Genomic DNA, 54724 nt, shown 5'->3' on the forward strand with positions numbered 1-54724 from the left:
GCGCGCCCGGCCACGACGGACCCGCGAGGGGAAACGGCGACCGACAGCCCAGCGCCCGAAGGGGCGCGGGGAACTGCGCGACAAGCCACGACGGGCCGGCGGAAAGGAACGGCGGTCGGCAGCCCAGCGCCGAAGGGGGCGCGGGGAACTGCGCGCCCGGCCACGACGGACCCGCGAGGGGAAACGGCGACCGACAGCCCAGCGCCCGAAGGGGCGCGGGGAACTGCGCGACAAGCCACGACGGGCCCCCGGCGAAGGAGACCGGCAGCCCAGGTCAGACCGTGGTCTCCGACTCCCGCCCGGCGGCGGGAGTCATCGGCTCGGTTTCCCGCCCGGCGGCGGGGGGTGCCGCCGAAGCAGCAGCCCGACGCCCCGCCGCAAGCCGCACCGCATTACGCCGCGCGGAGCGCACCGCATCCCAGGTCAGCAACGTCAACGCCAGCCACACGAGCCCGAACCCGGCCCACCGCTCGGGCGGCATCGCCTCGTGGAAGTACAGGATGCCGAGCAGGAACTGGAAGACGGGCGCGAGGTACTGCAGCATCCCCAGCGTCGCGAGCGGCACCCGGATCGCCGCGGCGCCGAAGCAGACCAGGGGGATGGCGGTGACCACACCGGTCGCCGCGAGCAGCACCCCGTGCCCGAAGCCCTCCGTCCCGAACGTGGCGTCGCCCCGCACACTCAGCCACACCAGGAAGCCGACGGCGGGCAGGAACTGGATCGCGGTCTCGGCGGCGAGCGATTCCAGACCGCTGAGCCCGACCTTCTTCTTCACCAGGCCGTACGTGGCGAAGGAGAAGGCGAGGCAGAGCGAGATCCACGGCGGCTGTCCGTACCCGAAGGCGAGGACGAGGACCGCCGCGAGGCCGACGGCGACGGCCGCCCACTGCACGGGACGCAGCCGTTCGCCGAGGAGCAGGACGCCCATGGCGATGGTGACCAGGGGGTTGATGAAGTAACCGAGGGAGGCCTCGACGACGTGGCCGGAGTTCACGGCCCAGATGTAGACGCCCCAGTTGATCGTGATGACCGCCGCGGCGATCGTCACCAGGCCCAGCTTGCGCGGTTGGCGGATCAGCTCGCCCGCCCAGGCCCAGCGCCGCACGACGAGGAGCGCGATGCCCACCAGGACGAGCGACCACACCATGCGGTGCGCGAGGATCTCGCCTGCCCCGGACGGCTTGAGCAGGGGCCAGAAGAGGGGCACGAGGCCCCACATTCCGTAGGCCGCGACACCGTTCAGGAGTCCTATGCGCTGTTCGCCCTTCGACTGCTCAGCTGCGCCGGCGTCCACGGCTCCTCCTTGGTGCGCGGCAGCCTCGCGCTGCCTCCAAGAAGGTAGCGGCAGGAGGGCCCACCTGTCATGCCCGTATCGGGAGGACGGTCATGACGCCCCAAGAGCCCGTGCGGCGACCCGAACCGGGATCAACTCTCGACCCCCGCCGAGACCGCGTCAGCGACCGGCGTCGTCGGCCGCCCGATGAGCCGGGCCAGATCGCCACTCGTACCGGCGAGCAGACCTCGCTCGATCGCCGAGTCCACGTCGACGAGGATCGCGGCGAGCTGCTCGGGAAGGCCGGCGCCGGTCAGGATCGCGAGGTTCTGCTCGGCGGGGACGTCCGCGTACGAGATGTCCTTGCCGGTCTGCCGGGCGATCTCGGCGGCGTACTCGGCGAAGCTCCACGCGACATCGCCGCTCAGCTCGTACACCTTGCCCTCATGGCCCTCGCCGGTCAGTACGGCGACGGCGGCCGCCGCGTAGTCGGCGCGTGCGGCGGAGGCGACCCTGCCATCGCCCGCGGAGGCCACGACGGCACCGTGCTCCAGGACGGGGGCGAGGTTGGCCGTGTAGTTCTCGTGGTACCAGCCGTTGCGCAGGAACGTGTGCGGCAGTCCGGAGTCGAGGATGAGCCGCTCGGTCTCCTTGTGCTCGGCCGCGAGGTCGAAGTCGGCGTCGGGCCCGCCCAGGACACCGGTGTACGCGAGCAGCGCGACACCCGCGGCACGTGCCGCGTCGATGACCGCGCGGTGCTGCGGCACCCGGCGGCCCACCTCGCTGCCGGAGATCAGCAGGACCCTGTCGCCCGCGGCGAAGACACCGGCGAGGGTCTCGGGCGCGCTGTAGTCCGCGATCCGCAGGTCGACGCCCTGCGCGGCGAGATCGGCGGCCTTCTACTTGTCCCGGACGACGGCGGCTATCTGCCCGGCGGGCACCTGCGCGTCCAGCAGCCCTTGGATGACGAGACGGCCGAGGTGCCCGGTGGCGCCGGTGACGACGATGCTCATATCTGGTGTCTCCCTTGAGTCCCTTTGATGCCTTGATGCCCTTTGGGTGCGCCCCGGCACTGAGCCTACGGTGGGCGCTAACTATTGGAAAGTACCCACTTTGAAGTAAGGTACTGGCATGGCAGTAAGTAACTGGAACCTCGGGGACGAGGGAATGTGTCCGCAGCGCCTCGTCCTGGAACACGTCACGAGCCGCTGGGGTGTACTCGTCCTGATCGCCCTGGACGGGCGTTCGTACCGCTTCAGTGAGCTGCGCCGGGCGCTTGGCAGGGTCAGCGAGAAGATGCTGACGCAGACCCTCCAGACCCTGGAGCGCGACGGCCTCGTGCACCGCGACGCCAAGCCGGTCATTCCGCCGCGCGTCGACTACTCGCTCACCGACCTCGGGCGCGAGGTCGGTGCCCAGGTCCGGTCGCTCGCCGAGTGGACCGAGCGGCGTCTGGCGGACGTACAGGAAGCGCGCCGGGTGTACGACGAGGCCCGGTCCTGAGAGATCAGAACCGGGCCTCGGAGAAGGCGAGTTGCGCGAACTGAGCTAGCCGACGACGGTCCAGGTGTCGCCGCCCGCGAGAAGCGCGGCCAGGTCGCCCTTGCCGTTCTGCTCGATGGCGGTGTCGAGCTGGTCGGACATCAGGGTGTCGTAGACCGGGCGCTCGACGTCGCGGAAGACGCCGATCGGGGTGTGGTGGAGCGTGTCGGGGTCGGCGAGGCGGGAGAGGGCGAACGCCAGCGTCGGTGAGGTCGAGTGCGCGTCGTGGACCAGAATCTGGGACTCGGTCTCCGGCGTGACCGGGACCACCTTGAGATCGCCGGTGGCCGGGTCGCGCACGACACCCTTGGAGCCGTCGGTCCCGAAGCGGATGGGCATGCCGTGCTCCAGGCGGATCACGGCCTCCTCGGCCTGCTGCTTGTCCTTGAGCACCTCGAAGGCGCCGTCATTGAAGATGTTGCAGTTCTGGTAGATCTCCACCAGGGCGGTGCCGGGGTGTTCGGCGGCCTCGCGCAGCACGGAAGTGAGGTGCTTGCGGTCGGAGTCGACGGTCCGCGCCACGAACGACGCCTCCGCGCCGATGGCCAGCGAGACGGGGTTGAACGGCGCGTCGAGGGAGCCCATCGGCGTCGACTTGGTGATCTTGCCGACCTCGGAAGTGGGGCTGTACTGGCCCTTGGTCAGGCCGTAGATGCGGTTGTTGAAGAGCAGGATCTTCAGGTTCACGTTGCGGCGCAGGGCGTGGATGAGGTGGTTGCCGCCGATGGACAGGGCATCGCCGTCGCCGGTGACGACCCACACGCTCAAGTCCCGCCGGGAGGAGGCGAGTCCGGTGGCGATGGAGGGGGCGCGGCCGTGGATGGAGTGCATCCCGTAGGTGTTCATGTAGTACGGGAAGCGGCTGGAGCAGCCGATACCCGAGACGAAGACGATGTTCTCCTTGGCCAGGCCGAGTTCGGGCATGAAGCCCTGCACGGCCGCCAGGACCGCGTAGTCACCGCAGCCGGGGCACCAACGCACCTCCTGGTCGGACTTGAAGTCCTTCATGGACTGCTTGGCCTCGGCCTTGGGCACCAGTGAGAGCGCTTCGATCGTGCTCCTGGAACCTTCGGTCTTCGTGTCAGCCATTGATGGCCTCCTTGAGAGCCGTGGCGAGCTGCTCGGCCTTGAACGGCATTCCATTGACCTGGTTGTACGAGACCGCGTCCACGAGGTACTTGGCGCGGAGGAGCGTGGCGAGCTGCCCGAGGTTCATCTCGGGAATCACCACCTTGTCGTAACGCTTCAGGACCTCGCCCAGATTCCGCGGGAAGGGGTTGAGGTGGCGCAGATGGGCCTGCGCCACGCTCTCGCCGACCGCCCGCAGGCGCCGTACCGCGGCGGTGATGGGGCCGTAGGTCGAACCCCAGCCGAGGACGAGCAGCTTGGCGTCGCCGGTCGCGTCGTCGACTTCGATGTCGGGGACCTCGATGCCGTCGATCTTGGCCTGGCGGGTGCGGACCATGAAGTCGTGGTTGGCGGGGTCGTAGGAGATGTTGCCGGTGCCGTCCTGCTTCTCGATGCCGCCGATACGGTGCTCGAGGCCGGGGGTGCCGGGGATCGCCCACGGACGGGCCAGGGTCTGCGGGTCGCGTTTGTAGGGCCAGAAGACCTCGGTGCCGTCGTCCTCGGTGTGATTGGTCCCCGAGGCGAACTGCACACGCAGGTCCGGGAGTTCATCGGTGTCCGGGATGCGCCAGGGCTCCGAGCCGTTCGCCAGGTAGCCGTCGGACAGCAAGAACACCGGCGTGCGGTAGGTGACCGCGATCCGAGCCGCCTCGATGGCCGCGTCGAAACAGTCCGCCGGCGTCTTCGGTGCCACGATCGGCACCGGAGCCTCGCCGTTGCGCCCGTACATCGCCTGCAGCAGATCCGCCTGCTCGGTCTTGGTCGGCAGCCCGGTGGAAGGCCCACCGCGCTGGATGTCCACGACCAGCAGCGGCAGCTCGAGGGAGACCGCGAGGCCGATCGTCTCCGACTTCAGCGCCACGCCGGGCCCCGAGGTCGTCGTCACCGCCAGCGAACCGCCGAACGCCGCGCCGAGCGCGGCACCGATGCCCGCGATCTCGTCCTCCGCCTGGAAGGTCCGCACGCCGAAGTTCTTGTGCTTGGACAGCTCGTGCAGGATGTCGGATGCGGGAGTGATCGGGTACGAGCCCAGGTAGAGCGGCAGATCCGCCTGCCGGCCCGCGGCGATCAGCCCGTAGGACAGGGCGAGGTTCCCCGAGATGTTGCGGTAAGTGCCGGCCGGGAAGGCATGGGAGGCGGGCGCGACCTCGTAGGAGACCGCGAAGTCCTCCGTCGTCTCGCCGAAGTTCCAACCCGCGTGGAAAGCCGCGATGTTGGCCTCCGCGATGGCCGGCTTCTTCGCGAACTTCGCCCGCAGGAACTTCTCCGTGCCCTCGGTCGGCCGGTGGTACATCCACGACAGCAACCCCAGCGCGAACATGTTCTTGCTGCGGCCCGCGTCCTTGCGCGAGAGGTCGAACTCCTTGAGCGCCTCCACCGTCAGCGTCGTCAGCGGCACCGGGTGGACGCTGTAGCCGTCCAGCGAACCGTCTTCCAGCGGCGAGACGTCGTAGCCGACTTTCTGCATCGCCCGTTTGGAGAACTCGTCCGTGTTGACGATGATCTCCGCGCCGCGCGGCACATCGGCGATGTTCGCCTTCAGCGCGGCCGGATTCATCGCGACCAGGACATTCGGCGCGTCGCCCGGCGTGAGGATGTCGTGGTCGGCGAAGTGCAGCTGAAAGGAGGAAACGCCCGGCAGGGTCCCGGCAGGAGCACGGATCTCGGCGGGGAAGTTCGGCAGAGTCGAGAGGTCGTTCCCGAAGGACGCCGTCTCTGAAGTGAACCGGTCACCGGTGAGCTGCATACCGTCACCGGAGTCACCCGCGAAGCGAATGATCACCCGGTCCAGACGGCGTACATCCTTCTCACCAGCATGCTTGCGCTGCTCTCCGACGAGTGCCCCATCGGCCTGCTCGGCTGGGCTACTGACCTGGCTGGTCACTGAACTGGACCTCCCTCGGGCGGCTGAGCGGGAAGGGTTGGGCGACCGGCCTTCCCAAGGCCCACCCTACGTCGGTAAGGGTCGCCTTCCTGGGGTAGATCGCATGATGGACGTGTTTTTGAGACGCGCATATGCCCCAGTTTGCCGTGCCGTGCCCCGTCTTCCGGCCCGCTGTGGAAGACGCCCCCGCTCATCCTTTGGTTCTAGGACTGTTCTCCGTGCTAGTGCTCCGTGCTCGTTCTTGTGCTTGCGTTTGTGCTTGTGGTCGTTCTCGTGCTCGTGCTCGTGCTCGTGTGCATGAAATAGCTGAAGAGTGTCAGGGTTTAGGAGTTGAGATAGGTGAGGACCGCCAACACGCGACGGTGATCCCCGTCACTCTGGGAAAGCCCCAGCTTCAGGAAGATGTTGCTGACGTGCTTCTCGACCGCGCCGTCACTCACCACCAACTGCCGCGCCACCGCCGAGTTCGTCCGCCCCTCGGCCATCAGACCGAGTACCTCGCGCTCGCGCGGAGTAAGCCCCGCGAGGACGTCCTGCTTGCGGCTGCGGCCGAGCAGCTGCGCCACGACCTCCGGGTCGAGCGCGGTGCCCCCCTGCGCGACGCGCACCACCGCGTCCACGAACTCGCGCACCTCGGCGACGCGGTCCTTGAGCAGATATCCGACCCCCCGGCTGGACCCGGCGAGCAGTTCGGTGGCGTACTGCTCCTCGACGTACTGGGAGAGGACGAGCACTCCGAGCCCCGGGAACTGGTGGCGCAGGTGCACCGCGGCCCGTACCCCCTCGTCGGTGTGCGTGGGCGGCATCCGCACGTCGGCGACGACCACATCGGGCAGCTCGCCCTCCGCGGAGAGTTCGTTGATCGTCTTGATCAGTGCGTCCGCGTCGCCCACTCCCGCCACGACGTCGTGGCCGCGGTCGGTCAGCAACCGGGTCAGGCCCTCCCTGAGCAGCACCGAATCCTCGGCGATGACGACCCGCACTTTGTCCTCCACGTTCACGGCCCCCCGGCATATGTGGTTCTGGTTGTCCCCCAGCACCTCAGTATCGCGCGAACGAAGGGGCGTTACGGCGTTCATGGACAACCGCTTGCCGTGTTCGCTCCCGGCGGGCACGGCAGCACCCACCCGATCGCCCGTGATGCGGGAGGAACGGGTGGGTGCGTAGGTGGACGCGTAGGTGCGTGGGTGCGTAGGTGCGTGGGTGGCCGCGCGGGTGGGGAAGATCCGCCCGAAGCGGCGGGACGGGCTAGGCCCGCCAGGGCAACTCGGCCGTCACGGTGGTAGGCCCGCCCACGGGCGAATCCACGACCAGGATCCCCTCGACCGCGTCGAGCCGCTCGGCGAGTCCGGCAAGACCGGAGCCACCGGTCACATCCGCACCCCCGGCCCCGTCGTCGGAGACCTGAAGCATCAGCCGGTCCTCGACCTGCCACACGTCGACCGAACCGCGGGACGCCCGCGCGTGCTTGCTGATGTTCTGCAGGAGCTCGGAGACCGTGAAGTACGCGATGCCCTCGATCGCGGCGGCTGGGCGCGCGGGCAGGTCCACCTCGACCTGCACCGGGACCGTGCACCGGGCGGCGAGCGCGGAGAGCGCCGCGTCCAGGCCGCGGTCGGTCAGGACAGCGGGGTGGATGCCGCGGGCCAGGTCGCGCAGCTCCTGCAGGGCCACCTTCACCTCGCCGTGCGCCTCGCCCACCATGCGGGCCGCGGCGTCCGGGTCCTCCGTCAGCTTCTCCTTGGCCAGGCCCAGATCCATGGCGAGTGCCACCAGGCGGGCCTGCGCGCCGTCGTGCAGGTCGCGCTCGATGCGGCGCAGATCGGCCGCTGCCGTGTCGACGACGACGCCACGGTCCGACTCCAGCTCGACGACGCGCGTGGCCAGGCTGGACGGGCCGAGCAGACCGGCCACCATGACGCGGTCGACGGTGGTCAGGGCCCGGATGATCCAGGGCGTGGCGAGCGTGATCAGCAGGCCGGTGAGGGCGGTGACGCCGATCTCGAAGGGGTTGTCCAGGTAGATGCGGTGGCCGTCGTCGCCGTAGAGCTGGATGCCGTCCTGGCCGCCGTAGAGCGGGAAGAGCCACTGCCACAGGGGGTACGTGAGCATCGCCCAGCCGTAGGTCCAAAAGACCACCGACACGGTGAAGGAGAAGACCGCCCAGGGCATGTGGAGGATGGAGTAGAGGACGTGCCGCCAGGAGACGCCGCTCTTGAGCACGGCGCCCATCCACGCCATGAACCCGCCGCCGTTCTTCGGCCGCAGCGGCTCCGGGTTGGCCACTTCGACGCCAAGGAGCGCCCGCGCCCGCACCCGCTCCAGCGAGCCGATGCCGCGGCAGGCGGCGAGCCCGGCGGCCAGCACCGGGACGCCGATGAACGTCACCAGCAGACCGACGCCGAGCGACAGCATCGTGACCGCGAACGTGAACGTGACGATGCTGATCGGCAGGCTCAGGAGCACATAGCCGAACTCCTTCCAGACGCGGGCCTCGATCGGCGCGCGCAGCCCGGCGGGGAGACGGGGCCGCCGCTCATCGAGGTCGGATCCCCGGAACTCCGAACGGTTCATGCGCCCGTACTCCTGTCCGTACTCCGTGGCCATCGGTGTCGTCCGTTTCTGTTCGGTCGTGCGCGGCTTCTCGGGTCACGCGCTGGTTCGGCGTCGTACCTCAAGACTGCTGGCCGCAGCTGATCCGGACCATGTGGTGCGTAGGTGTCTTCGACCGGGGGTTTTCCCTACCCCCGGGCATCGCGGTCCCGGTCGTGGTTTCGGTCCCGGTCCCGCCACGGCAGTTCCGCCGTGATGGTCGTGGGCCCGCCCTCCGGGGACTCGATCACGAACAGGCCGTCGACCGCGCCGAGCCGGTCCGAGAGCCCCGCCATGCCCGTGCCCCCGTCCAGGTCCGCGCCGCCCGTGCCGTCGTCCCGCACCTGGATGAGCAGCCGCTCGTCGGCACGCCACACCTCCACGGACGCCGTGCGCGCCCCGCTGTGCTTGCTCACGTTCTGCAGGAGCTCGGAGACCGTGAAGTACGCGATGCCCTCGATCGCGGCGGCCGGACGCGTCGCCAGATCGGCGGTCACCTTCACCGGGACCGTGCACCGCGAAGCCACCGAGGACAGCGCGGCGTTCAGGCCGCGGTCGGTCAGGACCGCCGGGTGGATGCCGCGGGCCAGGTCGCGCAGCTCCTGGAGGGCGAGCTTCACCTCACCGTGCGCCTCGTCGACCATCGCCGCCACAGTGTCGTCGGACTGGCCCTCCAGGAGCTTCTCCTTGGCCAGACCGAGCCCCATGGCGAGCGCGACCAGGCGGGCCTGCGCGCCGTCGTGCAGGTCGCGCTCGATGCGGCGCAGGTCGGCCGCGGCCGTGTCGACGACGACACCGCGGTCCGACTCCAACTCCACGATGCGCCGCTCCAGTTCGTCGGAGGGCGAGAGCAGCCCGCGTGCCATCGCCCGGTCGGCGTTGGTCAGGCCGCGCACGATGTAGGGGAGCACAGGCCAGAACACGAAGAGCCCGGTCAGGGTGATGGTGAACGTCACCACGCCCCAGGGCAGCCGCATGAACGAGTACAGCATCGTGCGCCAGCCGACCGGATCCTTCAGGCTCGACCACAGCCAGCTGAAGAAGCCGTGCCCCCGCTGCTTGGGCATCGGGCTCGGCTCGTCGATCCACAGCCCGAGCAACTTCCGCGCCCGTGCGCGCTCCGCCCTGCCGAGCAGCCGCGCGCCGAGCAGCGCGCCGGCGAGCAGCGGCAGGCCGACGACCGTCACGGCGAGACCGCAGCCGGCCGCGAGCGTCACGACCACATAGACGAAACCGGCCACGCCGATCGGCAGGTTGGCGAGGAGGTGCGCGATCTCCTTCCAGGTCCGCCGGTCGTACGCCGCGAAGCGTGCGGGTGGCGGCGAGGACGTGGCTGAGGACGTGGCGCGTGCGGTCATAAGCGCTAGGGTGCACGGCTCGCCGCCGCGATGCCATGAGGAGGTCCGCCCGGACGCTCGGGGGGATAACCCCACCTGTGGGTGGAACGCCGTGGGGGATCAGTCCTTGCCGATGCGTGACGCTCTGCTTACCTCACCTTTAGCAGGCCCTAGACTCCCGTGCGTACAGATCGTCGAACAGTGATCAGTGATCGGTGATCAGTGATCGGTGTCCGTGCCAGAGGGCGGTCAAGGAGTATCAGGGTGTTCAGGGCGTTCAGGGAGTGAGGGGCTGACGTGCACGTGACGAATGTCGCGGCGAGCTACTACCAGTCGTACTCCGTCGTCGGACTGCTCGCCGTCGTCGGCGTGCTGTTCGTCGCCGTCGCTTTCGGCGCGGGGCGGTTGTTGCGTCCCGTCGTGCCGACACCCGAGAAGCTCCTGACGTACGAGTGCGGCGTCGACCCGGTGGGCGAAGGCTGGGCCCACACCCAGGTCCGCTACTACGTCTACGCGTTCCTCTACGTCATCTTCGCCGTCGACTCGATCTTTCTCTTTCCCTGGGCGACGGTTTTCGCCGCACCCGGCTACGGTGCGACGACGCTGGTGGAGATGTTCATCTTCCTCGGCTTCCTGACCGTGGGCCTGCTGTACGCATACAAGAAGGGCGTCCTCACATGGACGTGACCCCGGAGCGTCCTCGCACGGACGTGACCCCGGAGCCCGTGTTCCTGCCCGAGCCGACACTGCTCCCCACGCCCGAGCCGCAGAAGCTGGGCGTGCTCTCGCGCCTGGCCCCCGAGCCGATGAAGGTGGTCCTCAACTGGGGCCGCCGGTACTCGTTGTGGGTCTTCAACTTCGGCCTCGCCTGTTGCGCCATCGAGTTCATCGCCGCCTCCATGGCCCGGCACGACTTCATCCGGCTCGGCGTGATCCCGTTCGCACCGGGTCCGCGCCAGGCCGACCTGATGGTGGTGTCGGGCACGGTGACGGACAAGATGGCCCCTGCCGTGAAGCGCCTGTACGAGCAGATGCCCGAGCCCAAGTACGTCATCTCCTTCGGCGCCTGCTCCAACTGCGGCGGCCCGTACTGGGATTCGTACGCGGTGACCAAGGGCGTCGACCAGATCATCCCGGTCGATGTGTACGTACCCGGCTGCCCGCCCCGGCCCGAGGCGCTGCTCCAGGGCATCCTCAAGCTCCAGGAGAAGATCGCGCGGGAGTCGCTGGCCGAGCGGTACGGCAACGGCGGCCGGCCTTCGGTGGCGGCGCTGCAGAGCGGTCTGGTGAAGCCGCCGACGGGGACGGGCGCGTCCACCCCGGGGGAGGGGAAGGCATGACCGGGTGGCTGCCGAGCCCCGTCGAGGAGCTCTTCGGCGCGGAGGCCACGGCGGAGGAGCCGTACGACCTCCTGACGGTCGACGTCCCGCCGAGCTCCTGGATCGCGGCACTCGAAACCGCGCGCACGACCCTGACCTGTACTTACTTCGACTGGCTGAGCGCCGTCGACGAACCGGGCACGGGCTTTTTCGTCTCGGCCCACGTCGTCGCCCTCTCTCCGGTACGTCGCCTCCTCATCCGTACGACCGTTCCGCACGACGCCCCGGTGCTGCCGACCGCGGTCGACGTCTACGCGGGCGCGGCGTGGCACGAGCGCGAGACGCACGAGATGTTCGGCGTAGCTTTCGAGGGCCACCCTCACCTGGTCCCGCTGCTCCTCCCTGACACCTTCGAAGGCCACCCCCTGCGCAAGGACTTCGTCCTGGCGGCCCGGGTCGCGAAGGCGTGGCCCGGCGCGAAGGAGCCGGGGGAGTCGGAGCACGGCGGGCCCAAGCGCCGCCAGATGCTGCCGCCCGGCGTACCCGACCCGAACGAATGGGGCCCCCTGAAGGGCCAACTCCCCGCTGCCCCGGCCCGCCCGGCCCGCGGCGCCGCCCGCGCGGCAGGCGACCGCCCGGCCCGCCGGACGCGCACGGCGGGGGAGGGCTCGGCCAGCCAGGCGGGGGCCGGTCCCGCCGCTGCGGGGCAGACCGAGGGCACACAGCCGCCGCCCGGCCAAGCCGAGGCACGGGCTCCGCGCCGGGCCCGGAGTGTGACCCAGGGGACGACGTCGCAACGCCCGGCACCTGAAACGAAGCCCGAGTCCGCTGCGGGGTCCGAGCCGAGGCCTGAGTCTGCTGCGGGGTCCGAGCCGAGGCCTGAGTCTGCTGCGGCGTCCGAGCCGAGGCCTGAGTCTGCTGCGGGGTCTGGGGTGGGGCCCGGGTCTGCTGCGGCGTCTGGGGTGGGGCCTGAGTCTGCTCCGGCGTCCGAGCCGAGGCCCGAGTCGCCCGCGCTCGGCTCTGACGCGCCGTGGCATCAGGCCCGCCCGGCGTTCGGGGACACGGAGCAGCCTGCTCCGGCCGCTCCTGAGCAGCCCGCTCCGGCCGCCCCCGAGCAGCCTGCTCCGGCCGCCCCCGAGCAGCCCGGCGGCTCCGAAGCGGGCCCGTCCGGTGGCCCCGAAGCGGGCCCGACCTCCGATCCTGAGCCGGGCCCGACCGGCGACTCGGAAGCGGGCCCGACTGGTGCCCCCGAAGCAGGCACGACTGGAGCCCTCGGACCGGACCCGACCTCCGACCCCGAGCCGGGCCCGTCCGGTGCCCCCGAGCCGGGCCCGTCCGGTGCCCCCGAGCCGGGCCCGTCCGGTGCCCCCGAGCCGGGCCCGTCCGGTGCCCCCGAGCCGGGCCCGACCTCCGACCCCGAGCCGGGCCCGTCCGGCGCCCCCGAACCGGGCCAGACCTCCGACCCCGAAGACAACGACCGCCCAGGAGGCTCGGAGTGACCGACGCGCTCGACGTCGCCCTGCGTCTCCTCATCGTCTTCGCCGTCTTCCTCGTCCTGCCCCTGGTCATCGGCCAGACCGAGCACAAGGTGATGGCCCACATGCAGGGCCGACTCGGCCCCATGCACGCGGGCGGCTTCCACGGCTGGGCCCAGCTCGTCGCCGACGGAGTCAAGTTCGCGCAGAAGGAGGACGTCGTACCGGCCCAGGCCGACCGCCGCATCTTCCAACTCGCCCCCGCCATCGCCCTGCTGCCCTACCTCCTCGTCCTGGTCGCCATCCCCATCGGCCCGAGCGAAGGCGCCGTCGGCCAACTCGTCGACGCGGGCATCTTCTTCGTGCTCGCGGTCATGGGCGTCGGCGTTCTCGGCTCGCTCATGGCGGGCTGGGCCAGTGCCAACAAGTTCTCCCTCCTCGGCGGCCTGCGTACCGCCGCCCAGCTCCTGGCGTACGAACTCCCGATGCTGCTCGCCGCGGCCTCGGTCGCGATGGCGGCGGGCACGGTCTCGCTGCCCGGCATCCTCAACGCCTTCGAGTGGTGGTGGCTGCCCTGGCAGATCGTCGGAGCCCTCGTCTTCTTCATCGCGGGCCTCGCCGAACTCCAGCGCCCGCCCTTCGACATGCCGGTCGCCGACTCGGAGATCATCTTCGGTGCCTATACCGAGTACACGGGCCTGCGCTTCGCCCTGTTCCTCCTCGCCGAGTACGCCGGAATCGTCGTCCTCTGCGGCCTCACCACCGTGCTCTTCCTCGGCGGCTGGCACGGCCCATGGGGCGCCGACGGCCTCGGCTGGGTCTGGACCCTCCTGAAGACCGGCCTGCTCGCCTTCGTCGTGATCTGGCTCCGCGTCAGTTACCCCCGTCTCCGCGAGGACCAGCTCCAGAAGCTCTCCTGGACCTTCCTCGTCCCGCTCGCCCTCGCGCAGATCGCGCTCACCGGAATCGTGAAGGTGGCGATCAACTAAATGCCTCCGATCCCTGGCAGCGGCCTGGCCAAGGGCCTCGCCGTCACCCTCCGCACGATGACGAAGAAGACCGTCACCGAGCAGTACCCGGAGCACCAGCCCGAACTCCCGCCCCGCACCCGCGGCGTCATCGGGCTGTTCGAGGAGAACTGCACGGTCTGCATGCTCTGCGCCCGTGAGTGCCCGGACTGGTGCATCTACATCGACTCCCACAAGGAGACGGTCCCGCCGGCCGTCGAGGGCGGCCGCGAGCGCAGCCGCAACGTCCTCGACCGCTTCGCCATCGACTTCTCCCTCTGCATGTACTGCGGCATCTGCATCGAGGTCTGCCCCTTCGACGCACTGTTCTGGTCCCCGGAGTTCGAGTACGCCGAGACGGACATCCACGAACTCACCCACGAGCGCGACAAACTCCGCGACTGGATGTGGACGGTCCCGGCCCCGCCGGCCCTCGACCCCGCGGCCGAGGACCCCAAGGAGATCGTCACCGCCCGCAAGGCAGCGGAGAAGCTGGCCGCGGCGCAGGAAGCCGAAGCTGCCGAGCCGGAGGGATCCGCGTGAACCTCGCAGCCAACGCCCCCCAGGGCTTCCTCTCCCCGACCGGCGTGGAGATCGCCTTCCTCCTGGTCGGCCTCGTCACCCTCGGCTCGGCGATCGTCACCGTCACCACCAAGCAGCTTGTGCACGCCGCCCTGTGGCTGGTGGCGACGCTCGGCGGCCTGGCCGTCGAGTACCTCCTGCTCACCGCCGAGTTCATCGCGTGGGTGCAGGTCCTGATCTATGTCGGCTCCGTCGTCGTCCTCCTTCTGTTCGGGCTGATGCTCACCCGGGCTCCCATCGGCCGCTCCCCGGACGCCGATTCGGGCAACCGGCCGGTCGCGCTCGCGGTGGCCGTCCTCGCCGCGGCACTGCTGGTCTGGGTGGTCGTCGACGCCTTCCGCACCTACTGGATCGACCTCGACCGCGCCGCCGACGAGGCCCAGGGCTCCACAGCGGTGACCGGAGAGTTCCTCTTCCAGCACTGGGTGCTGCCTTTCGAGGCGCTCTCGGTCCTGCTCCTCGCCGCCCTGGTCGGCGCGATCGTCCTCTCCCGCAGGAACGCCCGCATGACCCGCCTGAACGAAGCCTCCGGCGACACCCGCACTACCGGTGCCTCCGGCGACACCCGCACTACCGGTGCCCCCAGCGACACCCGCACTACCGGTGCCCCCAGCGACAAGGAGCAGCGCTGATGCACCTCGCCTATCCCGCCGTCCTGGCCGTCCTCCTCTTCTGCGTAGGCCTGTACGGAGTACTCGCCCGCCGCAACGCGATCCTGGTCCTGATGTCCGTCGAGCTCATGCTCAACGCCGTCAACCTCAACCTGGTCGCCTTCGACGTCTGGCTACGCGACGCCCTCCACTCCGGCCAGGCCCTGACCCTCTTCACCATCGCCATCGCCGCCGCCGAGATCGGCATCGGCCTCGCGATCGTCCTGGCGGTCTACCGCAACCGCGGCTCCTCCGCCGTCGACGACCTCCGCGACACCGCCGAGGGCCCCGACGACCCCGATGACGACGATGACGATGCCGAGGGTGCGGCCACCGAGGAGCCCGCCTCGGCACAGAAGTCGCCGAAGTCGCTGACGTCGGAGAAGGCGCAGAAGTCGCAGAAGTCGCAGAAGGCTGAGGCCACCGCGTGACCACGACCACCCTCGCCGTACTCGTCCCCCTCCTGCCGTTCCTCGGCGCGGTCGCCGGTCTGCTCCTCGGCCGCACCGCCCCCGGTCTCGTACGCCCCCTCGCGGTGCTGCCCACCCTGGTGGCGCTGGTTCTCGCCGCACTGGTCGCCGCCCGCCACGGAGGCGGCGCCGACATCGACTCCGCCACCGAGCTCACCCCGACCGGCTCGGTCCCCATCGAACTCGCCCTGCACATCGACGGCTTCGCTGCCCTCGTCGCCGTCCTGGTCGGCGTCGTCGCCTCCTGCGTGCAGATCTACTCGACGGGCTACCTGCGCGACGACCCGCGCTACCCCTCGTACGCCGCTCTCGTCTCCCTCTTCACCTCCGCGATGCTGCTCGTCGTCTACTCCGGCGACCTGATGGTGCTCCTGGTCGGCTGGGAGATCATGGGCATCTGCTCGTACTTCCTCGTCGGCCACTACTGGGAGACGCCCGAAGCCCGCGCCGCCTCCCTCAAGGCCTTCCTGGTCACCAAGCTCGGCGACGTCCCCTTCCTGATCGGCCTGTTCGCGCTCGCCGTCGACGCCGGGTCGTTCCGCATCACGACCGTCCTCGCGACGGTCGCGGGCGGCGGCCTCGACCACCCGACGCTGATCGCCCTGCTGCTCCTGGCCGGTGTGGCGGGCAAGTCCGCGCAGTTCCCGCTGCACACCTGGCTGCCCGACGCGATGGCGGGCCCCACCCCCGTCTCCGCGCTCATCCACGCCGCGACGATGGTCGCCGCCGGTGTCTACTTCGTGGCCCGGCTCCTCCCGGTCTTCGCCGCGTCATCGGCGGCGCTGGTCGTGCTCGCCGTCATGGCCGCCGTCACGATGGCCGGCTCGGCCCTCGCCGCGCTCGCCCAGGACGACATCAAGCGCGTCCTCGCCTACTCGACGATCGGCCAGCTCGGCTATCTGACCGGCGCCCTCGCCGTCGGCGACCGCGGTGCCGCCGTCTTCCACCTCCTCTCGCACGGCGCCTTCAAAGCGCTTCTCTTCCTCGGTGCGGGCGTGATCATCCACGCCGCCGGCACCAACTCCCTCGCCGCGATGTCCCGCATGAAGGGCCTGCGCGACCGGGTCCCCGACGCCTTCTGGACGATGACCGTGGCGCTCCTCGCGCTCGCCGCCATCCCGCCCTTCAGCGGCTTCTTCTCCAAGGAAGCCGTCCTGGGCGCCGCCGAGCACGCGGCCACAGGGCACTCCGAGACCGCCCCCACCGAGGCAGGCTGGATCGTCCTGATCGCCGGTCTGCTGACCGCCCTCCTCACCGCCGCCTACGCGACGCGTCTGTGGCTGCTCGCCTTCAACGGCCAGGGCCCCGAAGCCCCGGACCACGGAAAGCAGCCCGTCACGATGACCGCCGTGCTCTGGGTGCTCGCCGTCCCCTCCCTTGCCTTCGGCCTCACCGTCGGCGTCCTGCCGGACTGGTTCGACGGGCACTCGCTCACCCCGACCCTCACCACCTCCGTCCTCGGCACGGGGCTCGCCCTCGTCGGCGGGCTCGTCACGTACGGAGCGTGGCGGCACACCACGGCGCTTGCCGTCCGCCACCCGATGGGTGCGGTCGCCGCCGACACGGGGGGCGACGGCGGCCTGGTCGAGGCCGAGGCCATCGCCACGCATGCCCCTGCCTACGGAGACGTGGCCCAGGCCCACGACCCGGCCGACCCCGGCCGCCTCCTGCTCGGTCCGCTGCACCGGCACGCCGCCGTCGGCTTCCACCTCGACGCCGCCTACGCCGCCCTGTTCGTGCGCCCCGTCCAGGCCGCCGCGCGCCTCGTCCGGTTCCTCGACCGCGAGGTCGTCGACACGTACGTACGCGGCGCGGGCACCGCGCCCCGCTGGCTCGGCGCGGCGGTCCGCCGCGCGCAGACCGGCAACGTGCAGACCTACCTGAGCGCGCTGCTCGCAGGCACCGTCGTCCTGGCTGTCGCCGCCGTCCTCGTCGCCACCGCCGGAGCGTGAGCAGCCGTGATCGGTATCAGTGAGTCCGTAATGCAGTTCCTTCTCGCGTTGATCGTCGTCGGCCCGCTCATCGGCGCCGTGGCGGCTCTCCTCCCGGCCCCGCCCGGGCTGAAGGGGAAGTCGCCCGACCAGGCGGTGCTCCGCCACGGCGTGGTCGTGACCGGCGTGATCCTCATCGCTGCGATCGTCCTGGCGCTGGGCTTCAACCATGACGAGCCGTCAAAAATGCAGGCCACGACCGATATCAGCTGGATTCCCGCACTCGACGTGCGCATCCACCTCGGCATCGACGGCATCTCGCTCCCCCTCCTGGTCCTGACCGCGCTCCTGACCTTCCTCTGCGCGATGTACAGCTATTTCAAAATGCCGACCGGGCCGTCCCCCAAGGCATTCGTCGCTCTCATCCTCGTGCTCGAGTCCGGCACCCTCGCGACCTTCGCCGTCCTCGATCTGCTGCTGTTCTTCCTGGCGTTCGAGATGGTCCTCATCCCGATGTACTTCCTCATCGCCCGCTGGGGCGGAGCCGAACGCACGCAAGCTGCCTGGAAGTTCATCCTCTACACGCTTCTCGGCTCCGTCGTGATGCTGCTCGGTCTCCTCCTCATCGGCCTCAAGTCCGGCACATTTGACATGGTGGCACTCGCCACTGACAACGGCCCTCGCCTGAGCACATCCGTGCAGGTCATCGCCGTTCTGGCGATCGGGATCGGGCTCGCGGTCAAGACGCCGATGTGGCCGCTGCACAGCTGGCTGCCGGACGCGCACACCGCCGCGCCGACCGTCGGCTCGGTCCTGCTGGCCGGTGTGCTGCTGAAGATGGGCACGTACGGCTTCGTCCGGATCCTGCTGCCGATCACGCCCGACGGAATGCGGACCTTCGCGCCGTACCTCGCGGCCTTCGCAGTCGTCGGGATCATCTACGGATCGCTCGCCTGCCTCGCCCTCGCCAAGCAGGGCGCGAAGGGCGATCTCAAGCGCCTCATCGCGTACTCGTCCGTGGGCCACATGGGCTTCGTGCTGCTCGGCATCTCGACGATGAGCCCGACCGGCGTGAACGGCGCGCTGTTCGCCAACATCGCGCACGGCCTCATCACCGGCCTGCTGTTCTTCCTCGTCGGCGCGCTGAAGGACCGCACCGGCACCAGCGACCTCGACACCCTCGCGCAGGAGTCGGGCGCCGCGCTCTACGGCAGGGCACCCCGCCTCGGCGGCCTGCTCGCCTTCGGCGCCGTCGCCTCGCTGGGACTTCCGGGCCTCGCCGGGTTCTGGGGCGAAATGCTCGCCCTGTTCGGCGCGTTCAAGCCCGCCGAAGGACTCAGCCGCCCCGCCTTCCTCACCTTCATGGCGATCGCCGCCGTGGGCACCCTGCTCACCGCCGCGTACATGCTCATCGTCGTACGCCGCGTCTGCATGGGCTCACTGCCGCAGGGATCTCGGGAGCCCCAGGAGCCCCAGGAGCCCCAGGAGCCCCAGGAGCCCCAGGGGTCACAGGGCGCCGCCAAGACCGAAATCCCGGCGCTCGCCGACGTCCAGGGTTATGAGTTCGCCGCCTGGACCCCGCTCGTCGCCCTCACCGTCCTCGCCGGACTCTGGCCCGCCGCTCTGCTCGGCCTCACCGACCCGGCCGTGCAGCAGCTCCTCTCAGGAGGCAAGTCGTGACCGTGGCCGTCGAAAGCGCCGCCGACGTCGTCCAGTCCGTCGACTGGCTCGCGATCGCTCCGCCCACCATCGCGGCGGTCGTCGGTCTCCTCGTGCTCGTCGCCGACCTCTTCGTGGGCGACAAGAGGAAGGCGCTGCTCGGCTGGATCTCCGTCGCGGGACTCGCCGTCGCCGCACTCTCCCTGCTGCCGATCCGAGACGACGACCGGTCGACCTTCTGTCTGACCGGCGGCACGGAAGCCTGCAGCTACACCGCCGACCGCTTCACGCTCGTCATCCAACTGCTCGTCATCGGCGGTGCCCTGCTGGCCGCCCTGCTCTCGATGAGCACGCTCAAGGACGCGAACGGCACTGCCAGGGAACTCCCCGAAGGGGAGTTCTGGTTCCTGCTGCTCTCCTCGGCAGCGGGCGCCGCGCTGCTGCCCGCCTCGCGCGACCTCGCCACGCTCATCGTGGCCCTCGAAGTGGCCTCCCTCCCCGCCTTCGCGCTCGTCGGCCTCAGGCACGGCGACAAGCGGTCCTCCGAAGCGGCCCTGAAGTTCTTCCTCTCCTCCGTCACCGCGACCGCCGTGACGCTGATGGGCGTCAGCTTCGTGTACGCCGCGACCGGGACCCTGCACCTCACGGAGATCGCCGAGAAGCTCCAACACGTCGACGGACAGCTGGACACGCTCGCCCAGACCGGCGTCGCCCTCACCCTCGTCGGCTTCGCCTTCAAGGTGGCCGCGGTGCCCTTCCACTTCTGGGTGCCCGACACCTATGTGGGCGCTCCCTTGCCGGTGGCGGCCTACCTCTCCGTCGTCGGCAAGGCGGTCGGCTTCACCGGCCTGATCCTCGTCACCGTCGTCGCCTTCCCCTCGTACGCGGACGTGTGGGGCCCGGCACTCGCCGTGCTCGCCGCCCTCACCATGACCGCGGGCAACGTGGCGGCGCTGCGCCAGCAGGCCACGCGCGCGTACAGCGCGGTACGCCTGCTCGCCTGGTCCTCGGTCGGCCAGGCCGGATACCTCCTGGTGCCGATCGCCGCCGCCGGATACGCCGACAACCCCGCCGAGGCGGAGAAAGCCGTCGGCTCCACCGTCGCGTACGCCCTGATGTACGCGGCCGTGAACCTCGGCGCCTTCGCCGTCGCCGCGCTCGTCGGCCGTACGCAGCGCCTGAACCGCGTCAGCGACTACCGGGGCCTGTACGCCAGGAGCCCCCTCGCGGCCCTGGTGCTCGGCTTCTTCCTGCTCTGCCTCGCGGGCCTGCCGCCGGGCATCATCGGGCTCTTCGCGAAGGTCACCGTCTTCTCCGCGGCGGTCGACGCGGGCCTCGGCTGGCTCGCCGTGCTGATGGCCGCGAACGTGGTGATCGCGCTCTTCTACTACCTCCAGTGGACCGCGCTGCTGTTCCGCGCCCCCGAGGGCGAGCCGGTCAAGCACCGCGTCCCGGCACCCCTCACGGTGGCCATCGCCCTCACCGCGGTCCTCGGCATCGCGCTCTCCGGAGCGCCGCAACTCGTCCTGAGGTTCTCCGACACGGGCCTTTTCTGACAGGCCCTCTTCTTTGTGGGCCGCTCGGGCATCACTCGAGCGGCCCACACCGCTCCTGCGCCGCTCCTGCGCGCACAAGGGAACTAGTGCTCCCCGCCTGGCGTTGACCAGTACGGGAGGGTCCACTGAAGAGTGGAAGCACCAGCAGACAGAGGGTTCCCCCACGCACCACAGGAGGGCGTACCGTGCACCGCCGGCACAACGGGCTGAAGACCGCCGTACTCCTCGGGGGACTGTCCGCTCTCATCCTCGTCATCGGCAGTTTCTTCGGACGTATGGGCTTGATCGTCGCGCTCTTCGTGGCGCTCGGCACCAATGCGTACGCGTACTGGAACAGCGACAAGCTCGCCCTGCGCGCCATGCGCGCGCGCCCGGTGAGCGAATTCGAGGCCCCCGAGCTGTACCGCATGGTCCGCGAGCTCTCCACCCAGGCCCGCCAGCCCATGCCCAGGCTCTACATCTCACCCACCGAGGCGCCGAACGCCTTCGCGACGGGCCGCAACCCCCGTAACGCGGCGGTGTGCTGCACCGACGGCATCCTGCGCCTCCTGGACGAGCGCGAACTGAGAGGCGTCATCGGCCACGAGCTGAGCCACGTCTACAACCGCGACATCCTGATCTCGTCGGTAGCGGGCGCACTCGCCTCGGTGATCATGTTCCTGGTCAACTTCGCCTGGCTGATCCCGATCGGCAGGTCGAACGACAACGACGGCCCCGGCATCTTCGGCATGCTCCTGATCATGCTCCTCGGCCCTCTCGCGGCCTCCATCATCCAGCTCGCGATCAGCCGCTCCAGGGAGTACGAGGCTGACGCGTCCGGCGCGCAGCTCACCGGGGACCCACTGGCCCTCGCGAGCGCCCTGCGCAAGCTCGAGGCGGGGACGAAGCAGCTTCCGCTGCCGCCCGAGCCACGCCTTGAGACGGCAAGTCACATGATGATTGCGAACCCTTTCCGTCCGGGGCAGGGCATGTCCAAGATGTTCTCCACGCATCCGCCGATGGCGGAGCGCATCGCCCGGCTCGAGCAGATGGCAGGTCGCCAACAGTGAAGACAATCCTGAACGTCATTTGACTCGTCCTGTGCGGCTTCTGGATGTTCCTCGGCCATCTCCTGGCCGGGGTGCTCCTGTGCATCACGGTCATCGGCATCCCCTTCGGGATAGTTCTTCTGCGCTCCGCACTGCACGTGGGTCGATCCGCCCTTCGATAGTCGTCGAAGGCAGGAGATCGGGCTCGGGTAGAGGAAGGCGCTCCACGCCCCGCAGCGCCGCTTCAACTCGCGCCCACGTGCCATCGGCCACCCATGTTCCGAAGTGGCGCGCTGCCATGACACGCAGGCCGGACACAAGCTGTGGTGGTCCGAGACCGTTCGCGCCCGCATGCCGCACCCTGACGAGCGGACCATGCTCCGCCTGCCCGACGCGACGCCGATCCTGCACGTCGCTCGCGTCACGCATGGCACCGACGACCGCCCCTTGATCCTCGAAGAGTTCCGCACCGGTGCGGACCGTGCCGAACTCGCCTATCGGATCACCGCCGACAAGGAGCCCGCGCGGCGTGCCCGCACTTGAGGGCCGTAGATCGGTCGAAACTTTCTTCACTTCCTCAAGGGCACGCCTGCGGCGTGCCGGGCAGCTCGGCCGCCTCGGCCGTGCGTGCGGCGTGGCCGCCGGTCCCGGCCGGTCGCCCGGCGCCCTGAACCGCAGTGCGCCTGAGGTCGAGAGACGTCGACCGGTCGGCTCAACAAGACAGCCGCGGGGCTGGGGGCCGACGGCCTCCGAGACTTTAGGCAGCTCCCATGGGGCGAGCCTCGAAGAACAGGGGGCCCATCGGGCACAGCAGCGGGCAGGTCCAGGACCTGCCCGGTTCGCCGGGCCAGCGTAGGGCCCCCTGTTCACTCGCCCCCTGTTCACTCACCCCATGGCAGCTACCGCCCAAAGTCTCTGCGGCCGGCGAGGTGCCCACGCGCGCCGCTCACCAGGGAAGACGTGGCTCATGCCGCACCACCGTCGCCGCCCGCGACCGCCTCCAGGAGGGCGGCGAGCCGATCCGCAGTGCACGGCCAGCCCGATACCCGCACGATTCCGCGCCCTTCCTCGTTCGTGGCAGCGTGGGCCCGTACTTCCGACAGCTCGAACCCCACGCCAAGGAGGGCTCGGTTCAGCCGGTCTGCCGCCTCTCGCGCACCACGCCAGCTGGCCACGTAGTCGACGCCCGGCACCCACAGCCGTGAGTCCGCGCCTGCGACGGCCAAGCCATCTCTCAACCAGTCCTCATCCGTGCCGGTCACCTCGTCCACCTCAGTCCTGGTCCAGGTAACGGACCGTCAACTTCCTTGGTCCGAGACGGAAACGCAGCACAGCGACCCCGGTACCGCCAGGCACCGGGGACCGCTGTCCCCTTCCGGGCCACCTCGGTTGCTTCCCGGCGCGGGGGTGGTCCGGTCTGACGTATTCAGTTGTGAAGCGCGGCCCCTCCATCAGGGCCGAGAGGCCGCGCCCCTCGCAGCCGGAGCTGGGTCGGCAACCGGCCGCATCACCTCTCCGGTCTGTCATCCGCGCAACCGATCGCGAGACGACAGGCCGGAGTTCAATGCCTGGGTGTCGAGATCGAAGCGGCACCACACCGTCTTGCCGCCCGAATCCTCCGGCGACCACCACACGGCATCGGCGAGCCGCTGAACGATCAACAGCCCGCGCCCTCGGTCCGGTAACAAGGCCTCCGCGAAGTCACCCGCCAGCTCCGGCGATACGAACTCACCCGCTGGCAGATCCGGCGGAGTCGAGACCTCATCACTGACGCCGACGAACAGCCAGTTCGGCCACATCTTCACGAGTACATCGACTCGGCGAGCGCCACCGGGCCGCGTCAGGCGGTCATCCGGCACTGCGTGGTGCACGACGTTGCCGACCAGCTCCGAGACGATGAGCCGGGCATCGTCGGCCATGAAGCCAAGGCCCCAGTCCTGAAGGCAGGACCCCACCACGTCGCGCGCCGCACGCGCCGCACGCGCCGTGCTCGGCGACTCTGCGAACGTCGTCAATGCCCGGAAGTGGCCGTTCGACGGGTCATGGACCACGTCATTCGACGGAACTTCCACGGGTGTATTCGCTGTGGCTTCGCTCGGTCGAGCACCCATGGCACGGCCCACCGACCCCAGTCAGGTCTGCCGAGACGATCCCGGCAGCGACCGGAGGGTGCACCTCTTGTACCGGCTGTCGCTCCCCCCTCTTGGGGACCCCCCTCGTGGGTACACTCGCGAAACGAGCACACGAAGAAACGTCAGGTCAATCACGATGGGGAAGTGAGATGGCCGGAGTAGCTCCGACACCAGCGGCATTGCCGCCGCATGTTCTGGAACGTGCCGACGTGCGCTCAGCGATCGGCAACCACGATTTCGGCGAGGTCTTCAGACTCGCCAGGCTGCACGGGAACATCAGCTACGCCAAGATCGCGGAGGCGGTCGGCTACAAGCGCGAGCGCGTCGGCAAGATGGCCAGGCCCGAGACTGAGGGCAAAGGCGTGCGCCCTGGGATCACGCAGCAATTCAAGATCCTCGAAGTGGTGGACGGACTGCGCATCCCAGGGCACTTGGCGGGGCTTGCCGCGCGCCCATGGGAGCTGGAACAGAGGGCTGACGCATCCCCCTCCGAGGACCCGAGCGCGCTGCTGGAGCAAGGCTGCGCAGGCTTGTGGGACGTCGCCGAGCTTCTCCGGCGAACCGAGATGTCCAGCATCAACAGCGCTCCAGGCGGACCGGAAGTCACTTCCGTCTCTGCTCTTGGTGGCCAACGAGCTAGACAAGGAACTCCGCTCCCGTTACCCCCGTTACCCCCGCGAGGCAGCTACGCGAGACTTCCACGAACGGATCTTGAGCATCACGCGCGGAACGGCCACGCCGGAGCTCCCGTTCTGAGCGGATGGCTCTTAAGTACATGCGACAGCGGACCGTGACGACTGTGGGCACCCTGGAAGAACAGATCAGGTGTGGTCGGTGACTGCAGCCTGACGTGGGTTGTCGAACAGTGACATGTGCGAGAGGCAGCAATGGACCAAGGCACCCGCGAAGAGCTCATCGGTCGGCTGGCCGAGGCGATCGAGTCGGTCACGCCCGCGCATCCGCTGCGGGTCGCCATCGACGGGCCGCCCGCCTCCGGCAAGACCACGCTGGCCGACGAGCTCGCCGTCGTCCTGCGCGCGCGGGACCGCCACGTCATCCGCGCGACCATCGACGACTTCCTCTTCCCCCGTGCACAGCGCTACCGACGCGGCCAGTACTCGGCCGAAGGCTGCTACTTCGACGCCCACGACCATGCCGCACTGCGCCGCGTCGTGCTCGATCCGCTGGGCCCCGGAGGCGACCGAAGATTCCAACACGCGGTCTACGACCGAGACACCGACACGCCATCGTCGCCGCCGACCGCGACCGCCCCCGCAAACGCCGTACTGCTCTTCGACGGCGTCTTCCTCCTGCGCCCCGAACTCATCGACCGGTGGGAGCTGCGCATCTTCGTGTCCGTCCCATTCGAGCAGACGGTAGATCGCGCTCGGGACCGAGGCACAGCGCTGGCCGGGCCCACGGCCGACACCGCCGAGATCGAACGGTTGTGGCGCGGCCGCTACATCCCCGCCCAACAGCTCTACTTCGCCACAGCCCGCCCAACCGACCACGCCGACATCATCGTGAACAATGATCAGCTCCAACGGCCGACCTGGGAAGTCCGACCACACTCATCGAGGCACAGGACTTGACCACTGCTCGTGTTCAGGCGCGGCCGAACTGCTGATCAGTCGGAACGACCTCACGACCCAGCGGCATGAGCGAGATCGGGATCAGCTTCAGGTTCGCCCAGCCGAACGGAATGCCGACGATCGATACGAACAAGGGGATGCTGGTGATCAGGTGTCCCAGGGCCAGCCACCAGCCCGCGAAGATCACCCAGATCACGTTGCCGATCACTGAGGGCGCCCCGGCGCCTGGCCGCTCCACAGTGGTTCGGCCGAAGGGCCACAGGACGTAGCCCGCAATGCGCAGCGACGCGATGCCGAACGGGATGGTGACGATCAAGACGAAGCACACCAGCGCGGCAAGCGTGTATGCGATCGCCATCCAGATGCCGCAGAAGATCAACCACAGTAGGTTGAGTAGAAAGCTGAACAGCTTCATGATCGGTGCCCTTCCAGTCGCTTCGCCGCCACGGTCCTCCTTACCCAGTATCGGGAGGTCAGGCGTCGAAACGGAAACGCAGTGGCCGTGTGGGCGTATCCGGAGAGTAGAGGGACAGCCCCCTTCGGTGTCGCGAGCTTCCGCATCGGCCGCTATGCCCTGTGGCCCTTCGGCTACACGACAGTTGAGCGCCGCGACGCGGGCGCACCGTCCTGCATCGTGAACGTCCTGTGGCTGGTCCTGGCGGGCTGGTGGATCGCGCTCGGCCACATCGTCACGGGCCTCGCCCTCTGCGTCACGATCATCGGCATCCCGCTGGGCATTGCCAACTTCAAGCTGATCCCGGTGTCGTTGATGCCGCTCGGCCGCGAAACCGTCCGCACGGGCCAGCCGTTCGCAGCGCGCTAGCGCGCGTGCCGGGCCGTGCCGCACGCCGCGGCCCCCGTGTGTCATACGCCGCACCGACCTGGCCACCGCAACCACGCCCCGCCCTCGTGTCGTCCTCCAGGACAACAGCGCAAAGAGGGCACGACGAGGGGCAGGTCACCGCATGGGCATCATCAGCTGGATCGTTCTGGGGCTGCTCGCCGGTGCCGTGGCCAAGGTCCTGCTGCCCGGCCGCGACCCGGGCGGCTTCATCGGCACGACAATCATCGGCATCGCGGGCGCCTTCATCGGCGGCTGGATCTCCGCCCGCTATCTCGACCGCCCGATAGTCAACGACTTCTACGACGGCGCGACCTGGGCAGCGGCCATCGGCGGCTCACTCGTCCTGCTCGTCGCCTACCGCATCCTCTTCGGCCACTCACGCCGCTGAGCCACACACACGCCACCCGCGCCTCCTCAGGCGTAGTCCCCCGATCTGCGGCCAGCAGCAAGGGCGGGCACCCGATCCGGGTGCCCGCCCTTCGGCATACTACGACGAGCGATCACCAGTACTTACTGAGTACTGACTGGCAATTACCGGTAGTTGGCGAACTTCCCGCTTGATCGTCTGACCTGCATGGACTTGGCAATAACCACTCTGACCTGCGAAAACCACTCTCGGTAGTTGCCGAGGTTTTCCGCGGTCTTCTAGGGCCGTGTGCCCTGGCTGTGCCCTCGGGAAGGCTCAACATTCGGGGCCGTTAGGAATCGGTTCACCTGGGAGGGTCACCCGACGGCAAGACGTAGGGCAGGGGCCCAACCTCAGCCGGTCATCACTGGCACGATTACGGCTGCGACAGCGGACGCGAGACCGCCAACGGCGATGAACGCCCCGAACTTCTCCTTGGCGGACGGGAAGACTGCCCTTGAGACATCTCCCGCCTTGCTGCGCAGAACAACCATCTTCATCTTCTGCCACCGATGCTGGCGGAGATTGCAGCCCATCAAGATTCCCGAGGCGTTGCGTCGGCAGTAAGAGCCGTTGCGATTCACTGCTCCGCACCACACAGGCAGCTGAAATGTCGCGTACGCAACGACCGCCAGCGAAAGGACCACGATCACAGCAGTGGCAGCCCCGCTGCCCCAGGCCAGGACCAGTGCCGCCGCCGCTATGTAGCCCCAATACGTCCAAATCCCCCTCATGAGCGGGGACGGTACAGCGGGGCAGCGCCGATGCACAGAGCGTGAATGAGCCACGTCGAGGCTATGGAGCGTCAGGGGTATCCCGCGGAAGGCTCGGATGTCGACGGCAGATGGACGTTGCCACCCGGATTGTGCCGCTGTGCCCGGTTCTCAACTGGAGAACCGAGAAGCGCCCCGCACGGGCTGATGCCGTGTGGGGCGCTTGGGGTAGGTGCGCGGTGTTACAGCTCGTCGGGCATCGGGCCGGGGGTGAGTTCCGGCGCATGGTCAGGGCACGCCCAGAGCGTCGTTCCGGGGCCGCTGGTGCTCTCGATCCAGCGGACAGCAATCGGGGCGGTGGTGTTGCGGTGGCAGCGGACGCAGAGCGCCACCTGTACGGCGGGCAGGGGCGGGAAGAATCGCTCGGGGGTCATGCCTGCGCCCCCAGGGCGGTGAACTGGTCGCCGGGGTAGCGGTACGGGTAGTCGATGCCGCACTCGGCGAACGCGGTCGCGAAGAACCGTTCCCGGCGCACAGGTGTGAGCCGCAATGTCTCTTCGGCGCGGAAGATCGCGCGGACTTCCTCGGCGCTCGGGCCGCTCCACTCGTTAGTCCACGGGTTCACCGGGGCGGGGGTGGTCGTGGGCAGAGCGGCGAAGTAGGCGGCCGTGTGGCGGCCAGGCGCGGTGCGGGGGGTCCACGGGGCGAGGACGGAGAGCGCCCAGCAAAGGGCGCGAACGATAAGGTCACGCATACGTCAGTCAGCTCCAGTTAGCTGTCTCGGCGAGCCCCGGTGGACCGGTCCTAAGCGGTCTTCCGGGGCGCTTTCATTGGTGACGATAGACCTTGACGTCAACCTACGTAAGCCCTTGTAAAGGGACGTCAAGGGACGTCGATTTACGTACCCATAAGTGCGATGTCGTCAGAGTGCAGCTAGCGTCCTAGGCATGGAGTACGGCCCTGATGACGTGATCGAGCGCGACGCCCCCGAGCCCCCGTTCGAGCAGCTCGCCGGCATCCTGCGCGCGCGTATTGCTCGGGGAGACTGGAAGCCCCGGCGGCCTATCTCGTCGGAAACCCGCCTGTGCGACGAGTTCGGGTTGTCCCGCCCGACCGTGCGCCGTGCGATTGCTGCCCTGGTCACCGAAGATCTGCTCTTCGTTGTCCCGCAGCGCGGCACGTACGTTCAGGTGCAGGGCGAGGCCGAGGGCGACAGCAGCGAATAGCGCCCCGCGGTCACGGCCGGAAGCGCGCCACGGTGTACGCGGTCGGTCCGGTGAGCGTCCCTGGCCCGGACTCGTCCACCATGTCGACCACCTCGAACCCCGCTTCTGTCGCGTAGTGCTCCAACTCGCGTGGAAACAGGACCCGGCGCCTGATCACGTCCCGCGCTTCGTGGCCAGACTCGAATGTCCACAGCCTGTGCATGGTGTTGATCTGCGTCCGTAGATCCCACTCGTAGCGAACGGTGACCGTGGCTCGCGTGTCTGAGGTTTCGATGGTGGCGGTTGCGGGCTCTGTCTGGGTGATCGGCGATACGGGGGAGCAGAGCACGAGGACCGCGCCGGGGCGTGCGTGCGCCGCGAACGTCGCGAACACGTCCCGTACCGCGCTGTTGTCGTGCACATAAGCCAGCGAGTTGCCCAGGCACGTCACGGCGTCCACAGGGCGCCCGAGCCGGTACGCGCGCATGTCGCCGGTCCGGATATCGAGGCCGGGGCGGGTGCGGCGTGCGTGCGCGACCATGCGTTCCTGTAGATCCACGCCGACGCACTCGAACCGCTTCGCAAGGATCTCCAGGTCTCGCCCGGTGCCGCATCCGAAGTCCACCAACGTGGCAGCGTCCGGCCGGTGCTGGTCGATCAGCGCTTGGCACGTCTCCGCGGTACCGCTGTCCGCCTGCACGGCGTCGTAAAGGGCGGGGTCCCGGTAGAAGACGTTGGTAGCTTCCATGGCGCTCGGCCTCCGCGTCGGTGCTGCTCATGCGAGGGCCCGCAGCCCGATTTCCAGGGCGAGTGTGTCGCAGAGCAGGTCGGGCACTGTGGGCGCGCGTTCGGCGCGCTCTCGGGCAACAGCGAGCGCCTTGGGGTCAACGTAGCCGAGATCCACGAGCAGGGATTCCCGCAACATTCCATCCAGGAGGGGGAGTCCGTACGTACGCAACCCCGCTTCCATGACCGCCAGGAAGTTCTCAGGCTCCGCAGGCGCGGCGACGGACTCGGGTAGGCCCGCCCGCCGAAGCCGCTCACGGAACAGGGCCTTACCCCGCTTGTGCTCTGTGGGGAGCTGTTCCATGAACCGCACGATGCGGGGATGCACCAGCGGGTTCACGGGCCAGACTCCAATGCGCAGATATCCAGGGTTGTGCAGCCCACTCGCCATTAGGGCCGGCAGGGGCACAACCGGGATCGGGGCTAGGTTGCCGTCCACGTCGGCGACCGCTTCCCTTGCCCGGCTCGTGAGCCAGGGAACCGGCTCGGGTGCGGGGAGTTCGGCCGTTGTCCGGGAGTGACAGGCGTTGATCTCGTCCCCACCGGTCCCGGTAAAGATGACCTCGCAGCCCCGCGCCGCCACCTGTTGACGCACCACATCGAACGCCTCTTGGTAGAACGCCCCCGCGGGGTCATGGGGTGTGCCGAGGTCGCGCACCCCACCGGGCACAAATGGCGGATGCTGCATGGCGGGAACAGCCGTGTCTCGGAAGCCGAGATGGTCGACCAGCGCCCGCCGCCGCTCGCGCTGCTGGGCGCCGATGGCTCCGGCCATGAGCAGTCCGAAGCTGTAGGTATGGTTGTACCCGGCGGCACCTACGGACAGGGCGACGTTGCCCGAGTCCGCTCCGCCTGAGAGTTCGACGCCTACGCATCCGGTCGCCACCGGGGCTTCCTCTACAGCCTCGTTCAGCAGTGCGTCGAACACGACCAACGGGTCCACTCCACGGCGCAGGGGCCGAGGCTCCAAGACATGCTCGGCAGGCTCCGGGTAGATCACGGTGAGCCCCGACGAGGTGAAGACGGCCGATGCGCGTTCAGTGAGTCGGTGCACCCCTTCAAACAGGGTGTCGGCGGTGTACCGGTGCCGCCTGGTCAGCGCTCGGGCTACGGCGCGCGGTACGAGCCGGTCGGGCCGTAGGTGCTCGTGCAAGTCTGCGATGTCCCACGACGCGTGCAGCACGTCGCCGACCACCACGAGATACAGCGGAGCAGTGCCGAACAGGCCCGCTGAAAGCCGGACCTCGCCAGGCTTGATCACGACCGCCGCGAATTCTGCCTCGTCGCCCTTGAACTCCCGCACCGTGAGGGTCACTCGCTGCGGATCGTCGTTGTTGAGTACGGCGACGAGAGCCGACACGTTCGCGGGCGCGATCCAGCTTTCCCCGCAGGCCCAGCGGCCGTTTTCCCATTGCCAGTTCGACGGCTCAAGGTCCGCCAGGCGGAGACGTAGCGAAAGCACGGGATTGCCTCTCTCACGGGCACGGCGGGGCGAGGCCCGGTCAGCCTCGCCCCGCCGCACATCAGGGACGGATCACTTGGTGGAGCAGTGATCGCCGTTGTTGTCGCCGCCGCCGGGCATCTTGTCCATCAGCGCGGCGTCCATCGCGGGAACCCCCGTGATCAGGTCTCCGGTGAACAGGTCGTCAACGTTCATGGCGTTGCTCTCCTAGGGTTGAAGCAGACCCCGCGGCGGTTGCCGCGGAGGTGGCCCGTCCGGCTGTCGACCGTCACAGCAGGCAGCCGGACGGGGGCTTATCGGTGGCAGTGCTGCCGCGGGGGTAGCACTGCCCCTTGGCGAGGCACGCCCCACCGCTCCACCGCGGGGGCGGGGTCGCGCGCGTCGGTCTTGTTTGGGGTGTCCGCATGCCGGTCACCGCACATGGCTCGTCCTCCGTCGGTCTGGCATCGGGCGTGTTAGCCCGCCACCGGTCGGGGGGTCGGTCGCCCTCGCCAGCCCGTCCGGTGGGGGGAGATCAGGGATTCAGCTGGGCCCGCCCTGGTCGCCCGTGGGGACAACACGACCAGGGCGGGGCTATGGGGGTCACACCCACCGGCGCCGAGGGGCTCGGTGGCGTGGTCCGGTGCGTTGCGGCAGTCGATCGGCGGGAAGCGGCCGTGTCGGCGGCACCGCTCCGCGCGCGTTCAGCACGATGCGGTGGTGCAGCCGATCGACGCACGGCCCGCAGTAATAGAGATCAGCGATGACGTGCCCAGTCGTCTGCGCGGGGCCCATCCACAAGACTCGGGCCTCGCTCCTTCCGCACCAGCCCCAGCAAGACCCGGTGATCCAGTGGTTGCCGTCGTCAGTCCTGGCCGGGGCAGGCGTGCCGTTCACGTCGGGGTGCAAGACGCCTGAGAGGAGAGTGATCACGCTGCGCCACCTCGCCACATCACCCACGGCCGTTGGAGGACCTCCGCGTACCTGATGTGGTTGGGGCGTTCTCGCATGTGGTCGAACGTCCAGTCGCACGCAACAGCGAAGTTCTCGGACTCCTTCGACTCCGCCCCGCAGGGCTTGCCGTCCTCGTCCTGTGTGAGGCACCGGAAGGCGTACGTCGTGGGCGGTGCATCAACGTCACGGTGCGGCCTGATGGTCCAGCGCCCCAGGGTTCGGCGCGTCATGACAGCACTCCGCAGCTTCGCGCGTTGGCCGACTCGACCTTGGCCCACAGGTCCGGGTGAGCCTCGCTCATCGGTTGATCTGCCTTGGCCGGCTGTCGCTCCACATCCGGGGGTCTCTCGTCGCCGACCCCGGATTCGAGCCGCGTCGCTTCGTCGTCCGTGACCATGCGGATTCCTTGTACCTCGGCGGTGATCTCTCCTGGCTCTAAGCAACCGCACGACTACGCGCGGCGGTACCGTTGGCGCAGAGCGGCGGCTTTAGAGCGTTTAAAGCGCCTACGGGCGCGGGGAGTTGAGCAGCTATGCCGAATGAGCCCCTGCAACGCCTGTTCGCAGAAAGCGGCTGGACCCTGAGTCAGTGCGCCCGTGCCGTGAACCGGGTTGGGGCGGAGGATGCGACACCGCTCAAGTACAACGGCTCGGCGGTCCACCACTGGTTAGGCGGAACGACGCCCCGCAGCGCGGCCGTGCGCCGATTCGTCGTCGAGGCGTTCGCGCGCCGCCTGCGCCGCCCCGTGACCCATGCAGAGGCGGGTTTCCCAACTCCAGCCGATCAAGAGCAACGACCGCCGCTTACGGTGGAAGGGCTGATCGAGCTTGGGAGGCAGGACATGGACCCGTCCCGACGGAGCGTTCTCGGGGCCAGTCTCTTCTCTGTCGCGCTCACCATCCCCGGATGGCCGGACGTGATCGGACGTGCCGAAGCGGTCACGATGGGCCGAACTCAACGCATCGGCATGAGCGACGTCGACATGGTCATCGCCATGACCGAGCGCGTTTCCGACTTGGACGACGAGTTCGGCGGTCGCTACGCGCGCCCCATGGCCGCCGCATTTCTCGTCAACACGGTCGCGCCCGCGCTCCTGGCCGACGGGCCCGAGCACGTGCGGGACGCGATGAAATCCGCCGCTTCCGATCTCTGCTACCTCACGGGCTACATGGCCGTGGATGAGGGCTTGCACGGCCTCGCACAGGGCTACTACCTCAAGGCGTTGGAACTGGCCGGAGCCGCAAAGGACCACCTCACCTACTGCACCACGTTGCGGGGCATGAGCGTTCAGGCGGTCGACCTCGGCCATGGCCAGACAGCCATGCGCCTCGCCGACTCCGCCGCGGCAGCATCGCCACAAGCAGGGCCCAGGATGCGGGCATTCCTCGCCGGGCAACAGGCCCATGCGTCCGCGCAGATCGGCGACCGAAACAACGCGCTGCTGTACCTGCGGGAAGCCGAGACAGCCATGGAGAAAGCCGAGTCCCGCGCCACGACATTCGCCTCGTACAACCCGTCGTCGCTCCTGTACCACGTTGGGCAGATCCGGTACGAACTCGGCGACGTGAAGGGGTCGATTGAGTCCCTACAGGAGTCGGACAACCTTCGTAACCACACGTTCCGCCGCAACCGCGTCCGCTTCCTGTCCATCCAGGCTGAGCGCCAACTCGAACTCGGCCACCTTGAAGCGGCGTGCGACACGTGGGGCAAGGTCGTGGAGATCTATCCGCACGTGGAATCCGGGCAGTGCGACACCCGCATGAACACGATGTACCGACGCATCCGGCCGTACCTCAAGAACCATCACGCTCGCGCCCTATACGAGAGGGCAAGGCTCGTGACTCCCGAACGGCTGCTCGCCTGATTGAAGTGCCGTCGCACACGGTTGCAGCGGCCCACCGATTGGCCGGGGCCGGCCTACGCACTGATCTTCAGGCTTGGGCGCCCCGGCAAAGCAGCCATGAGGGTGAATGGGACGTGTCCCCGTTTTTACCGCGGCCTATGACTCGTCAGATGGAAAATTAGGTAAGAGACTTGTCCCATGGACCTCGACCGCGCGAACTTCGCCCTCTTGGTATCCGGCGGCGCTGCTGTAGGCGCGCTCTGCAACATGGTCATTGCGGCTCTTACCTACAAGCGGGTAACACCCAAGATCCACGTTGTCGTTGAAAAGCATGGGATGAGCCCAGTAGCACCTAAGCCCCGGCAAGAGCGTGTATATCGAATCCGTATCCGGCTGAGGAATCGTGGCATCCTTGCCATTGGTGTCGAGCGAATCTATGTCGTCCCGATCCATGGCCCGTGGTGGCGTTGGTGGGATCGGAAGAAGAAGCAAGAGAGCGGCCAACGGTTCCCGGAACCCAAAGTGATCGAACCTCTCAGTGGCCTGAAGCATTACGAGGACATCCGGCCCAGTGCCCTGCGGTACAGCGGGGAGAACCCCCGGTGCGTGTACGTCGTGGTGTGGCTTACTGATGGTTCGAAGGTGCGGAGCGCTCCGGTCAAGGACTTGTCCAAACTGGTAGTAGAAGTCGGGCCAGACGCTCCGGAGCCAGAACCGGAGCCCTCCGCGCATGGATGGCGTCGGCGACTTGGCTGGCGCCGACGCCGTGACTGCTAGAGCGGCTACCAGTGCCAACCTCACTAGAAGGACACCGACCCCGCTCTATGAGGCGAGGACGAAAGGGTTTGAACGTGGGGCTCTTTATTCTCACCGAGGGATGATCAAATCTGAGAGTTGTCCCGCAGTTGGCATCCGACCTCGGTTGAAGACGACGGCGACGAATACCACCACCACCGGCAGCAACGGGACGAGCGCAGCTTCGGGTAGCCCGAGGATGGCCGCGCCAGCCATTACCAGTACGACCACGAGCCCCACCACAGCCAGCCGCAATCGTTCCCTCGGCGCGGCTGGAGCCACACCTTCAAGTTGGTCTGAGTCCAGAAGGTCGTTGATGCGGCCCTCGGCGTAGCGTTCGGCGATTGTTAGCAGCATTACGGTGAGGTCTTCAAGGGCAGGGCCCGGCGCTGAATCCTGTCGTGCTTCGGCCCTTCGCAGCGCGCCCACCACCAGTGCGGCGTGCGCCTTGAACTGCCGCTCGTTATGCCGTCTGGCTCTGGCGCGGCGGGTGCGGTAGGCCCTCCAGATGACTTGCTCGACCGGTTGCATGGAGACTCTCGGAATCCGGCAATCTGGCTGGGTCTCCTCCCAACAGCGGAGAACTGTGGCGCACTGCGCTGCGACAGTCAGCAGTGCAACGACCGGCCAGCAGCGTCGGTACTCCGTAAGTGGACTTGCTTTGTCCGGGAACCCAAGTGCCTCAAGGTCATAGGCGGCAAGTGCCTCGCCGTCACCAGAGCGGGTCAAGTTTGATCGCTTGATGAGTAGCACTTCGACGACCAAGATCAGGGCGATAGCCAGGAGGATCACTGCCTGTCCGACGAAGCCAATGTCCGCGGTGCGCATCGACGTCGGCATAGCCACGATCTTGCTAAGCAGTGCCTGCACCACACCGGGATTCGGTCCAGGGTCTGAGGTCAACCGCAGGTCTTCCCAGTCGGCCATGTCGTCGACGTTCACCAAGACGAGTAGCAGCAAGACAAACTGAAGTGTCTTGATTGGCGTGGCCAGGGGCAGCGCGCGCCACCAGCGCACGACATATCCAGGGGCCAATCCGTGGCCGTCGACCCGATCTTGTATTCGAGGCGGTAGCAGCAGCATCTGCCTCAGGAGCGGAGCAGCTCGACGCACTCCCAATGTGGAGCGCAGCCGCTCGAAGCGCTCCACAGACCGGATCGACCAGCGCTGAACCGGTCCGGGAAATAGGAACAGAGCGATCACACAGACGGGCACCAGCTCGATAACCAGGATGAGGGCGTTCGTCAACACGGCGCCAGTCTCACGTATCCCGCCTACAGCGGCGGCCGAAACGCAGTGAGTCGACGGCGCCGCTGGCGCATTCGGAGCGAGCCCGCTAGCTCTGCGAACGCGTCCTTTCGCCTCGCCTTCTGCACGGGTCCGATCACTGCCTGCTGCTGGTGTGCTGGTCGAGCTGCGGGTGGAGTGCCCCGCGTCCCCGGTGGGCCTGCTCACTGATCGGGACGCGGGTGAACTCGGGGGCGCCGATGGCGCTTCGGACACCTGTTGCCCGGTCGAGGTCGTCGAGGAGAACGGCGAGCCGAGCGGCGGCGCCATCCGTGTTCCGGACATCGCCCGCGCTGAGATCGACGGCCGCGCCACCGATTCCGGCGAACCAGCGGGGGGCATCCGGCGAGGCGGGTGGCCCGGCCATGTCTTCCGCCGTGCCTGCGCACTGGGGTGCGCCTGCGGCCTTGAGCAGCGTGGCGGCCTCGGTGACGCTGTCATCGAACGCGTCGGATGCCGTTATGAACGCGGCGAGTGCGTCCCGTGCCGTGGCGTACGCGGCGGCGAGGGTCTGCGGGCTGTGCTCAGCGAGCAGCGCGAGGGCGCGCTCGGTCTTGTCTCGGCGTTCGGCGTCTGCGGCCTTGGCGGCGGTGCGCTCGGCCTTGCGGCGGGCGGCCTCGGCCCTCAGCTTGGCGAAGCGGCCCAACTCGCGTGCGTTGGAGAGCTGATCGGCGGTGACGTGCTCGTCGCCATCGCGCACGCGCTCTTCAAGCGCGGCGAGCAGCTGCTCGGCCTCGCCGGCCTCCTGCTCCGCCTGTTCGACGGCGGTCTCGGCAAGCTGTTCGGTGGGCACGGTGGCGGTGCTCTTGGCGGGGGTCATGATCGGTGCTCTCCTCTTCCGTGGCGGTAGCGGTGCAGTGCGTCGGCATCGATGGCCCACACGCGCGCTCCGATTCGGTCGGCGGGCAGTTGCCCGTTCGTGATCAGTGCGCGGACGTGGCGGGGCGTGCAGCCCATCAAGGTGGCGGCCTCTGCCACACACACCGTGCCCTGCGGGGCAGGCGCGGTTCCGGTAGCGGCAGATTCGAACGGCGCGGTGTCGGAATCGAACGCCTCTGCTCGCTGTGCGGCTGTGTGCAGGGCGAAGAGCACGCGGCGAGTCTCGGGGGCCACCTCGCCCCCGTCGGCACGGACACGGGCCGCGAGATCGCGTACGAGGGCGCGGAGTACTTCGCCTGCGACCGCGGGCGGCACGATCACGGCCCCGTCGGCGCGCGTCAGCCGCTCGGCGCCCGTGCGGCTCACTCCTCGGCCCCCTCGTCGTCGTGGAGTCTCATGGGGCGGCCCTCGTCGTACGCGGCGCACCACTCGGCGGCAACGGCTCGGGTAGTGCGTCCCATGACCGAGGCGTCGGTCTCGGGGTCGAGCAAGGCCAGGCTTCGCACGACCTCCGATGGCGGCTCGGTTACCTGCTGACCCTGCATTGCGAGCCCGGTGGAGAGGCAGCCAAGGACGTCGAGCGTGGACAGGCGGACGGTGCGGCCATTGGTGAGCCGGTAGGTGTGCATGAGGCGTCGTCCGTCGCGGCGTTTCTCAATGGTGGCCAGGCGGCGGGAAATCGGACTGGGGCGGTTCATTGGTGGCGGTCCTTTTCGTCAGCCTCAAGAGCGGCGAGGCGCTGTTCGAGGTCGAGGGATTCCCGCAGGGTGAGGCAGGCGTCGAGCAGGGTGCGGGCTGCCTGGACGCGGGCTTGTCCGCGTTCGTTGTCGAGGGCGTCGACCAGGGCGTCAACGGCCTTGGTCGAGGCGGCGGCGAGGCGGCCGACGGCGAGCTGTAGCAACTCGGTGCGCGCGTCGGTGACTTCCTGCCGAAATGAGGGATCGTCCAGCCATCGCAGGACGGTGCGGCCGGACACTTCGGCGGACTTGGCGGCCTGCCCGGTCGTGCGGCCCTGGGCGAGGGCGAGCACGGCGGCGGGGCGGCGGGTGCTGGTCAAGGGTGTCAGTACTCCAATTCAGCCTCGCGCACGCGCGCGAGACGCGGAACGTCACGGATGGACATTGGGAAGCGGGCGAGCGCCTTGCGGACAACTGAGGGCGCGGTGTTCTTCGCAGGTGAGGGGCTGCGGTGTAGGGGTATGAAGGGATCTCCGGTGATCCCTGTACACACCTGCGTAAGCGAGTTTCGGAAACCCCTACATGGCCCTACATGCGAGCCTGTCAAGGCCCGTCGTCGTCGGTCCCGGCGAGCATCAGGCCGAGGTAGAACTGTCCGGCGCTGCGACGGGTCTTGGTGTGGCCACGCTTGGTCATGGACTCGGCGAACGCGGCCTCGTTGCCAGGTTGTTCGCCGTTCTCCGTGCACCAGCGTGACCATGCGGAAAACAGATCACGGGCTTTGACGGCGCTGTGCGGGCTTGTGAGCGCGCGCTCGTCGAGGAAGCGGGCCAGGACGTCACTGTCAGCCTGATAGGCCGCGGTCCGGGCACGCACGGTCTCGGGAGGGTTCAGGCCCTGTGCCTGGTAGTCGTGCCATCCCTGATAGGCCCATGCGAGTACTGCCGGGGCGGCTTGCTTGAGCCGGTCGGGCAATCCGGGGTCGCGGTCCGCCTCAGGGATCACGACATCGAACGGAACGACGTGGATGCGACGCCAGATGGCGGGGTCATCGCCGGACACCTGGGGCAGGAAGTTGGTCAGCATGACCAGGGTGTGTGAGGGGTCGAAGGTGATCGGGTTGCGGTGCATGAGGTTGGCCTCGATCGGGTCGCCACCGACAAGGCGCTTCATGGTGGCCTCGGCGAACTTGCGCCCCTTCTCAGTCTCCGAGCAGAACGCGAGCCGGGCGCCGCGTAGCCGCATCTTGAAAGCGCCGTGCCGCTCGTGCTTGGACTCCATGAGGATGGCCGGGTCTACCTCGATCGCGTAGTCGCCGAAGGCGGACATGATGGCGTCGCGCAGGGTGCCTTTACCGTTGGCGCCGGTTCCGGTGAAGATCGGCATAACGTGCTCGCGGACCTCGCCCAACATCGCGTATCCGAAAAGGCGTTGAACGAAGGCTCGTACGGTCTCGTCGGGCAGGATGCGGGCGAGGAACGCGGCCCATTCGGTGTCGTGCTCTGCGGCGAGCGGCCCGCCGGCCACCTTGGTCAGCAGGTCCGCCCGGTCATTGGCGCGCACCATCCCGGTGCGCAGGTTCACCGTTCCCGCTGGGGTGTTGAACAGGTACGGGTCTGCGTCCAGCGCACGCGACGTGGTGGAGATGGGCGGGAGCGCGGAGGCGATCCGCACCATGCCGTCAATACCGTTGGCCGACTCGGCCTTTCGGATATCCGTGAACAGTGCGGTGCGCTCGGGGCTGTCGAGCCGGTCGAGTTCGCCAAGGGCAGCCTTGATGGTGGCGACGGCGGCCTCGACGTCCGCGCGTTGTTCGTCGACGGCCCACCGCGCCCCGTCCCATCGGTGCCATCCGATGCCGTGCACGTAGCGCAGGTGGTCGGTGTGCTCGGTCACGAAGCGCTCGGCCATCCGCAGGTGCCCGCGGTGGCGCTCCGGTGCGGCGGGCGGGGCGGCGGTCACTGGCGAGGCAGCAGGCGCGATCGGACGCGCAGGCTCCTCGCACGGGGCGTGCGGGGGAGCCGTGGTGAGCAGCTGCACCGCCGGGTCAAGCGGCGGCGGGGGGCCGCCGTGCGGTATCGGCGGGTCCGGGTGGTGCGAGGTCACGCGGAGACTCCTGGGGCTGTCGGCAGGGGCGGTCGAGTTGGCGGCCGTCGAGGGCGAGAGTGCGGACCCATCCGGGCCGTCCGGGGATGGTGACGGGCGGCCATCCGTGCGTGGCGGTCACGGGGCGTGCGCGGGTGGCTGAGGCGCGGCGGGCCGCGAGTTCGTCTAGCTTGGGTCGACGGGCGAGGCTGCCCGCGATGGTGCGGGCGTAGGTGTTGGCGTCCGCGGTGACGTGGGCATACCAGCGCTCGGGGTCTTCATCGAGCAGGCGGTCGAGCCACGCCTCGCGCGATGCACGGCGGCGCCACTGCTCGGCAGCGGTGATGATCGCGACGGCGCGGCGGTGGTCCGTCGCGCGAAGCGCGCACCATGCTGGGCTGCCGTATTCCGGCGCGTCCGCCACTTCGAGCGCGGTCACTTGAGCGGAAGCCCAAAGAGCCACGGGGTCATGCGCGGTGGACTCGGGCGACGCCGGAAGAACACGAGCGCTGAGTGGGCCGGGGGCGGCCATTAGGCGGCGGTGACTGTCTGCTCGTCGAGCCACCGTTCGACGTCTTCCCATCTGGCGCGCAGATGCCGGCCGACCTTGATGAGACGGGGGCCGCCTCCCCGGTGACTCCACTGGTAGACGGTGGCTAGCGGCACGCCGCAGTAGTCGGCGAGTTCCTGCGCCGTGGCGAGCTTGCGCCGGGGAGCGGACGGGTTTTGGGCCAGGGCGATACGAGACACGGCAACTCCTCAAGTTGAAGCGTTACGAAATCGTGCTCTCGAAAGCTAGCGATCTTCCGCACCAATGTCCAGCGCAATGTAATGTTCCGCTCCATGGATGGAAGCAGTGACAACGGACGAGAACCGAACGACGGGCTCGCGGCCGACGCCTGGCGCACAGACCAAGAGCGTTGGGCGGGTGCTCTCTCGCAGGCTCCCGCTTTCGGCGAGGCGATCGGGAGGCAGCTTCAGCTTGTACGGGAGGGCAAAGGCCGGACGGCCGAAGAGGTTGCGAAGAGGGCACGACAAGTCGGGCTCTCCTGGCATCGGCCGACCGTAGGGCAGATCGAACGCGGCCGACGCGCCCTCTCTGCCGTCGAGCTGATCATGCTGCCGCTCATCTACGGGGTTCCGCTTGGCGAGTTGCTCCCCGCGGGCGTGATCTGGCTGACCCCCGAAGTTGGCGTCTACGACCGCGAGGTGCGCCGTGTGCTCGGCGGCGATCACAACCCGAGTTCTCTCGCGCTCCGCGCCCCCGGTGGCTGGCATGTCAAAGGCGTGAGTGATCGACCCTCTCAAGAAGTCCTAGAGATGGTGCAGGCGTTGGCGCCCTCTCCATGGCCGCTCAATTCCGACCCTCGCTATGTGCAGGACAAGCCGGATGAGGCTGAAGTCAAGGCGGCCAAGCGGCTCGACACCACTCCCCACTTTGTCGCCTATGCCGCGCGCGAGTTCTGGGGGCATGGCCTCGCTGCGGAGCGCGAAGCGCGCCTGAGCGAACGGGGTGAATTGCCCGAGGGGAAAAGGGCTCTCCAGTCCGCGCGCGGCCACATCACGCGCGTGCTTCTGGCTGAGCTCGAACCGGTGGTGAGGGGGCTGGAGGTGGCGCCTAGGCAGGGAGATCTTGACCCCACGGAACCGGGGGCTTTGGAGGACAGACACAAGGGGAGGGAAACAGGTGGCTGAGGTCTACGACAGATGGCACAAGTCGCGTCCGGGCAAGGACGACAAGCCGTGCCGCGAGCACAGCAGCAGGACGCGCAAGCTCGTCCCGAGCAGTGATCACGGCAAGGGGAAGCGGTGGCAGGTCCGTTGGCGCGACGCGAGCGGTAAGCAGCGCAAGGAGAACTTCGACAAGCGGGCCGCCGCTGATACGCGTGCGGCTACGGTCAAAGCCGACCTCGACCGTGGTCTGTACGTCGACCCTGCCGCGGGTAAGGAGAGCTTCCGTGCGGTCGCCGAGCGGTGGCGTACGTCTGCCGTGCACCGCCCCACCTCGGCGTCACGTGTCGAACGCGGGCTGCGCAACCACGTCTATCCGACGTTCGGTGATCGTCCCGTGGCGAGTATCCGGCCGTCGGACATACAGGCATGGATCAAGGACCGCTCGCAGGTGCTCGCGCCGTCGACTCTGGCAGTCACCTACGCCTACTTGGTCACGCCGCTGAAGACAGCCGTTCGAGACCGGATCATTGCGAGCAGCCCGTGTGATGGTGTGCGACTGCCCCGGCAACGGAAAGTCGAGATCACGCCCTTACATATGGACGCGGTTCGCGCGCTCATAGACGCCGCAGCGCCACGATTCCGGGCCTTGTACTTGCTCGCGGCATCATCCGGGCTGCGACAGGGGGAGCTGTTCGGCCTTGAGGTCGACTGCATCGACTTCCTGCGTCGCGAGGTGAAGGTGCGTCAGCAGCTCATCGACCCAGACGACGGTGAGCCCTACCTCGGCGAGCCCAAGACGCACGAGAGCTACCGCACGGTGCCGCTCACGAAGGCGGCCGTGGACGCGCTCGCCGCGCACCTTGAGCAGTTCCCCGCGAGCGGCGTGAAGATCGAGGACCGGACCGACCCGCGCAAGCCGCGCCACCGCATGGCACGGCTGCTCTTCCTTAATGACTACCGCGCGGTGGTTCGGCGCGGGGCGTGGTCGCACGTGTGGCGGAGAGCCCGGCAGAAGGCGAACAAGGCGCTCGCCGCGGCGCACGACAAGGCGCATACGGCATGGGTCCACAACGGCAGGCCGGAGGGTGGTGAACCGTTCCGCGTCGAGGTGCCGGACGGTGCCAGCCTCCACGACCTTCGCCACTTCTATGCGTCGCTCTTGATCAAGCACCGTGAGAGCGTCAAGACGGTGCAGAAGCGGCTAGGTCACGCCAAGCCGTCGATCACGCTCGATACGTACACGCACCTTTGGCCCGATGAGGAGGACACAACGAGGGCGGCCGTCGAGTCGGTCCTCGGCGATGTGCCCCCGTTGTGCCCTGCTAAGTCTGCTTAGCAACGTCCGTGCAGGTCAGACCGGTTGGTCAGCGGTAGTTGGCGAACTGCACAGCGAAGTCGAAGTCCTGCCCCTTGAGCAGCGCCTGTACGGCCTGCAGGTCGTCACGGCTCTTCGAGCTGACCCGCAGCTCGTCGCCCTGGACCTGCGCCTTGACGCCCTTGGGGCCCTCATCGCGGATGATCTTGGCAACCTTCTTCGCGTTCTCCTGGGAGATGCCCTCTTCGATCGAGGCGAAGATCTTGTACTCCTTGCCGGACAGCTGCGGCTCGCCCGCGTCCAGCGACTTCAGCGAGATGCCGCGCTTGATCAACTTGGACTGGAAGATGTCGAGGATCGCCTTGACCCGCTCCTCGCCGTTCGCCTCCATCAGGATCTTCTCGCCGGACCAGGCGATCGAGGCGCCCGTGCCCTTGAAGTCGTAGCGCTGCGAGATCTCCTTGGCGGCCTGGTTGAGGGCGTTGTCGACCTCCTGCCGCTCGACCTTCGAGACGATGTCGAAACTGGAGTCGGCCATGTCCTGTGGCTCCTTGTATCGGGGTCTGTGTACGTCTACGTGCGTCTGCGTACCGAGCAGGTGCACGGCCTTCGGTCCCTGGCCGCACCCGCAAAGCCTAGCCACCGCCTCCGCGCCGGGGGCTGATCAATCGGGTGGCGAAGCACCCCTGTCCATCAGGTATCGTTTACGTCGTTGCCACGGAGCGCCGCCCCAAAGCGGTCGATCCCAGGCAGCGACCCAGGCGGTGTGCCCGAGCGGCCAAAGGGAGCAGACTGTAAATCTGCCGGCTCAGCCTTCCCAGGTTCGAATCCTGGCGCCGCCACACTGGGGAAAGCCCCCTCCGAACTGCGGAAACGCAGCGCGGAGGGGGTTTCTTTTTGTTCGAACGGCGCCGTTCGACGGAGAACCGAAATGCGGGGCTTGCCTCACCTCGTAACGCGGGAATCCCAAGCCTGACCAGCGCGTATGGGGCGGCTGTGGGGCAGCTCCACGGAGAACATCAGTGCTTCAGCGCTTCCTCAATCCTGGCGTTCGCCGTGGACGCGGCGTGGTCCAAGCACTTGGCGTAGACCCGGAACAGCACCGCGACACTGTGGCCGGCGCGCTGCGCGACTACCTGAGGCTCCACTCCAGAACTGAGCGACGTAGAGACGACAGCATGACGTAGGTCATACGGCCGTTTCGCCAGAGGAGACGCGTATTGCACGGCAGTGAGGGCGCGTCGTCGCGCTTCCGCCCACACCTCGCCGTATCCGGCGTCCTGGATGAGGCCGCCGCGAGACGTCCGGAAGAGCCTCCCGTCCGGCGCCGCGCCGTACGCGGTGACGTGCCACCGGAGGAGCGCCACCAGATCAGGAGGGATGGGCACCACCCGTACGGCCTTACGGGGTCGGTGCTTGAGCCCACGCCGGTCGTGAGGCGTGGACGTGTCAGCCCAGGCCGACCCGGAGCGGGCGCGTGTCTCACGGAGCCGCAGGACGCCCCACCCCCGTCGCGGCAGGTGGCAGTCCTCCTTCCGCAGGCCGATGACTTCGGCGGGCCGACGCCTGCGTACGAGGGGAAGGCCTGCACGGTCTGGTTGCCGCCATCCCCGATGCACCGGTAGGTGACCCCCGTGCGGCGGTGACCCGCGTTGAAGAGTCCACACAGTTCCTCGTTGTCGCCTGCCTTGGGCCAAGGACCGTATCGATCTCGTCGAACAGGATCGTGGGCCGACCGTTGGGGTTGGACACAGACCGGAACAGGGCGGCGGCGGACGCGTTGACGGCCGTCATGGGATCGGGCACGAGGGTTTCGACGATCTCCAGGGCCCGCGACTTCCCTGAACCCGGATCCGGAGACAGGAAGGCCAGACGCGGGGTGGAATCGAAGCAGTCGAGCAGATGGGCGTGTGCGTCCCACAAGGCGACCGCGACGTAAGCGGCTTTGGTGGGGAAGACGTTGAAGCGGCGGTGGAAGGCTTCCACCTCATCGAGCAGCGTGGCCCCGTCGATGACGTCGGTCATGCGGCGGCCCTCCCCTCCTGGGCGTTGCGGAGCGGGCAGGTGTCGCGGTGGGCTTAGTGGTCGGCGATCAAGGCCAGGACGCGGGGCTTACCCACGGCGCTGCGATTCCGGCCGCACTCGCACTTCGAGGTGGCGGTGGGGGCCATGCCGCGCGGGGCGACGATGTGCAACCACGCCACAGGGAACCGTCCTTCGCCGGATGGCGGGTCAGGGCGAACAGCAATGGGACGCCTTCGGCGACGCCCTTCGGTTCGCCCACATCCGTCCGGGGCGCGGCTGGTTCGGCGAGGCGGGGGCCCGTCGGGGCGGGGGTGATGCTCTTCAGGGGGGGACTCATGCCGCATCCCGGCGACGCTGGTTGTGGGCAATGGACCAGTTCAGTGCGCTGCGCAGGGTCGCGCGGCACTGGACCGTCGGCTGAAGTTGGCGGTCTCCGAGACGCTTCAGTGCTTCGATAAGGCCCATCTGCCCTGAACAAGTCTCAAGTCACCACGAAATGCTACATGCGGGAGCTGATCCGCGTAAGATTATCCTGACGCTGCTCAGGCGATGCAGCAGAGCCGGTAAACCTAGGTGGGCGCATGGCAGAGCATCGTCTTACACGTCAGGAGCTGATCCGTCGTCAGAGGCGCCTTGGGTTTGTCGGGCGGCAGGGCGAACTAACTGTGTTTAGAGATGTCTTAAGGCAGTCGCCGGAGGAATCTTCGCAGTTCTTATTTCACATCCGAGGACCCGGGGGAGTAGGAAAGTCCACCCTGGTGCACCAGATGGAGAGCGTCGCTCGTGAGGCACAGGCGATCACTGCTTATGTGGATGAAGCGGTGGGGGATGCGATAGAGGCGATGGAGACGATCAGTTTCCAGCTCGCACAGCAAGGCTTGCCGATGAAGGCCTTTGATAAGAAACTGGGAACTTACCGTCAGCGTCGGCATGAGGCTGACGCCGGCGCAGCAACTCTGCCGATGGGCGAATCAGTAGCGGGTATAAATCAGGAACCTACTGGACCTGCGCCGACACCAACCAGCGTAGTTGCCTCGCAGCTAAGCTTGGTTGGCCTGGGCCTTATACCAGGTGTCGGCGCATTCACTGGTGCGGTCGATCCGAATCAGGTAGCAGCGGGAGCTACGCAGCTCAAGTCGATACTAAGCGCACGTTTTGGCAACCGTGATGACGTGCAGCTTATTATGTCTCCGCTCCAAGAGCTTACACCCGTATTTCTTCGAGATCTTTCAGAAATAGCACAGCGCCGACCGTGGGTAGCCCTCTTCTTCGACACCTATGAACGTACGGGGCCTCTGATCAATTCCTGGTTGCGTGATGTTCTTCTTACTGACAAATACGGAGAGTTGCCGGTAAATATCCTGGCGGTCTTGGCTGGACAGGCGCACCTAGAGGAGAGATGTTGGGGTGACTCTCTTGACCTGATTACTGAGTTGCCGCTCGAAGTATTTACTGAAGCCGAAGCGCGTCGACTGCTGGCCGCCAAAGGAGTAACAGATGAGCATGTGGTAGAGGTAATTCTGCATCTATCTGGGCGACTGCCTGTTCTGGTTTCCACACTGGCAGAGAGTCGCCCCGCCAAGGTCGAGGATATAGGAGATCCAAGCGGCACTGCAGTAGAGCGATTTTTGAAATGGGAGTCGGATGCAGATCGTCGAGCAGCCGCTTTGGCTAGCGCCCTACCTCAAGAGCTAGATGAAGATATTTTCCGTACGGCGGTTAACGACGAGGCAACGGGTCTATTTGGCTGGCTACAGTCAATGCCCTTCGTGAATGCCAGAGCTGGCCATATTCGCTATCACGATGTTGTGCGCAGGGCGATGTTGCGCCTTCAGCGTCAGCAATCACCATCCCTTTGGATCAAGCAACACAACAATTTGGCCGCCACATTTCGTGATCGCAGAGTTTCACTAGAGGGTGAGGTCGCCATTCCGGGTGACTGGTGGGATGATGAACAGTGGCGAAGCCATAGGATGCAGGAGGCGTACCACAGACTTTGTGCTAATTCGCGTACTGAATTCCCTATGGCTCTGCGAATGTTGATAGATGCCTGCGACCGCAGTATTAGTATGGGACGTCGTTTTGCTCAAGTTCTAGTTCAGGCTGGGGAGGACGCCGATGTTGCAAGCGTAAGGGATTTCGGCCAGAATTTTATTACACTTTCGGAGGGGGATGTCGCACCGGAAGCGGAGTGCATGACATTTTTGCTTGGGCGCGACGAATTAACCACTCCAGATCGAGCTTTTGTTTACGCACTACGTGGTCGAGATCGGCGTCGTCTGGGGGACCATGAATCAGCTCTGAATGATTACTCTGCGGCGATAGCGCGCGACCCTGAAGTAGGCCGATACTATTCCGGGCGAGGTCTCACATACCAGTCTGTCGGTCGGCATGGCGAGTCTCTCGACGACTTCAATCGCGCTCTTGAACTAGATCCTAGCGATGCAACTGATCGCGTTTCTCGCGGCATGACTCATTTTCAGATGAGTGAATTTGGCGATGCTATCGCTGACTTCAATCGTGCCCTAGAAATTAATCCTGACGTTGCAGAAACATATTCTCTGCGCGGGCTCGCCTTAGGGCAAATAGGGCGAAACGACGATGCGCTTGCTGACTTTAATCGTTCTATTGAACTCGCACCAAAGAACGCAGCGGCCCACACTGCGCGTGGCATGGCATTCAAGGCCTTGGGGCGCGATGAGGAGGCTTTGAGCGAATTCAATCGTGCGCTTGAGCTAGATGGTGAGATTGTCTGGGGTTACAGCAGCCGTGGACTGGCTTACCAGACCATGGGGCGACACGAGGACGCATTAGCCGACTTCAATCGCGTGATTGAAATGGAACCCGGTATTGCCACGCACTACAGCAGTCGCGGCCATAATTTCCATTTTCTCGAACGGTACGAGGAGGCGTTGGCCGACTTTGGTCGGGCAACCGGTCTGGATCCAAATGACGCCAACACTTACCGCAGCCGCAGCCTGACCTACCAGGCGATGGGGCGGTATGAGGAGGCTCTTGTCGATCTAGATCACGCGATCGAACTGACCCCCGAGGATGCCATTGTTTATGGCATCCGTGGTCTGACCTACCAGATCAGGGGGCGACATGAGGAAGCATTGGCCGACTTCAATCGAGGGCTAGAGCTGAACCCCGACATGCCCAGCTGTTACAGCGGCCGTGGCAGGACTTTCCAGTTTTTGGAACGGCATGAAGAGGCTCTAGTCGACTTCAATCGGGCGCTCGAACTGGACCCCGACAGTGCCAATGTTTATAGTAGTCGCGGCCTGGTGCACGAGAATATGGAACGGTACGAGGAGGCGTTGACCGACTTCAATCGGGCACTTGAGTTGGACCCCGATTATGCCACAATTTACAAGAGTCGCGGCCGTATTTACCGATCCTTGGGTCAGTATGACGAGGCCCTAGCCGAACTAAGCCTCGCGCTCGACGCAGCCCCAGACGACGCACAGGTTTACGCTATTCGGGCTACGGTCTGCAATTCCATGGAGAGGTACGAGGATGCCCTAGCTGATTTCGACCGTTCCCTGCAAATCGATGACCAAGATAGTTGGACCCACACTAAGCGCGGCTCGACTTATGAGACGCTGGGACGATATGACGAAGCCTTGCGTGATTTCGATCGCGCCTTGACCCTTGAGCCTGACCACGCGCACGCCCTGACCGTCCGAGGCTCGCTCTATCGACTGATAGGTAGGTATGAGGATGCCCTAGCTGATTTCGACCGTTCCCTGCAAATCGATGACCAAAGCAGTTGGACCCACACCGGCCGGGGCTTGACCTACCGATTGATCGGACGCTACGACGATGCCCTCGCCGACATTAACCGTGGCATTGAAATAGACCCTCATAGCGGCTGGGCTCATTACGAAAAATCCGTATTGCTGCATGCTTTGCTGGACCGAGATCGGAAGAAACACCTTTCACGTGCCATAAAAGTGATCGAACGGGAGAGTCCGACGATATCAAGGCAGGGGAATCTTTTTCTGACTAGCTGCTTGGTCCCGCGCTGGCAAAGAGCGGAGCGTGATTTTTCAGTTTTCATGTCCAGTGTGCCAACACTGGGGTATGCGAATGAGCTACTCGTGGCTATTAAAAGCCTCATAGTAGCGATTCCTTCTAGGCGACCGAATCTAACTCACTTCTCGCTACAGCTCGAAAGTTTCATTGCTGAGTCCCAGTCGACCGAGGCCGGACAATGAAAATGCCTAGATCGTTGCGCCGTTCCGATCGAGTGGTGGCTGTCAGGAGCGGTCCAACACGTGGGGCCAGCGTGGGACAGCACGCAAGGCTCTTCGGTGAAGGCCATGTCAGAGGCGCCTCCCTACGGAGGCTGCAAATCTGCCGGCTCAGCCTTCCCAGGTTCGAATCCTGGCGCCGCCACACGAAGGAGACCCTCTCCGATCTTGCGGAAACGCAAGGCGGAGGGGGTCTTTTCGTACGCTGAGGCTATGTCGTCCATGCCCTCCTCATCGCGTCGCAGGAACTGCCCCGAGTGCCGCCGTGAAATCGCCGTCGTCGGAGGCCGGTTCGCCCGGCATGATCCGCCGGGGGCGCGCGGCAGCGGTGACCTCGTCTCCTGTGCGGGCTCGCGCAGGCAGGCGCTGCTGGGCGCCGCACAGCCCGCTCTGGACGGTTACGCGGTCCCGGGCTTCCCCGGCCAGCTCCCACTCTTCTGAGGCGCTCTCGTGGGGCTCCAGGGCGCCCTGACGCGGGCCGGGGCGGTCACGGTTGGCGGACGTCCATCCGGCTCACCAGACCGTCCTCCCGGAACGTGTACACGTGCTCGACCGTCGTCGGCGCCCAGTGGTCGCCCGTCTCGTCCCGCAGCCCGGGCCGCACCGTCGCCACGACCCGCCGCCCGTCGTCGTCGAGCCGCAGCCGCTCCAGATGCACCAAGGGGTGCATCACCGCGAACTGCCGTGCCCAGTAGGCGCGTACCGCCGCGATGCCGCGGGCACGGGTGTTGTCCAGGAGGTTCGGCCAGTTCACGTCAGGTGCCAGGGAGCGGGGGATGAACGCGTCACGCTCTTCGGTACTGAAGACGGCGTACATCTGCCGCAAGAGGGCTTCCTGCGAGGCGGGCACATCGGAGGCGGGCATGGCGTTCCTCACGTAGGCGGCAGCTCAAGACAAGCACCGCCACGCGCGCGGGGCATCCCTCAGGAGAGCGACTTCGCCGTACGGACGGACGCTGCCGCAATGGAGCAGACGTCAGTTGCCCGCAACGGACTTCACCGCCACGGACACCGGCGTGGACCCGCTGACCAGTTCCAGCGTCAGGCCCGCCGTCGCCGACGAGTCGACGAGCTCGGCGAGGACCGCGGCCACGTCGTCCCGCGGGACGGGACCGCGTCCGGTCGACGCCTCCAGGCGTACGAGACCGGTGCCCGCGTCGTCCGTCAGCATGCCGGGGCGCAGGATCGTCCAGTCCAGGGCCCTGCGGCCGCGTACGGAGGCGTCGGCCTCGCCCTTGGCACGCAGGTAGGCGTCGAAGATCTCGTCGCCCTCGTGCGCGGGGTCCGCGCCCATCGACGACACGACGACGTAGCGCCGCACGCCCGCGCGCTCCGCCGCGTCCGCGAAGAGCACGGCGGCGTCGCGGTCCACCGTGATCTTGCGGTCGGCCCCGCTGCCCGGTCCCGCGCCAGCCGCGAACACGGCAGCGTCGGCGCCTTCCAGAAGCCCGGCGACCTCGTCGACGGACGCCGATTCCAGATCGCACAGCGCCGCCTCGGCACCCGCGTCCCGCAGATCGGCTTCCTGCCCGCTTCTGCGGACGAGCCCGACGACCTCGTCACCTCGCGCGGCGAGCAACCGCTCGAGCCGCAGCGCGATCTGACCATGACCTCCAGCGATGACAATGCGCATGTCTCCGACCGTACGGCAGCCCCCGCAAGATCGCCCCGCGCACGCGGGAGCACGTCAGGAACCTCTGCCCGCCCCCAAGTCCGCCCTCACGCCCGCCCTCACGACGGTTCCGCACCCTTCGCCCGCCCGGGGCCGCCCCCCTTCGAGCGCCCTTGGCGTGGTAGATCGAGCGCCACGGCGGCTGCCGAATCGCAGTACTCCCGCACCGCGCTCGTCCGTGCCACCACGCGCCCCCGGTGCACCACGATGCGGCTGTACGCGAGCGAGAGCGCCCCCGCGAGATGGTCTCCGCGCACCGCGAGCAGCTCGGCAGGGAAGCCCGCCTCCACCCGGACCTGGCGGAGCCCCATCGCGGCCCGAGCCGCCGAGCTGACCGTTCCGTACGCGTCCTCGGGACGCAGCCCGCACCGCGAGGCCAGCAGGTAGGCGGCCTCCAGCGGGTCCCCGCGCCCCACCGGGTTCGACACGTCCCGCATGGCCCCGCTGCCCGCGGCGATTCGCACACCGGCCGCCCGCAGCAGCCGGACCGGAGCCACCGCGCCCCGCCTCTCCACGCTTCCGCACCCGCCCTGCGGCAGGCACACCACCGTCACGCCGGCCGCCGCCAGCTGTTCCGCCGTCCGTGCGGCCACGTCCGACGGCAGCCGCCCGAGCCCGCCGCACGGCCCGATCGTCACCCCGGGCCGCAGTCCGCCCGCCATCGCGGCGAGCCGCCCGAGCCGCGCCGGATCGCTACCGTCCGTGTGCAGGTCGACGGGACAGCCGTGCTCGGCGGCGACCTCGAGGACCGCCTCCACGTACCCGGTCGGATCGGGATCCAGGTCGGGGCAGCCGCCCACCACGGAGGCGCCCATCTTCACCGCGTCCCGCAGCATCGCGAGCCCGTCGGCACCGGCCACCCCGGTCAGTAGCCGCGGTACCGCCACGGCTGCCAGGTCGACCAGGCCGCGCAGCGAACGCCGCGCCTGCAGCACCGCCTCCATCGAGGTGAGCCCGGGGACGTCACCGATCCGCACGTGCGAGCGCAGCGCCGTCGCGCCGTGCCCGAGTTGCAGCAGTGCGGCCTCGGTGGCCCTGCGCTGGACATCGGCGAGTTCGTACGAGACGGGGCCCTCCGCGTCCGCCGACAGTGCCGTGTCGCTGTGCGCGTGCGGTTCGGCGGCGGCCGGCACCAGGAGATAGCCGGCGAGGTCCACGCGCGTGGCGTGCGTGGCGTGCGTGGTCAGGCTTCCCGTCGTGCCGACCGCTTCGATGCGCCCGGAGCCGAGCCGCACGTCCACGGTCCGGCCGTCGGTCAGCCGGGCGCCGCACAGGAGCAGCGCGGAGGCGTCGGCGCCATCCCCTGAGGAGCCGGAAGAGCCGGAGGGCCCGGAGGAGTGGGGCTGCGGCTGACTGTCGGGCATCGCGCTCCTGAGGTTCGGGGGCGGCTGCGGGGCATGGCGTCGTCCGGGGACGGAGGCGCCCGGGATCGAGACGTCCAAGATCACGCAGGGTGGGTCGAGCCTAGGACGGCGACCGGCCCTCTTCGAGGAGGAGCGGAATAGTCGTACCGGCGTGGTGTGGAGCTACGTACGGGCACGCGCCGAGCCGCCGGACGGGCACGCGCCGAGCCGCCGGACGGGCACGCGCCGAGCCGCCGGACGGGCACGCGCTGAGCCGCCGGACGGGCACGCAGATAACGACCGGACGGGTACGCCGATAACGACCGGATGGGTACGCCGATAACGACCGGATGGGTACGCAGATGCCGACCGGATGGGTACGCAGATGCCGACCGGAAGGGTACGCAGCGACCGCCGGACGGGTACGCGGCGAGCCGCCGGACAGGCAGGCCGCGAGCCGCCGATCAGGCACACCGCCGGCCGCCGGACAGGCAGGCCATGCGCCACCGGGCAGGCACGTCCGAGCCGCCGGTCAAGGCACGCCGCGAGCCACCCATAGGCCGCGCCCCGTGCCACCGGTCAGCCATGCCTTGAGCCGTCGGCCAGTCACGCCGCCGGCCGCCTGACAGCCACGCCTCTAGCACCGGTTAGCCACGCCCCGAGCCGCCGGACAGGCATGCCTCGAGCCGCCGGTCAGCCACGCCCCGAGCCGCCGGTAGGTCACGTCCCGAGCCACCGTCCAGGGAGGCCCCGAGCCACCGGTCAGTCACACCGCGAGCCGCCGGACAGTCACCCCCCCCGAGCCGCCGGACAGGCAGGGCCCAACCCACCGATCAGGCACGCGCTGAGCCGCCGGACAGTCACCCCCCGAGCCGCCGGACAGGCATGCCCCAACCCACCGATCAGCCATGCCCCGAGCCGCCGGACGGGTACGCAGCGCCCAACCAACAGCTACGCCCTGAGCCTTCGGACGGGTACGCAGCGCCCAACCAACAGCTACGCCCCGAGCCGCCGGACGGGTACGCAGCGACCCACCCACCAGCCAAGCCCCGACCCACCCACCAGCCAAGCCCGCCCCGCCCCACCGATCAACCAAGCCCCGCCCCACCGATCAACCAAGCCCCGCCCCACCGAACAGACACCCCCGCGCCGCCCAACCCCCGGCACGACGATGTGGCGTGAGGCGCCGAAGTGACGTGGTGAGACGGCCGGGACGCCTGCCGCGATGCACCCGGACAGCCCCGGCGAAACGGATTTGGGCGATCGGCGACCGACCGTGTAATGTCTTCATCGCTCGCCCCAATAGCTCAGTCGGTAGAGCGTCTCCATGGTAAGGAGAAGGTCTGCGGTTCGATTCCGCATTGGGGCTCTGATGTCGCGTGATCCTCGTCCTCGGGCGAGGGGATCCGGCATCGCAGCGGTGTAGCTCAGTCGGTAGAGCAAGCGGCTCATAATCGCTGTGTCACCGGTTCAAGTCCGGTCACCGCTACTCAATTGGTAGCCGATTGTGGGGTCGGACCTTCGATCGGCTACTCTTTTTTTGCGTTCATCCGTCCATCCGTCCGTCAAGGAGCACTCACGTGGCTGCCACAGACGTCCGCCCGAAGATCACGCTGGCCTGCGTGGAGTGCAAGGAGCGGAACTACATCACCAAGAAGAACCGGCGTAACGACCCGGACCGTCTTGAGATGAAGAAGCACTGCCCGCGCTGCAACGCGCACACTGCGCACCGCGAAACGCGCTAGATACAGGCTCGTACACGAGGCCGTCCCCGATTTCTGGGGGCGGCCTCGCGTCGTTTACCCATACCTGCAGGAGGTACCGAGTCCATGGCGCTCGACCAGTCCTTCGTCGGGCGGTCCTACCCGCCCACCGATCCCTATGAGGTCGGCCGGGAGAAGATCCGTGAGTTCGCCGAGGCGGTGGGCGACGCCAACCCCGCGTACGTCGACGCGGAGGCCGCCAAGGCGTTCGGGCACCCTGATGTGATCGCGCCGCCGACCTTCGTGTTCGCCATCTCGTTCAAGGCCGCGGGCAAGGTCGTCGAGGACCCGCAGCTGGGGCTCGACTACAGCCGCGTCGTGCACGGGGACCAGAAGTTCGCGTACACGCGTCCGGTGCGCGCGGGGGACCGGCTCACGGTCACCTCGACCATCGAGGCCATCAAGTCGATGGCGGGCAACGACATCCTGGACATCCGCGGCGAGGTCCACGACGAGGCCGGCGAGCACGTCGTGACCGCCTGGACGAAGCTCGTCGCGCGTGCGGCGGAGCCTGCGGCAGAGGGAGAGTGACGCGATGACCGCCAAGATTTCGTACGACAGCGTCGAGGTCGGCACCGAGCTGACGGCCCAGAGCTTCCCTGTGACGCGTGCCACGCTCGTGCGGTACGCGGGCGCCTCGGGTGACTTCAACCCGATCCACTGGAACGAGAAGTTCGCGGTCGAGGTCGGCCTCCCCGACGTCATCGCCCACGGCATGTTCACCATGGCCGAGGCGATCCGCGTGGTCACTGACTGGGTGGGTGACCCGGCCGCCGTCGTCGAGTACGGCGTGCGCTTCACCAAGCCCGTCGTGGTCCCGAACGACGACCAGGGCGCGCTGATCGAGGTCAGCGCCAAGGTCGCCCAGAAGCTCGACGACAACCGGGTCCGCGTGGACCTGGTGGCGACGAGCGCAGGCCAGAAGGTCCTCGGCATGTCCCGGGCCGTGGTCCAGCTCGCCTGACCTCGCGTGCAGCTTTGTGAGTAAGGGGCATCCGCCGTGGGCGGGTGCCCCTTACTCGCCTATCGAGGTCCCTCGTCCCTCGCCTATCGACGTCCCTCGCCTATCGATGTCCCTCGCCTATCGACGTCCCTCGGCCATCGAGGTTCCTCGTCCCTCGTGATCGAGGTCCCTTGGGCGTCGAGGTCTCTTGACTAAGGTAGTGATTGGCCACTAACTTAATCGCATGGTCAGGATGAGCGCAGAGGAGCGGCGCGAGAGCGTCATCCGCGCGGCGATGATCGAGTTCGCCCGCGGTGGCTACAACGGCACGTCCACCGAGGTGATCGCCAAGCGGGTGGGTGTCTCGCAGCCGTATCTCTTCCGCCTCTTCCCGGGCAAGCAGGCGATCTTCCTTGCCGCGTCCGGGCGTTGCTGTCGGGAGGTCACCGAGGTCTTCCGGAAGGCGGCGGAGGGGCTCGAGGGGGAGGGGGCCCTGCACGCCATGGGTGAGGCCTACCAGGCGCTCATCGCCGACGACCCGGACAAGCTGCTCATGCAGATGCAGATGTACGTCGCCGTGGCCTCCGCGGAGGCGTCCGGCGACCGGGAGTTCGGCGAGGCGCTGCGGACCGCCTGGATGGAGATGTACGACACGGTCCG

Annotated in this window: 55 protein-coding genes, 3 tRNA genes and 5 pseudogenes (1 of these 63 only partly in view); 30 read left to right on the top strand and 33 right to left on the bottom strand. The window is 67.8% G+C overall.

Translation table 11 applies throughout. The annotated features are described in order from the left end of the window. Positions 1 to 274: 274 nt before the first annotated feature. Together rarD and ACZ5WE_RS21825 are read right to left on the bottom strand one after the other, a co-directional pair. Positions 275 to 1294, bottom strand: a complete 1020-nt coding sequence (rarD, locus tag ACZ5WE_RS21820; RefSeq protein ID WP_467691417.1) for an EamA family transporter RarD — start codon at positions 1292 to 1294, stop codon at positions 275 to 277. Between the two features lie 131 nt (positions 1295 to 1425). Then, a pseudogene (locus ACZ5WE_RS21825) lies at positions 1426 to 2286 on the bottom strand (SDR family oxidoreductase). Positions 2287 to 2404: 118 nt separating this feature from the next. On the opposite strand from ACZ5WE_RS21825, the gene ACZ5WE_RS21830 reads away from it, so the two are divergent. Then, positions 2405 to 2776: a winged helix-turn-helix transcriptional regulator gene (locus ACZ5WE_RS21830; RefSeq protein ID WP_467691419.1), complete on the top strand. Its 372-nt coding sequence runs from the start codon at positions 2405 to 2407 to the stop codon at positions 2774 to 2776. A 45-nt stretch (positions 2777 to 2821) separates the two neighbouring features. Here the strand turns inward: ACZ5WE_RS21830 and ACZ5WE_RS21835 are convergent, their stop codons facing one another. The 5 genes from ACZ5WE_RS21835 to ACZ5WE_RS21855 form a co-directional block, all read right to left on the bottom strand. Continuing rightward, a complete protein-coding gene (locus tag ACZ5WE_RS21835) occupies positions 2822 to 3904 on the bottom strand; it encodes a 2-oxoacid:ferredoxin oxidoreductase subunit beta (protein WP_467691420.1) in 1083 nt (360 codons plus the stop codon). Beyond that, positions 3897 to 5828: a 2-oxoacid:acceptor oxidoreductase subunit alpha gene (locus ACZ5WE_RS21840; RefSeq protein WP_467691422.1), complete on the bottom strand. Its 1932-nt coding sequence runs from the start codon at positions 5826 to 5828 to the stop codon at positions 3897 to 3899. The genes ACZ5WE_RS21835 and ACZ5WE_RS21840 overlap by 8 nt, the downstream gene beginning before the upstream one ends. A 323-nt stretch (positions 5829 to 6151) precedes the next feature. Continuing rightward, the gene (locus ACZ5WE_RS21845; RefSeq protein WP_467691827.1) at positions 6152 to 6811 is read right to left on the bottom strand and encodes a LuxR C-terminal-related transcriptional regulator; all 660 of its coding nucleotides are present in this window, start codon (positions 6809 to 6811) and stop codon (positions 6152 to 6154) included. A gap of 265 nt (positions 6812 to 7076) precedes the next feature. Next, positions 7077 to 8435, bottom strand: a complete 1359-nt coding sequence (locus ACZ5WE_RS21850) for a sensor histidine kinase (protein ID WP_467691424.1) — start codon at positions 8433 to 8435, stop codon at positions 7077 to 7079. A gap of 134 nt (positions 8436 to 8569) precedes the next feature. After that, positions 8570 to 9778 (bottom strand): sensor histidine kinase, encoded by a 1209-nt coding sequence (locus tag ACZ5WE_RS21855; RefSeq protein WP_467691426.1) that lies wholly within the window; start codon positions 9776 to 9778, stop codon positions 8570 to 8572. A gap of 276 nt (positions 9779 to 10054) precedes the next feature. Here ACZ5WE_RS21855 and ACZ5WE_RS21860 point away from each other — a divergent pair, with 276 nt between their 5' ends. The 13 genes and pseudogenes from ACZ5WE_RS21860 to ACZ5WE_RS21920 form a co-directional block, all read left to right on the top strand. Then, the gene (locus tag ACZ5WE_RS21860) at positions 10055 to 10444 is read left to right on the top strand and encodes an NADH-quinone oxidoreductase subunit A (protein ID WP_266863289.1); all 390 of its coding nucleotides are present in this window, start codon (positions 10055 to 10057) and stop codon (positions 10442 to 10444) included. Continuing rightward, positions 10435 to 11097: an NADH-quinone oxidoreductase subunit B gene (locus tag ACZ5WE_RS21865; protein ID WP_467691427.1), complete on the top strand. Its 663-nt coding sequence runs from the start codon at positions 10435 to 10437 to the stop codon at positions 11095 to 11097. Before ACZ5WE_RS21860 ends, ACZ5WE_RS21865 begins: the two co-directional genes overlap by 10 nt. Next, positions 11094 to 12575: an NADH-quinone oxidoreductase subunit C gene (locus tag ACZ5WE_RS21870; RefSeq protein ID WP_467691429.1), complete on the top strand. Its 1482-nt coding sequence runs from the start codon at positions 11094 to 11096 to the stop codon at positions 12573 to 12575. The genes ACZ5WE_RS21865 and ACZ5WE_RS21870 overlap by 4 nt, the downstream gene beginning before the upstream one ends. Continuing rightward, positions 12572 to 13540, top strand: coding sequence for a complex I subunit 1/NuoH family protein (locus ACZ5WE_RS21875; RefSeq protein WP_467691431.1), 969 nt, complete (start codon positions 12572 to 12574; stop codon positions 13538 to 13540). The genes ACZ5WE_RS21870 and ACZ5WE_RS21875 overlap by 4 nt, the downstream gene beginning before the upstream one ends. Further along, the gene (locus ACZ5WE_RS21880) at positions 13541 to 14101 is read left to right on the top strand and encodes a NuoI/complex I 23 kDa subunit family protein (protein WP_467691432.1); all 561 of its coding nucleotides are present in this window, start codon (positions 13541 to 13543) and stop codon (positions 14099 to 14101) included. It begins immediately after the preceding gene. Further along, the gene (locus ACZ5WE_RS21885) at positions 14098 to 14772 is read left to right on the top strand and encodes an NADH-quinone oxidoreductase subunit J family protein (protein ID WP_467691434.1); all 675 of its coding nucleotides are present in this window, start codon (positions 14098 to 14100) and stop codon (positions 14770 to 14772) included. Before ACZ5WE_RS21880 ends, ACZ5WE_RS21885 begins: the two co-directional genes overlap by 4 nt. Next, a complete protein-coding gene (gene nuoK / locus ACZ5WE_RS21890; RefSeq protein ID WP_467691436.1) occupies positions 14772 to 15221 on the top strand; it encodes an NADH-quinone oxidoreductase subunit NuoK in 450 nt (149 codons plus the stop codon). Before ACZ5WE_RS21885 ends, nuoK begins: the two co-directional genes overlap by 1 nt. Next, positions 15218 to 17212 carry an NADH-quinone oxidoreductase subunit 5 family protein gene (locus ACZ5WE_RS21895; protein WP_467691437.1) on the top strand — a complete coding sequence of 665 codons (1995 nt, stop codon included), beginning with the start codon at positions 15218 to 15220 and terminating at the stop codon, positions 17210 to 17212. The genes nuoK and ACZ5WE_RS21895 overlap by 4 nt, the downstream gene beginning before the upstream one ends. A gap of 6 nt (positions 17213 to 17218) precedes the next feature. Beyond that, the gene (locus ACZ5WE_RS21900; protein ID WP_467691439.1) at positions 17219 to 18871 is read left to right on the top strand and encodes an NADH-quinone oxidoreductase subunit M; all 1653 of its coding nucleotides are present in this window, start codon (positions 17219 to 17221) and stop codon (positions 18869 to 18871) included. Then, entirely contained in the window at positions 18868 to 20406 is a 1539-nt protein-coding gene (locus ACZ5WE_RS21905) for an NADH-quinone oxidoreductase subunit N (protein WP_467691440.1), read from the top strand. The genes ACZ5WE_RS21900 and ACZ5WE_RS21905 overlap by 4 nt, the downstream gene beginning before the upstream one ends. A gap of 185 nt (positions 20407 to 20591) precedes the next feature. Next, a complete protein-coding gene (gene htpX / locus ACZ5WE_RS21910; RefSeq protein ID WP_467691442.1) occupies positions 20592 to 21455 on the top strand; it encodes a zinc metalloprotease HtpX in 864 nt (287 codons plus the stop codon). Between the two features lie 29 nt (positions 21456 to 21484). After that, a pseudogene (locus tag ACZ5WE_RS21915) lies at positions 21485 to 21592 on the top strand (YccF domain-containing protein); the annotation flags it as partial. A gap of 145 nt (positions 21593 to 21737) precedes the next feature. Beyond that, a pseudogene (locus tag ACZ5WE_RS21920) lies at positions 21738 to 21977 on the top strand (UTRA domain-containing protein); the annotation flags it as partial. Between the two features lie 422 nt (positions 21978 to 22399). Here the strand turns inward: ACZ5WE_RS21920 and ACZ5WE_RS21925 are convergent. The 3 genes from ACZ5WE_RS21925 to ACZ5WE_RS21935 form a co-directional block, all read right to left on the bottom strand. Next, complete coding sequence (locus ACZ5WE_RS21925) at positions 22400 to 22696, bottom strand: hypothetical protein (RefSeq protein ID WP_467691443.1); 297 nt, start codon at positions 22694 to 22696, stop codon at positions 22400 to 22402. A 261-nt stretch (positions 22697 to 22957) separates the two neighbouring features. Further along, entirely contained in the window at positions 22958 to 23545 is a 588-nt protein-coding gene (locus ACZ5WE_RS21930; protein ID WP_467691444.1) for an ATP-binding protein, read from the bottom strand. 236 nt (positions 23546 to 23781) lie between these two features. Then, complete coding sequence (locus tag ACZ5WE_RS21935; RefSeq protein WP_467691446.1) at positions 23782 to 24198, bottom strand: hypothetical protein; 417 nt, start codon at positions 24196 to 24198, stop codon at positions 23782 to 23784. A 255-nt stretch (positions 24199 to 24453) separates the two neighbouring features. Here ACZ5WE_RS21935 and ACZ5WE_RS21940 point away from each other — a divergent pair, with 255 nt between their 5' ends. Beyond that, a complete protein-coding gene (locus ACZ5WE_RS21940; protein WP_467691448.1) occupies positions 24454 to 25158 on the top strand; it encodes a cytidylate kinase family protein in 705 nt (234 codons plus the stop codon). Between the two features lie 13 nt (positions 25159 to 25171). Here ACZ5WE_RS21940 and ACZ5WE_RS21945 read toward each other — a convergent pair whose 3' ends face one another. Then, the gene (locus ACZ5WE_RS21945; RefSeq protein WP_467691450.1) at positions 25172 to 25573 is read right to left on the bottom strand and encodes a YccF domain-containing protein; all 402 of its coding nucleotides are present in this window, start codon (positions 25571 to 25573) and stop codon (positions 25172 to 25174) included. 120 nt (positions 25574 to 25693) lie between these two features. Between ACZ5WE_RS21945 and ACZ5WE_RS21950 the strand changes: the two are divergent. Next, positions 25694 to 25981, top strand: a pseudogene (locus tag ACZ5WE_RS21950) (YccF domain-containing protein); the annotation flags it as partial. Positions 25982 to 26123: 142 nt separating this feature from the next. After that, positions 26124 to 26390 carry a GlsB/YeaQ/YmgE family stress response membrane protein gene (locus ACZ5WE_RS21955; RefSeq protein ID WP_467691451.1) on the top strand — a complete coding sequence of 89 codons (267 nt, stop codon included), beginning with the start codon at positions 26124 to 26126 and terminating at the stop codon, positions 26388 to 26390. Between the two features lie 371 nt (positions 26391 to 26761). Here the strand turns inward: ACZ5WE_RS21955 and ACZ5WE_RS21960 are convergent, their stop codons facing one another. From ACZ5WE_RS21960 to ACZ5WE_RS21970, 3 genes are all read right to left on the bottom strand, one after another. Further along, a complete protein-coding gene (locus ACZ5WE_RS21960) occupies positions 26762 to 27142 on the bottom strand; it encodes a hypothetical protein (protein ID WP_467691453.1) in 381 nt (126 codons plus the stop codon). Positions 27143 to 27363: 221 nt separating this feature from the next. After that, complete coding sequence (locus tag ACZ5WE_RS21965; RefSeq protein ID WP_467691455.1) at positions 27364 to 27555, bottom strand: hypothetical protein; 192 nt, start codon at positions 27553 to 27555, stop codon at positions 27364 to 27366. Next, complete coding sequence (locus ACZ5WE_RS21970; protein WP_467691457.1) at positions 27552 to 27875, bottom strand: hypothetical protein; 324 nt, start codon at positions 27873 to 27875, stop codon at positions 27552 to 27554. The genes ACZ5WE_RS21965 and ACZ5WE_RS21970 overlap by 4 nt, the downstream gene beginning before the upstream one ends. A gap of 193 nt (positions 27876 to 28068) precedes the next feature. Between ACZ5WE_RS21970 and ACZ5WE_RS21975 the strand changes: the two genes are divergently transcribed. Continuing rightward, a complete protein-coding gene (locus ACZ5WE_RS21975; protein ID WP_467691459.1) occupies positions 28069 to 28347 on the top strand; it encodes a winged helix-turn-helix domain-containing protein in 279 nt (92 codons plus the stop codon). 10 nt (positions 28348 to 28357) lie between these two features. Here ACZ5WE_RS21975 and ACZ5WE_RS21980 read toward each other — a convergent pair whose 3' ends face one another. The 5 genes from ACZ5WE_RS21980 to ACZ5WE_RS22000 all read right to left on the bottom strand — a co-directional run bounded on the left by ACZ5WE_RS21980 (position 28358) and on the right by ACZ5WE_RS22000 (position 31904). After that, on the bottom strand, positions 28358 to 29074 hold the full coding sequence (locus ACZ5WE_RS21980) for a class I SAM-dependent methyltransferase (protein ID WP_467691460.1): 717 nt from the start codon (positions 29072 to 29074) through the stop codon (positions 28358 to 28360). Between the two features lie 27 nt (positions 29075 to 29101). Continuing rightward, complete coding sequence (locus tag ACZ5WE_RS21985) at positions 29102 to 30634, bottom strand: asparagine synthase-related protein (protein ID WP_467691462.1); 1533 nt, start codon at positions 30632 to 30634, stop codon at positions 29102 to 29104. A gap of 12 nt (positions 30635 to 30646) precedes the next feature. Beyond that, positions 30647 to 30769, bottom strand: coding sequence for a hypothetical protein (locus tag ACZ5WE_RS21990; RefSeq protein WP_365824858.1), 123 nt, complete (start codon positions 30767 to 30769; stop codon positions 30647 to 30649). A 713-nt stretch (positions 30770 to 31482) separates the two neighbouring features. Next, on the bottom strand, positions 31483 to 31737 hold the full coding sequence (locus ACZ5WE_RS21995; protein WP_467691464.1) for a DUF7848 domain-containing protein: 255 nt from the start codon (positions 31735 to 31737) through the stop codon (positions 31483 to 31485). Next, positions 31734 to 31904, bottom strand: coding sequence for a hypothetical protein (locus ACZ5WE_RS22000; RefSeq protein ID WP_467691466.1), 171 nt, complete (start codon positions 31902 to 31904; stop codon positions 31734 to 31736). The genes ACZ5WE_RS21995 and ACZ5WE_RS22000 overlap by 4 nt, the downstream gene beginning before the upstream one ends. A gap of 135 nt (positions 31905 to 32039) precedes the next feature. Between ACZ5WE_RS22000 and ACZ5WE_RS22005 the strand changes: the two genes are divergently transcribed. After that, positions 32040 to 33371, top strand: a complete 1332-nt coding sequence (locus tag ACZ5WE_RS22005) for a tetratricopeptide repeat protein (protein WP_467691468.1) — start codon at positions 32040 to 32042, stop codon at positions 33369 to 33371. 846 nt (positions 33372 to 34217) lie between these two features. Here the strand turns inward: ACZ5WE_RS22005 and ACZ5WE_RS22010 are convergent. The 8 genes from ACZ5WE_RS22010 to ACZ5WE_RS22045 form a co-directional block, all read right to left on the bottom strand. Further along, positions 34218 to 35396 carry a hypothetical protein gene (locus tag ACZ5WE_RS22010; protein WP_467691470.1) on the bottom strand — a complete coding sequence of 393 codons (1179 nt, stop codon included), beginning with the start codon at positions 35394 to 35396 and terminating at the stop codon, positions 34218 to 34220. A 133-nt stretch (positions 35397 to 35529) separates the two neighbouring features. Next, entirely contained in the window at positions 35530 to 36252 is a 723-nt protein-coding gene (locus ACZ5WE_RS22015; protein ID WP_467691472.1) for a hypothetical protein, read from the bottom strand. After that, a complete protein-coding gene (locus tag ACZ5WE_RS22020; protein ID WP_467691474.1) occupies positions 36249 to 36677 on the bottom strand; it encodes a helix-turn-helix domain-containing protein in 429 nt (142 codons plus the stop codon). Before ACZ5WE_RS22020 ends, ACZ5WE_RS22015 begins: the two co-directional genes overlap by 4 nt. Beyond that, positions 36674 to 37009 (bottom strand): hypothetical protein, encoded by a 336-nt coding sequence (locus tag ACZ5WE_RS22025; protein ID WP_467691476.1) that lies wholly within the window; start codon positions 37007 to 37009, stop codon positions 36674 to 36676. The genes ACZ5WE_RS22020 and ACZ5WE_RS22025 overlap by 4 nt, the downstream gene beginning before the upstream one ends. Further along, positions 37006 to 37368, bottom strand: coding sequence for a hypothetical protein (locus ACZ5WE_RS22030; RefSeq protein WP_467691478.1), 363 nt, complete (start codon positions 37366 to 37368; stop codon positions 37006 to 37008). The genes ACZ5WE_RS22025 and ACZ5WE_RS22030 overlap by 4 nt, the downstream gene beginning before the upstream one ends. Positions 37369 to 37591: 223 nt before the next feature. Further along, entirely contained in the window at positions 37592 to 39094 is a 1503-nt protein-coding gene (locus ACZ5WE_RS22035; protein ID WP_467691480.1) for a DNA primase family protein, read from the bottom strand. Then, on the bottom strand, positions 39036 to 39512 hold the full coding sequence (locus ACZ5WE_RS22040) for a hypothetical protein (RefSeq protein WP_467691482.1): 477 nt from the start codon (positions 39510 to 39512) through the stop codon (positions 39036 to 39038). Before ACZ5WE_RS22040 ends, ACZ5WE_RS22035 begins: the two co-directional genes overlap by 59 nt. Before the next feature lie 92 nt (positions 39513 to 39604). Continuing rightward, positions 39605 to 39823, bottom strand: a complete 219-nt coding sequence (locus ACZ5WE_RS22045; protein WP_467691484.1) for a helix-turn-helix transcriptional regulator — start codon at positions 39821 to 39823, stop codon at positions 39605 to 39607. Between the two features lie 93 nt (positions 39824 to 39916). Between ACZ5WE_RS22045 and ACZ5WE_RS22050 the strand changes: the two genes are divergently transcribed. Continuing rightward, positions 39917 to 40768: a helix-turn-helix domain-containing protein gene (locus ACZ5WE_RS22050; protein WP_467691486.1), complete on the top strand. Its 852-nt coding sequence runs from the start codon at positions 39917 to 39919 to the stop codon at positions 40766 to 40768. Then, positions 40761 to 42083: a tyrosine-type recombinase/integrase gene (locus ACZ5WE_RS22055; RefSeq protein ID WP_467691488.1), complete on the top strand. Its 1323-nt coding sequence runs from the start codon at positions 40761 to 40763 to the stop codon at positions 42081 to 42083. Before ACZ5WE_RS22050 ends, ACZ5WE_RS22055 begins: the two co-directional genes overlap by 8 nt. A 28-nt stretch (positions 42084 to 42111) precedes the next feature. Here the strand turns inward: ACZ5WE_RS22055 and ACZ5WE_RS22060 are convergent, their stop codons facing one another. Further along, positions 42112 to 42600: a YajQ family cyclic di-GMP-binding protein gene (locus tag ACZ5WE_RS22060; protein WP_249588357.1), complete on the bottom strand. Its 489-nt coding sequence runs from the start codon at positions 42598 to 42600 to the stop codon at positions 42112 to 42114. Positions 42601 to 42822: 222 nt separating this feature from the next. On the opposite strand from ACZ5WE_RS22060, the gene ACZ5WE_RS22065 reads away from it, so the two are divergent. Continuing rightward, a tRNA-Tyr gene (locus tag ACZ5WE_RS22065) sits at positions 42823 to 42904 on the top strand. 719 nt (positions 42905 to 43623) lie between these two features. Here ACZ5WE_RS22065 and ACZ5WE_RS22070 read toward each other — a convergent pair. Together ACZ5WE_RS22070 and ACZ5WE_RS22075 are read right to left on the bottom strand one after the other, a co-directional pair. Beyond that, positions 43624 to 44087, bottom strand: a pseudogene (locus ACZ5WE_RS22070) (DUF3631 domain-containing protein); the annotation flags it as partial. A 53-nt stretch (positions 44088 to 44140) separates the two neighbouring features. Next, on the bottom strand, positions 44141 to 44266 hold the full coding sequence (locus ACZ5WE_RS22075; protein ID WP_467691490.1) for a hypothetical protein: 126 nt from the start codon (positions 44264 to 44266) through the stop codon (positions 44141 to 44143). 402 nt (positions 44267 to 44668) lie between these two features. On the opposite strand from ACZ5WE_RS22075, the gene ACZ5WE_RS22080 reads away from it, so the two are divergent. Further along, on the top strand, positions 44669 to 48307 hold the full coding sequence (locus ACZ5WE_RS22080; RefSeq protein WP_467691492.1) for a tetratricopeptide repeat protein: 3639 nt from the start codon (positions 44669 to 44671) through the stop codon (positions 48305 to 48307). Between the two features lie 258 nt (positions 48308 to 48565). After that, positions 48566 to 48784: a hypothetical protein gene (locus ACZ5WE_RS22085; protein ID WP_467691829.1), complete on the top strand. Its 219-nt coding sequence runs from the start codon at positions 48566 to 48568 to the stop codon at positions 48782 to 48784. Between the two features lie 46 nt (positions 48785 to 48830). On the opposite strand, the gene ACZ5WE_RS22090 is transcribed toward ACZ5WE_RS22085, so the two are convergent. From ACZ5WE_RS22090 to ACZ5WE_RS22100, 3 genes are all read right to left on the bottom strand, one after another. Beyond that, positions 48831 to 49208: a nuclear transport factor 2 family protein gene (locus tag ACZ5WE_RS22090; protein ID WP_467691494.1), complete on the bottom strand. Its 378-nt coding sequence runs from the start codon at positions 49206 to 49208 to the stop codon at positions 48831 to 48833. A 111-nt stretch (positions 49209 to 49319) separates the two neighbouring features. Then, positions 49320 to 49976, bottom strand: coding sequence for an SDR family oxidoreductase (locus tag ACZ5WE_RS22095; protein ID WP_467691496.1), 657 nt, complete (start codon positions 49974 to 49976; stop codon positions 49320 to 49322). Positions 49977 to 50074: 98 nt separating this feature from the next. After that, complete coding sequence (locus ACZ5WE_RS22100; protein WP_467691498.1) at positions 50075 to 51379, bottom strand: amidohydrolase family protein; 1305 nt, start codon at positions 51377 to 51379, stop codon at positions 50075 to 50077. A 1275-nt stretch (positions 51380 to 52654) separates the two neighbouring features. On the opposite strand from ACZ5WE_RS22100, the gene ACZ5WE_RS22105 reads away from it, so the two are divergent. From ACZ5WE_RS22105 to ACZ5WE_RS22130, 6 genes are all read left to right on the top strand, one after another. Continuing rightward, positions 52655 to 52727: transfer RNA gene (locus ACZ5WE_RS22105), tRNA-Thr, on the top strand. 47 nt (positions 52728 to 52774) lie between these two features. Then, positions 52775 to 52847 (top strand) — tRNA-Met (locus ACZ5WE_RS22110). A 91-nt stretch (positions 52848 to 52938) separates the two neighbouring features. Beyond that, a complete protein-coding gene (gene rpmG, locus ACZ5WE_RS22115) occupies positions 52939 to 53103 on the top strand; it encodes a 50S ribosomal protein L33 (protein WP_004571794.1) in 165 nt (54 codons plus the stop codon). Between the two features lie 84 nt (positions 53104 to 53187). After that, a complete protein-coding gene (locus ACZ5WE_RS22120) occupies positions 53188 to 53652 on the top strand; it encodes an FAS1-like dehydratase domain-containing protein (protein ID WP_467691500.1) in 465 nt (154 codons plus the stop codon). Positions 53653 to 53656: 4 nt separating this feature from the next. Next, the gene (locus tag ACZ5WE_RS22125; RefSeq protein ID WP_467691502.1) at positions 53657 to 54085 is read left to right on the top strand and encodes a MaoC family dehydratase; all 429 of its coding nucleotides are present in this window, start codon (positions 53657 to 53659) and stop codon (positions 54083 to 54085) included. A 223-nt stretch (positions 54086 to 54308) separates the two neighbouring features. After that, positions 54309 to 54724: the 5' portion of a TetR/AcrR family transcriptional regulator gene (locus tag ACZ5WE_RS22130; RefSeq protein WP_467691504.1), read on the top strand. 142 nt of this gene lie beyond the right edge of the window; only the first 416 of its 558 coding nucleotides appear in the window; it begins with the start codon at positions 54309 to 54311; the stop codon falls past the right edge of the window.

This window comes from Streptomyces sp. NPDC033180 (genome assembly GCF_055577645.1).

What these genes read in the sequence shown, in the direction of transcription:
- ACZ5WE_RS21995 (WP_467691464.1), bottom strand. Translation starts at nt 31,737, where the DNA reads ATGACGCGCCGAACCCTGGGGCGCTGGACCATCAGGCCGCACCGTGAC.
- ACZ5WE_RS22125 (WP_467691502.1), top strand. Translation starts at nt 53,657, where the DNA reads ATGACCGCCAAGATTTCGTACGACAGCGTCGAGGTCGGCACCGAGCTG.
- nuoK (WP_467691436.1), top strand. Translation starts at nt 14,772, where the DNA reads ATGCACCTCGCCTATCCCGCCGTCCTGGCCGTCCTCCTCTTCTGCGTA.
- ACZ5WE_RS22090 (WP_467691494.1), bottom strand. Translation starts at nt 49,208, where the DNA reads ATGCCCGCCTCCGATGTGCCCGCCTCGCAGGAAGCCCTCTTGCGGCAG.
- ACZ5WE_RS21965 (WP_467691455.1), bottom strand. Translation starts at nt 27,555, where the DNA reads ATGACCCCCGAGCGATTCTTCCCGCCCCTGCCCGCCGTACAGGTGGCG.
- ACZ5WE_RS21830 (WP_467691419.1), top strand. Translation starts at nt 2,405, where the DNA reads ATGGCAGTAAGTAACTGGAACCTCGGGGACGAGGGAATGTGTCCGCAG.
- ACZ5WE_RS21865 (WP_467691427.1), top strand. Translation starts at nt 10,435, where the DNA reads ATGGACGTGACCCCGGAGCGTCCTCGCACGGACGTGACCCCGGAGCCC.
- ACZ5WE_RS22060 (WP_249588357.1), bottom strand. Translation starts at nt 42,600, where the DNA reads ATGGCCGACTCCAGTTTCGACATCGTCTCGAAGGTCGAGCGGCAGGAG.
- ACZ5WE_RS21870 (WP_467691429.1), top strand. Translation starts at nt 11,094, where the DNA reads ATGACCGGGTGGCTGCCGAGCCCCGTCGAGGAGCTCTTCGGCGCGGAG.
- ACZ5WE_RS21970 (WP_467691457.1), bottom strand. Translation starts at nt 27,875, where the DNA reads ATGCGTGACCTTATCGTTCGCGCCCTTTGCTGGGCGCTCTCCGTCCTC.
- ACZ5WE_RS21880 (WP_467691432.1), top strand. Translation starts at nt 13,541, where the DNA reads ATGCCTCCGATCCCTGGCAGCGGCCTGGCCAAGGGCCTCGCCGTCACC.
- ACZ5WE_RS22025 (WP_467691476.1), bottom strand. Translation starts at nt 37,009, where the DNA reads ATGAACCGCCCCAGTCCGATTTCCCGCCGCCTGGCCACCATTGAGAAA.
- ACZ5WE_RS22050 (WP_467691486.1), top strand. Translation starts at nt 39,917, where the DNA reads ATGGATGGAAGCAGTGACAACGGACGAGAACCGAACGACGGGCTCGCG.
- ACZ5WE_RS22100 (WP_467691498.1), bottom strand. Translation starts at nt 51,379, where the DNA reads ATGCCCGACAGTCAGCCGCAGCCCCACTCCTCCGGGCCCTCCGGCTCT.
- ACZ5WE_RS21975 (WP_467691459.1), top strand. Translation starts at nt 28,069, where the DNA reads ATGGAGTACGGCCCTGATGACGTGATCGAGCGCGACGCCCCCGAGCCC.
- ACZ5WE_RS22000 (WP_467691466.1), bottom strand. Translation starts at nt 31,904, where the DNA reads ATGGTCACGGACGACGAAGCGACGCGGCTCGAATCCGGGGTCGGCGAC.
- ACZ5WE_RS21945 (WP_467691450.1), bottom strand. Translation starts at nt 25,573, where the DNA reads ATGAAGCTGTTCAGCTTTCTACTCAACCTACTGTGGTTGATCTTCTGC.
- ACZ5WE_RS21855 (WP_467691426.1), bottom strand. Translation starts at nt 9,778, where the DNA reads ATGACCGCACGCGCCACGTCCTCAGCCACGTCCTCGCCGCCACCCGCA.
- ACZ5WE_RS21835 (WP_467691420.1), bottom strand. Translation starts at nt 3,904, where the DNA reads ATGGCTGACACGAAGACCGAAGGTTCCAGGAGCACGATCGAAGCGCTC.
- ACZ5WE_RS22120 (WP_467691500.1), top strand. Translation starts at nt 53,188, where the DNA reads ATGGCGCTCGACCAGTCCTTCGTCGGGCGGTCCTACCCGCCCACCGAT.
- ACZ5WE_RS22080 (WP_467691492.1), top strand. Translation starts at nt 44,669, where the DNA reads ATGGCAGAGCATCGTCTTACACGTCAGGAGCTGATCCGTCGTCAGAGG.
- ACZ5WE_RS21940 (WP_467691448.1), top strand. Translation starts at nt 24,454, where the DNA reads ATGGACCAAGGCACCCGCGAAGAGCTCATCGGTCGGCTGGCCGAGGCG.
- ACZ5WE_RS21930 (WP_467691444.1), bottom strand. Translation starts at nt 23,545, where the DNA reads ATGGGTGCTCGACCGAGCGAAGCCACAGCGAATACACCCGTGGAAGTT.
- ACZ5WE_RS22015 (WP_467691472.1), bottom strand. Translation starts at nt 36,252, where the DNA reads ATGACCCCCGCCAAGAGCACCGCCACCGTGCCCACCGAACAGCTTGCC.
- ACZ5WE_RS21850 (WP_467691424.1), bottom strand. Translation starts at nt 8,435, where the DNA reads ATGGCCACGGAGTACGGACAGGAGTACGGGCGCATGAACCGTTCGGAG.
- ACZ5WE_RS21990 (WP_365824858.1), bottom strand. Translation starts at nt 30,769, where the DNA reads ATGAACGTTGACGACCTGTTCACCGGAGACCTGATCACGGGGGTTCCC.
- ACZ5WE_RS21955 (WP_467691451.1), top strand. Translation starts at nt 26,124, where the DNA reads ATGGGCATCATCAGCTGGATCGTTCTGGGGCTGCTCGCCGGTGCCGTG.
- ACZ5WE_RS22005 (WP_467691468.1), top strand. Translation starts at nt 32,040, where the DNA reads ATGCCGAATGAGCCCCTGCAACGCCTGTTCGCAGAAAGCGGCTGGACC.
- ACZ5WE_RS22085 (WP_467691829.1), top strand. Translation starts at nt 48,566, where the DNA reads ATGCCCTCCTCATCGCGTCGCAGGAACTGCCCCGAGTGCCGCCGTGAA.
- ACZ5WE_RS21980 (WP_467691460.1), bottom strand. Translation starts at nt 29,074, where the DNA reads ATGGAAGCTACCAACGTCTTCTACCGGGACCCCGCCCTTTACGACGCC.
- ACZ5WE_RS22095 (WP_467691496.1), bottom strand. Translation starts at nt 49,976, where the DNA reads ATGCGCATTGTCATCGCTGGAGGTCATGGTCAGATCGCGCTGCGGCTC.
- ACZ5WE_RS21960 (WP_467691453.1), bottom strand. Translation starts at nt 27,142, where the DNA reads ATGAGGGGGATTTGGACGTATTGGGGCTACATAGCGGCGGCGGCACTG.